The sequence below is a fragment of the Cereibacter johrii genome (genome assembly GCF_001720585.1).
Classification (GTDB): Bacteria; Pseudomonadota; Alphaproteobacteria; order Rhodobacterales; family Rhodobacteraceae; genus Cereibacter_A; species Cereibacter_A johrii.
The window spans coordinates 1-47,545 of sequence record NZ_MABH01000137.1 but is presented as its reverse complement, the minus strand read 5'-3'; the positions used below and the strand labels follow the sequence as shown (position 1 = coordinate 47,545).

46 protein-coding genes, 2 tRNA genes and 3 pseudogenes are annotated in these 47,545 nt (G+C 67.9%); 17 read left to right on the top strand and 34 right to left on the bottom strand.

Features of this window, described 5'->3' with window-relative positions; genetic code table 11:
- The 3 genes from A9O63_RS11620 to A9O63_RS11610 form a co-directional block, all read left to right on the top strand.
- A partial coding sequence (locus A9O63_RS11620; RefSeq protein ID WP_141703086.1) for an ABC transporter permease subunit occupies positions 1-788 on the top strand: 788 nt, incomplete at its 5' end.
- The gene (locus A9O63_RS11615) at positions 785-1,429 is read left to right on the top strand and encodes an ATP-binding cassette domain-containing protein (RefSeq protein ID WP_069332084.1); all 645 of its coding nucleotides are present in this window, start codon (positions 785-787) and stop codon (positions 1,427-1,429) included. The genes A9O63_RS11620 and A9O63_RS11615, both read left to right, overlap by 4 nt.
- A gap of 132 nt (positions 1,430-1,561) precedes the next feature.
- Positions 1,562-2,032, top strand: a complete 471-nt coding sequence (locus tag A9O63_RS11610) for a CAP domain-containing protein (protein WP_069332083.1) — start codon at positions 1,562-1,564, stop codon at positions 2,030-2,032.
- A gap of 88 nt (positions 2,033-2,120) precedes the next feature.
- Here the strand turns inward: A9O63_RS11610 and A9O63_RS11605 are convergent, their stop codons facing one another.
- Positions 2,121-3,440 carry an ATP-binding protein gene (locus A9O63_RS11605; protein WP_069332082.1) on the bottom strand — a complete coding sequence of 440 codons (1,320 nt, stop codon included), beginning with the start codon at positions 3,438-3,440 and terminating at the stop codon, positions 2,121-2,123.
- Positions 3,441-3,480: 40 nt separating this feature from the next.
- On the opposite strand from A9O63_RS11605, the gene A9O63_RS11600 reads away from it, so the two are divergent.
- Complete coding sequence (locus tag A9O63_RS11600; protein ID WP_069332081.1) at positions 3,481-4,392, top strand: MBL fold metallo-hydrolase; 912 nt, start codon at positions 3,481-3,483, stop codon at positions 4,390-4,392.
- A gap of 59 nt (positions 4,393-4,451) precedes the next feature.
- Positions 4,452-4,526 (top strand) — tRNA-Asn (locus tag A9O63_RS11595).
- 285 nt (positions 4,527-4,811) lie between these two features.
- On the opposite strand, the gene A9O63_RS11590 is transcribed toward A9O63_RS11595, so the two are convergent.
- The 4 genes from A9O63_RS11590 to A9O63_RS11575 form a co-directional block, all read right to left on the bottom strand.
- Entirely contained in the window at positions 4,812-4,991 is a 180-nt protein-coding gene (locus A9O63_RS11590) for a head decoration protein (RefSeq protein ID WP_069332080.1), read from the bottom strand.
- Between the two features lie 223 nt (positions 4,992-5,214).
- Positions 5,215-5,523 (bottom strand): type II toxin-antitoxin system RelE/ParE family toxin, encoded by a 309-nt coding sequence (locus A9O63_RS11585; RefSeq protein ID WP_069332079.1) that lies wholly within the window; start codon positions 5,521-5,523, stop codon positions 5,215-5,217.
- Between the two features lie 4 nt (positions 5,524-5,527).
- A complete protein-coding gene (locus A9O63_RS11580; RefSeq protein ID WP_069332078.1) occupies positions 5,528-5,782 on the bottom strand; it encodes a ribbon-helix-helix domain-containing protein in 255 nt (84 codons plus the stop codon).
- A gap of 83 nt (positions 5,783-5,865) precedes the next feature.
- Positions 5,866-6,189 carry a hypothetical protein gene (locus A9O63_RS11575; protein WP_069332077.1) on the bottom strand — a complete coding sequence of 108 codons (324 nt, stop codon included), beginning with the start codon at positions 6,187-6,189 and terminating at the stop codon, positions 5,866-5,868.
- A 321-nt stretch (positions 6,190-6,510) separates the two neighbouring features.
- Between A9O63_RS11575 and A9O63_RS11570 the strand changes: the two are divergent.
- The 4 genes and pseudogenes from A9O63_RS11570 (at position 6,511) to A9O63_RS22105 (ending at position 11,627) form a co-directional block, all read left to right on the top strand.
- Positions 6,511-8,082 (top strand): annotated as a pseudogene (locus tag A9O63_RS11570) (recombinase family protein).
- A complete protein-coding gene (locus A9O63_RS11565) occupies positions 8,082-8,990 on the top strand; it encodes a plasmid partitioning protein RepB C-terminal domain-containing protein (protein WP_069332076.1) in 909 nt (302 codons plus the stop codon). The pseudogene A9O63_RS11570 and the gene A9O63_RS11565 overlap by 1 nt, the downstream one beginning before the upstream one ends.
- A complete protein-coding gene (locus tag A9O63_RS11560; RefSeq protein WP_069332075.1) occupies positions 8,987-9,904 on the top strand; it encodes a plasmid partitioning protein RepB C-terminal domain-containing protein in 918 nt (305 codons plus the stop codon). The genes A9O63_RS11565 and A9O63_RS11560 overlap by 4 nt, the downstream gene beginning before the upstream one ends.
- Before the next feature lie 1,024 nt (positions 9,905-10,928).
- Complete coding sequence (locus tag A9O63_RS22105) at positions 10,929-11,627, top strand: UvrD-helicase domain-containing protein (protein WP_235836969.1); 699 nt, start codon at positions 10,929-10,931, stop codon at positions 11,625-11,627.
- Positions 11,628-11,765: 138 nt separating this feature from the next.
- Here the strand turns inward: A9O63_RS22105 and A9O63_RS11550 are convergent, their stop codons facing one another.
- Positions 11,766-12,659 (bottom strand): hypothetical protein, encoded by an 894-nt coding sequence (locus A9O63_RS11550; RefSeq protein ID WP_141703085.1) that lies wholly within the window; start codon positions 12,657-12,659, stop codon positions 11,766-11,768.
- 57 nt (positions 12,660-12,716) lie between these two features.
- Between A9O63_RS11550 and A9O63_RS11545 the strand changes: the two genes are divergently transcribed.
- Positions 12,717-12,920, top strand: a complete 204-nt coding sequence (locus A9O63_RS11545) for a hypothetical protein (RefSeq protein ID WP_069332072.1) — start codon at positions 12,717-12,719, stop codon at positions 12,918-12,920.
- Here the strand turns inward: A9O63_RS11545 and A9O63_RS23560 are convergent.
- From A9O63_RS23560 to A9O63_RS11500, 9 genes and pseudogenes are all read right to left on the bottom strand, one after another.
- On the bottom strand, positions 12,902-13,030 hold the full coding sequence (locus tag A9O63_RS23560) for a hypothetical protein (protein ID WP_268874930.1): 129 nt from the start codon (positions 13,028-13,030) through the stop codon (positions 12,902-12,904). The two genes, A9O63_RS11545 and A9O63_RS23560, sit on opposite strands and share 19 nt — an antisense overlap.
- A complete protein-coding gene (locus A9O63_RS22840) occupies positions 13,012-13,479 on the bottom strand; it encodes a site-specific integrase (protein ID WP_141703084.1) in 468 nt (155 codons plus the stop codon). The genes A9O63_RS23560 and A9O63_RS22840 overlap by 19 nt, the downstream gene beginning before the upstream one ends.
- Positions 13,480-13,605: 126 nt before the next feature.
- Positions 13,606-13,941 carry an integrase gene (locus A9O63_RS11530; RefSeq protein ID WP_235836968.1) on the bottom strand — a complete coding sequence of 112 codons (336 nt, stop codon included), beginning with the start codon at positions 13,939-13,941 and terminating at the stop codon, positions 13,606-13,608.
- A 12-nt stretch (positions 13,942-13,953) separates the two neighbouring features.
- Positions 13,954-14,148, bottom strand: coding sequence for a DUF6538 domain-containing protein (locus A9O63_RS11525; RefSeq protein ID WP_069332069.1), 195 nt, complete (start codon positions 14,146-14,148; stop codon positions 13,954-13,956).
- A 318-nt stretch (positions 14,149-14,466) separates the two neighbouring features.
- Complete coding sequence (locus tag A9O63_RS22835) at positions 14,467-15,015, bottom strand: GNAT family N-acetyltransferase (protein ID WP_141703083.1); 549 nt, start codon at positions 15,013-15,015, stop codon at positions 14,467-14,469.
- 4 nt (positions 15,016-15,019) lie between these two features.
- Positions 15,020-15,973, bottom strand: coding sequence for an arginase family protein (locus A9O63_RS11515; protein ID WP_141703082.1), 954 nt, complete (start codon positions 15,971-15,973; stop codon positions 15,020-15,022).
- Positions 15,974-16,105: 132 nt separating this feature from the next.
- Positions 16,106-16,840, bottom strand: a complete 735-nt coding sequence (locus A9O63_RS23555) for a 2OG-Fe(II) oxygenase (RefSeq protein ID WP_268874929.1) — start codon at positions 16,838-16,840, stop codon at positions 16,106-16,108.
- 112 nt (positions 16,841-16,952) lie between these two features.
- Positions 16,953-18,584, bottom strand: a pseudogene (locus A9O63_RS23385) (phage tail protein); the annotation flags it as partial.
- Positions 18,585-18,688: 104 nt separating this feature from the next.
- Complete coding sequence (locus A9O63_RS11500) at positions 18,689-19,108, bottom strand: acyl-CoA transferase (RefSeq protein WP_069332086.1); 420 nt, start codon at positions 19,106-19,108, stop codon at positions 18,689-18,691.
- 112 nt (positions 19,109-19,220) lie between these two features.
- Between A9O63_RS11500 and A9O63_RS22830 the strand changes: the two genes are divergently transcribed.
- Together A9O63_RS22830 and A9O63_RS22825 are read left to right on the top strand one after the other, a co-directional pair.
- Positions 19,221-20,207: a serine protease family protein gene (locus A9O63_RS22830; RefSeq protein ID WP_141703081.1), complete on the top strand. Its 987-nt coding sequence runs from the start codon at positions 19,221-19,223 to the stop codon at positions 20,205-20,207.
- 9 nt (positions 20,208-20,216) lie between these two features.
- The gene (locus A9O63_RS22825) at positions 20,217-20,576 is read left to right on the top strand and encodes a Pepco domain-containing protein (protein ID WP_141703080.1); all 360 of its coding nucleotides are present in this window, start codon (positions 20,217-20,219) and stop codon (positions 20,574-20,576) included.
- A gap of 26 nt (positions 20,577-20,602) precedes the next feature.
- On the opposite strand, the gene A9O63_RS11495 is transcribed toward A9O63_RS22825, so the two are convergent.
- From A9O63_RS11495 to A9O63_RS22085, 3 genes and pseudogenes are all read right to left on the bottom strand, one after another.
- Positions 20,603-21,235 (bottom strand): DUF6441 family protein, encoded by a 633-nt coding sequence (locus tag A9O63_RS11495; RefSeq protein WP_069332065.1) that lies wholly within the window; start codon positions 21,233-21,235, stop codon positions 20,603-20,605.
- Between the two features lie 146 nt (positions 21,236-21,381).
- The gene (locus A9O63_RS11490) at positions 21,382-22,893 is read right to left on the bottom strand and encodes a phage portal protein (RefSeq protein ID WP_069332064.1); all 1,512 of its coding nucleotides are present in this window, start codon (positions 22,891-22,893) and stop codon (positions 21,382-21,384) included.
- A 31-nt stretch (positions 22,894-22,924) separates the two neighbouring features.
- Positions 22,925-23,326: pseudogene (locus tag A9O63_RS22085) on the bottom strand (terminase gpA endonuclease subunit); the annotation flags it as partial.
- Here A9O63_RS22085 and A9O63_RS11485 point away from each other — a divergent pair.
- On the top strand, positions 23,317-23,880 hold the full coding sequence (locus tag A9O63_RS11485; protein ID WP_069332063.1) for a restriction endonuclease subunit S domain-containing protein: 564 nt from the start codon (positions 23,317-23,319) through the stop codon (positions 23,878-23,880). The pseudogene A9O63_RS22085 and the gene A9O63_RS11485 sit on opposite strands and share 10 nt — an antisense overlap.
- On the top strand, positions 23,877-24,467 hold the full coding sequence (locus A9O63_RS11480; protein WP_069332062.1) for a hypothetical protein: 591 nt from the start codon (positions 23,877-23,879) through the stop codon (positions 24,465-24,467). Before A9O63_RS11485 ends, A9O63_RS11480 begins: the two co-directional genes overlap by 4 nt.
- A gap of 283 nt (positions 24,468-24,750) precedes the next feature.
- Here the strand turns inward: A9O63_RS11480 and A9O63_RS11475 are convergent.
- The 9 genes from A9O63_RS11475 to A9O63_RS11435 all read right to left on the bottom strand — a co-directional run bounded on the left by A9O63_RS11475 (position 24,751) and on the right by A9O63_RS11435 (position 34,277).
- Positions 24,751-24,840: transfer RNA gene (locus tag A9O63_RS11475), tRNA-Ser, on the bottom strand.
- Positions 24,841-25,892: 1,052 nt separating this feature from the next.
- The gene (locus A9O63_RS11470) at positions 25,893-26,339 is read right to left on the bottom strand and encodes an EF-hand domain-containing protein (RefSeq protein ID WP_069332061.1); all 447 of its coding nucleotides are present in this window, start codon (positions 26,337-26,339) and stop codon (positions 25,893-25,895) included.
- 603 nt (positions 26,340-26,942) lie between these two features.
- Positions 26,943-27,905, bottom strand: coding sequence for a ChuX/HutX family heme-like substrate-binding protein (locus tag A9O63_RS11465; RefSeq protein WP_069332060.1), 963 nt, complete (start codon positions 27,903-27,905; stop codon positions 26,943-26,945).
- Between the two features lie 85 nt (positions 27,906-27,990).
- Positions 27,991-29,586, bottom strand: a complete 1,596-nt coding sequence (locus A9O63_RS11460) for a M10 family metallopeptidase (protein WP_069332059.1) — start codon at positions 29,584-29,586, stop codon at positions 27,991-27,993.
- Between the two features lie 30 nt (positions 29,587-29,616).
- Entirely contained in the window at positions 29,617-30,021 is a 405-nt protein-coding gene (locus tag A9O63_RS11455; RefSeq protein WP_235836967.1) for a hypothetical protein, read from the bottom strand.
- Positions 30,022-30,162: 141 nt separating this feature from the next.
- On the bottom strand, positions 30,163-31,263 hold the full coding sequence (locus A9O63_RS11450) for an OmpA family protein (RefSeq protein ID WP_069332057.1): 1,101 nt from the start codon (positions 31,261-31,263) through the stop codon (positions 30,163-30,165).
- 9 nt (positions 31,264-31,272) lie between these two features.
- Positions 31,273-32,034, bottom strand: a complete 762-nt coding sequence (locus tag A9O63_RS11445; protein WP_069332056.1) for a motility protein A — start codon at positions 32,032-32,034, stop codon at positions 31,273-31,275.
- A gap of 509 nt (positions 32,035-32,543) precedes the next feature.
- Positions 32,544-33,656, bottom strand: coding sequence for a globin-coupled sensor protein (locus tag A9O63_RS11440; protein WP_069332055.1), 1,113 nt, complete (start codon positions 33,654-33,656; stop codon positions 32,544-32,546).
- A 186-nt stretch (positions 33,657-33,842) separates the two neighbouring features.
- Entirely contained in the window at positions 33,843-34,277 is a 435-nt protein-coding gene (locus tag A9O63_RS11435; RefSeq protein WP_069332054.1) for a hypothetical protein, read from the bottom strand.
- A 95-nt stretch (positions 34,278-34,372) separates the two neighbouring features.
- Here A9O63_RS11435 and moaA point away from each other — a divergent pair, with 95 nt between their 5' ends.
- Positions 34,373-35,398: a GTP 3',8-cyclase MoaA gene (gene moaA, locus A9O63_RS11430; RefSeq protein ID WP_069332053.1), complete on the top strand. Its 1,026-nt coding sequence runs from the start codon at positions 34,373-34,375 to the stop codon at positions 35,396-35,398.
- 261 nt (positions 35,399-35,659) lie between these two features.
- On the opposite strand, the gene A9O63_RS11425 is transcribed toward moaA, so the two are convergent.
- The 6 genes from A9O63_RS11425 to A9O63_RS11395 all read right to left on the bottom strand — a co-directional run bounded on the left by A9O63_RS11425 (position 35,660) and on the right by A9O63_RS11395 (position 43,637).
- On the bottom strand, positions 35,660-37,003 hold the full coding sequence (locus A9O63_RS11425; protein WP_084295818.1) for an NAD(P)/FAD-dependent oxidoreductase: 1,344 nt from the start codon (positions 37,001-37,003) through the stop codon (positions 35,660-35,662).
- Complete coding sequence (gene argE / locus A9O63_RS11420; protein ID WP_069332051.1) at positions 37,003-38,166, bottom strand: acetylornithine deacetylase; 1,164 nt, start codon at positions 38,164-38,166, stop codon at positions 37,003-37,005. Before argE ends, A9O63_RS11425 begins: the two co-directional genes overlap by 1 nt.
- A 134-nt stretch (positions 38,167-38,300) precedes the next feature.
- On the bottom strand, positions 38,301-39,584 hold the full coding sequence (locus A9O63_RS11415) for a DUF3422 family protein (protein WP_069332050.1): 1,284 nt from the start codon (positions 39,582-39,584) through the stop codon (positions 38,301-38,303).
- Between the two features lie 440 nt (positions 39,585-40,024).
- Positions 40,025-41,473 (bottom strand): NAD(P)(+) transhydrogenase (Re/Si-specific) subunit beta, encoded by a 1,449-nt coding sequence (locus tag A9O63_RS11405; RefSeq protein ID WP_069332048.1) that lies wholly within the window; start codon positions 41,471-41,473, stop codon positions 40,025-40,027.
- Positions 41,474-41,483: 10 nt separating this feature from the next.
- Positions 41,484-43,055 carry a Re/Si-specific NAD(P)(+) transhydrogenase subunit alpha gene (locus A9O63_RS11400; protein WP_069332047.1) on the bottom strand — a complete coding sequence of 524 codons (1,572 nt, stop codon included), beginning with the start codon at positions 43,053-43,055 and terminating at the stop codon, positions 41,484-41,486.
- Positions 43,056-43,193: 138 nt separating this feature from the next.
- Positions 43,194-43,637, bottom strand: coding sequence for a methyltransferase family protein (locus A9O63_RS11395; protein ID WP_069332046.1), 444 nt, complete (start codon positions 43,635-43,637; stop codon positions 43,194-43,196).
- Between the two features lie 121 nt (positions 43,638-43,758).
- Between A9O63_RS11395 and kynU the strand changes: the two genes are divergently transcribed.
- Positions 43,759-44,949 (top strand): kynureninase, encoded by a 1,191-nt coding sequence (gene kynU / locus A9O63_RS11390; protein WP_069332045.1) that lies wholly within the window; start codon positions 43,759-43,761, stop codon positions 44,947-44,949.
- 226 nt (positions 44,950-45,175) lie between these two features.
- Positions 45,176-46,210: a L,D-transpeptidase gene (locus A9O63_RS11385; protein WP_069332044.1), complete on the top strand. Its 1,035-nt coding sequence runs from the start codon at positions 45,176-45,178 to the stop codon at positions 46,208-46,210.
- A gap of 261 nt (positions 46,211-46,471) precedes the next feature.
- On the opposite strand, the gene A9O63_RS11380 is transcribed toward A9O63_RS11385, so the two are convergent.
- On the bottom strand, positions 46,472-47,317 hold the full coding sequence (locus A9O63_RS11380; protein ID WP_084295815.1) for a gamma-glutamyl-gamma-aminobutyrate hydrolase family protein: 846 nt from the start codon (positions 47,315-47,317) through the stop codon (positions 46,472-46,474).
- Between the last annotated feature and the right edge of the window lie 228 nt (positions 47,318-47,545).

Sequence of the window (47,545 nt, the reverse complement as noted above, 5' to 3'; positions counted from 1 at the left end):
GCCCGCTCACGCTCGGCGGGACGGCGCTGGCGCTCGCCGCGGTGATCCTGGGGCTCGCAGGCCTTGCGCTCTGGTCGGTGGCGGGCCTCTGGACCTTCCCGGACGCGCTGCCGCAGACGGTGAGCCTGCGCGTCTGGCAGGAGGCCGCGCCGAGCCTCGCGCGCCATGCGGCCCTCACGCTCGGGATCGCCGCTGCGGTGGCCATGGCCGCGCTCGTCCTGACGCTCGCCTGTCTCGAGGCCGAGGCGCGTCATGGGCTTTCCCCCTCCCCCCGCGCCATGGCCGCGCTCTACCTGCCGCTCATCGTGCCGCAGGTGGCCTTCCTGCCGGGGCTTCAGGTGGCGGCCCTGAGCCTCGGGCTCGACGGCACCCCGCTGGCCGTGGCGGCGGCGCATCTCGTCTTCGTGCTGCCCTATGTCTTCCTCTCGCTCTCGGCGCCCTGGCGAGCCTGGGATCCCCGGATCGGCACGGTGGGGGCGGCGCTCGGCGCCTCGCCGGGGCGCATCTTCTGGCGCCTGCGCCTGCCGATGCTGCTGCGCCCTGTGCTGACGGCCTTCGCCGTGGGCATGGCGGTGTCGGTCGGCCAGTATCTGCCCACCCTCCTCATCGGCGGGGGCCGCGTCTCCACCCTGACCACCGAGGCGGTCGCCTTGTCCTCGGGCGGCAACCGGCGCATCGTGGGCGCCTATGCCCTGCTGCAGATGATCCTGCCCGCGGCCGCCTTCGCCGGTGCCCTCGTCCTGCCCGCCCTTCTCTTCCGCCGCCGCCGCGGCCTGAGGCTTGCATGAAGGGCCTGACGCTCGACCGGCTGCGGGTGACGCGGGGCGACACGCCGCTCGTGGCGCTCGATCTCGCCGTGGCCCCCGGCGAGGTGGTGACCATCATGGGCCCCTCCGGCTCGGGCAAGTCGACAGCGCTCGCCGCCATCATCGGCAGGCTGGGTCCGGGCTTCCGGGCGAGCGGCCGCATCCTCCTCGACGGGCGCGACGTGACGGACCTTCCCACCCGCGCGCGGCGGATCGGGATCCTCTTTCAGGACGATGTGCTCTTTCCCCACCTCTCGGTCGGCGGCAACCTCGGCTTCGGCCTGCCCTCCTCCGTCCGCGGGCCCGCCCGGCGCGCCCGGATCGAGGAAGCGCTGGCCCAGGCCGATCTGGCGGGCTTCGCCGACCGAGATCCGGCCACGCTCTCGGGCGGACAGCGGGCGCGCGTGGCGCTGATGCGCACGCTTCTGGCCGAGCCCGCGGCGCTCCTGCTCGACGAGCCGTTCGGGCGGCTCGACGTGGACCTCCGCGCGCAGATCCGCAGCTTCGTTCTGGACCGCGCCCGGCGCGAGGGCCTGCCGGTCCTCCTCGTCTCGCACGACCCGGAAGATGCCGCGGCCGCAGGCGGGCGGATCGTGGCGCCCCGGCCGCCGACCGGCGCCTGAGGCGCGAATGCACATCCTTTGGCAACATTTCGCGGGGAACCTGAGGCCGCCCGACAACTTCAACCTGAGCGTGCAAGGCATCCGGTCGCACGCCCGCCCGATCATCGCCGCCCGCCCCACTGGAGGAGACCCATGCGCTCGATCCTTCTCAGCCTTCTTCTGGTTGCGGCAGCGCCCCTGCCTGCCGCCGCCCTCTGCCCCGCCCCGCAGGGCGCCGACGCCCTGCGCAGCGAAGTGATCCGTCTGGTCAGCGCCGAGCGGCGTCGGGCCGGCCTGCCGCCCCTCGGCTTCGCCCCGAAGCTCGAGCGCGCGGCCCAGGTCCAGGCCTGCGACAATGCCCGCCGCTCGGTCCTCGGCCACACGCTCGCCAACGGCGCGGGCCTCACCGAGCGCCTGCGCGCCGAGGGCTACCGCTTCGGCACCGCGGCCGAGAATGTGGCCCGTGGCCCCGCAACCGCGGAGCGGGTGGTCGATCTCTGGATGAATTCCTCGGGCCACCGCAAGAACATCCTGATGCGGGGCGTGCGCGAGGCAGGCGTGGGCATCGCTCCCGGCAAGGACGGGCGGGCGCAATGGTCGCTCGTTCTGGGCGCGCGCCGGTAGCCTCGCGCAGCGAGGGGGCGCAGTCCCGGACCGCCGGAGGCCCCGGCCGACGGGGGCTCCAGCCGCGGGAGCGCGGATCTGCGCCGGATCAGCGGGCGAGCGTCAGTTCGGCCCGAAGTCCCCCGAGCGTCTCGCTTTCGCCGAGCCGCAGGGTGCCGCCGTGATTGCGGGCGATGTCCATGGCGATGGTGAGACCCAGCCCCACGCCCCCGCCGCGGTTCGGGTTGCGGGCCTTGTCGAGCCGGGTGAAGGGCCGCAGCGCCTCCTCGCGCCGCTCGCGCGGAATGCCCGGCCCGTCATCCTCGACCGCGATGCGCAGGGCACGCTCGCCGAGCGTCACCGAGACCTGCGCCTTCGTCCCGTAACGCACGGCATTGCCCACGAGATTCTCCAGCGCCCGCCCGACGGCCGCCTCCCGAAGCACCATGGTGCCCGTCCCTTCGGCCCGCACCAGCGTCACATCCTGCCCCGCGCGCTGCGCATTCTCCACCACGCGGGCGACGAGCGCGAGCGGGTCCACCTCCTCCGCCTCGTCGAGCGCATCGCCCCGGACGAAGGACAGGAACTCGTCCACCAGCCGCTCCATGTCGGCCACGTCGCCGAGAAGCTCCTCGCCCTCCTCGGGATCGGACAGCATCGACAGGCCGAGGCGCAGCCGGGTGAGGGGCGTGCGCAGATCGTGGCTCACCCCCGACAGCATCAGCGTGCGCTGCTCGATCTGCCGCTCGATCCGGGAGCGCATCTCGAGGAAGGCCTGCCCTGCAGCCCGGACCTCGACGGCGCCCCGCGGACGGTAGGAAATGTGCTGGCCCTTGCCGAAGGCCTCCGCCGCATCCGCCAGCCGCTTGATCGGCCGGAGCTGGTTGGAGAGGAAGAGATAGGCGATGATCGTCATCAGGATCGAGGTCACGATCATCAGCACCAGAAGCTGGTGCGGGTTCGAGGCCGAGACGCGCCGCCGCTCGACCGAGACCTCCATCGGCCCCTTGTCGGTCGCGATGAGGAGGCGCACCTCATTGTCACTCGTCACGAGATCGACCGCCGACAGCGGAGCCAGCCCCTCGTGCAGCGTAAGCACGAGCTGGCGCCCGGACAGGTCCCAGAAGTCGCGCCGGTCCTCCGACGCACTCCAGTCGGCGGGCAGCGCCACGCGGAACTCGAGCGCCTCCGCCACCCGCGCGGCCCGCGCCTCCGCCTCGGGCAGGGTGCCCGCCCGGTTCACCTCGCCGATCAGGTGCCGGAGCTCGATCATCAGCCCCCGCGCCATCTGCCGTGTCACGCCCTCGTAATGGCGCTGGATGAAGGATATGGAAATCACGAGCTGGATCGTGACGATGGGCACGATCAGGATAAGGGCGGCGCGGCCATAGAGACTGCGCGGGACGAAGGATTTGAGCGGCGCGAACATGGGCCGACCCTAGCCCTGCGCTCCGGACGAGGAAAGAGCCATGGACAGACCCGAAGCCGGACGCTGCGAGAGGCTGGAGCCCGGGCTCCGACGGGTGCTGGCGCCGAACCCCTCGCCCATGACCCACTGGGGCACGAACAGCTACCTGCTGGGAGAGGGGGAAGTGGCCCTGATCGACCCCGGCCCCGACCTGCCCGCGCATCGCGAGGCGCTGCTCGCGGCGCTGGCCCCGGGCGAGCGCATCTCGACGATTCTCGTGACCCATGCCCATCGCGACCACTCGCCCCTGGCGGCCCCGCTGGCGGCGGCCACCGGCGCCGAGGTGCTGGCCTTCGGCCCCGCCGAGGCCGGACGCAGCCCGCTGATGGCCGCGCTGGCCGCGGGCGGGCTGGAGGGGGGCGAAGGGGTGGATACCGACTTCCGCCCCGACCGCTGCCTCGCCCATGGCGAGCTCGTCCAGGGGCCCGGATGGGTGCTCGAGACGATCCACACTCCGGGCCATCTCGGCAACCATCTCTGCTTCGCCTGGGGCAACCGCTGCTTCTCGGGCGACCATGCGATGGGCTGGTCCACCTCGCTCGTCTCTCCTCCGGACGGGGACATGGGCGCCTATGTCACGTCCCTCGCCCGCCTCTCTGCCCGGAGCTGGCGCGTGCTCTATCCGGGCCACGGCGCACCGGTGGCCGACCCCGGATCGCGGCTGGCCTGGCTCGCGGCCCACCGCCGCGAGCGGGAGAACTCGATCCTTGCGGAACTCGCCCGGGGCCCCGCGACCGTGCGCGCCCTGACGCCCCGCGTCTACCGCGAGACGCCTCCCGAGCTTCTGCCTGCGGCGGCGCGGAACCTCCTCGCCCACCTCCTCGACCTCTGGAGCCGGAGGCAGGTGACGGCCGATCCGGGACCGTCCCCCGATGCGGTTTTCACCCTTTCGGAGCCTCGCGAAGAAAGTTGAAAAACCTTCCACATTCCCTCTGGACGCCCCCGAATCCGGTTGCTATATCGCCCTCGTGTTCCGGCGTAGCTCAGCGGTAGAGCAGTTGACTGTTAATCAATTGGTCGTAGGTTCGATCCCTACCGCCGGAGCCAAAAATCCCCAAGGGATCAGCTACACAAGAAAAGCCCGCCACCAGCGGGCTTTCTTGTTTCTTGCCGGGGTAACGCCCGGGGTAACGCGAAAGCGGCCCCGGCGGCTGCGATCAGGGCTGAAGCGCGGCGACGTGGGTCAGGAAGCTCCGAAGCGCCGCCGCCCGGAAGCTGTCCATGGGAAACACTTTCTCTCAACCGCCTATGCGGCGGCTTACGCAGGCAGAGGCTCGCCGTCTGGCAATTATAAGATGGTGCCGTTCGCGCATCGACAAAAACGCCTCGCTGTCACCGAACGATGATGCCGGCCGCCGCGAGGTCGAGGCGGGCCGCAGCCTTTTCTGACGCCTCGTCGCGGCTCGTGTGATAGGTCAGGAGGTTGCCGTTCACCTCCGCGTCCCGGACGATGGCCGAGACAGCCCGCGCCGCGCTGGCCAGATCGCTTCGGTCGAGAAGCGGCGTCAGCAATCTGGCGATGGCTGCAGGATCGAGGGCGGGCAGTCTCCGAAAGGCGGATGACCCTGCCAACGCCCTTTGAAGCAAAAAGAAAAAAGGCCCCAATCGGGGCCCCTGGACGGATTCGGTGTCTGAATGTGGCGGAGGGAGCGGGACCCGGATCCAACGTTTCCCAGGGGTGACGGGCCGGCTGCGATTCAGAATTTATCCAGAAATTCCATCTTGGGACAAAGGCTTAACCGAAATCCTCTTTGAAGCGGTCCATCTGATGCATCCGCTCGTGAAGGATTGTGACGATGCCGATGTCGCCATTTGACAGCCGTCGCCAGTACACGAAATGCCGCTCGTAGCGGAAGAAGTACCCTTCCACGCCGAACTCGGCCGGTACGGGTCTCGACATGACACCGCGTGTGTCGATCTGCTCGAAGGCGGCGAACAGACCGGTGATGTAGGTTTCGGCCTGTGCCTCGCCCCACCGGTCGCGGGTGTATCGGTAGATCTCGTCGAGGCGGATCGAAGCCGCCTCCTGGATCCGGATTGCCATGCGGTCAGGTCCGGTTCCGAGCGATCACATCGGCGGCGGTCAGCGGCTTGTAGGTGTCCTCGGGCGCAGCGAAGGCTCGGTTCAGTTCTGCCTTCAATCGGTCGAACGCCTCGCGCTCCGCGCGCTCCTTATCACGACGGATCAGGTCCCGGATGTATTCGCTGACGTTCTCGTAGGCGCCGTCCTCGCCGACGTTGGTCGCAACGAACTCGCTGAGGGCGCCGCTGACGCGGACCGTCATGGTGGTGGTGCGGGGCATGGCGCTCTCCCTTCTCGGTGCGTATTCAAGATAACCAAAAACGAACACGAAACAAGGGTGCGCCTACCACGCCGCGCCTTCCCCTATCGGCGCTCCCGGTGCTCAACCTCCTCCACGATCAACCGGTCCGACAGCGCAAGTAGCGCGATCAGAACGGCATCCGAATGACGCGCGAGCGACACGAGGTGCTCGCCGCTCGGCCCCCGCTCGCCCGCGAACCAGTATTTCACGGTCCGTTCGCTGGCGCCGGTCCACCGCATGGCGGACTTGATCGCCCGGTGGGTCGATCCGAGCTCTGCTTGCAATGCCATGGCCATGGCGGCGCGATAGTCGGCCGGAACGTCCTCGGGGTGCACAACTTTGCCCATCTTCGGCACACCTGTGCCCATCTTCACGCGCATCTTCATGTTTCTCTCCGCTAAATCTTTGGAGAGCCATGAAATCGGCAGAATCCATCTGTTCCCGCGGCGGTTCTGTTTGGCCGCCTGTTGGAACGGACCATTCACTTGAAGGTGGCCGATATGAGCTGCGAAACGGGACCGCAGATTATCGAGCGCGTGGACGGACGCGCGCCGCAGGCGATCCGCCAATGCGCCGGGCATGGAAAGGAATTGCCCTTTTCCGGAAACGACTTTCCTGCGCTCGCATGTTCGAAGGATTGCGGCAGCAAGCGCAACGGTCCAGACCGTCCCGAACGGACTGCTGCGACGTGAACCGGAGCCGGGCAGATGCGAGGGCGTGAGGCAAGCAGGGAGACTGGCGCCAGCCAATCAGAGCCCGACGTGCCCGCCGTCGCATACGTCCGAATGTCGACCGATCACCAGAAGTATTCGACCGAGAACCAGTTGGATGTCATCCGCAGCTATGCCGCCGCCCGCGGCCTGCAGATCCTGCGCGTTTTCGAGGACTCTGGGCGCTCCGGACTGCGCCTCGATGGTCGCGAAACGCTACAGAACCTGATAGGCGAAGTTCAATCAGGCCAGGCCGACTTCAAGGCCATCCTCGTCTACGACGTCAGCCGCTGGGGCAGGTTTCAGGATGCCGACGAAGGCGCATACCACGAGCATGTATGTTCCCGTGCCGGTATCCGGGTCCACTACTGCGGCGAGCAGTTCGAGAACGACGGCAGCATCGGCTCGAACCTCCTGAAGACGGTGAAGCGCGTGATGGCCGGCGAGTACAGCCGCGAGTTGTCGGTGAAGGTCTTCGCCGGGCAGTGCCGCCTCGTCAAGCTGGGCTATCGCCAGGGCGGCGCGGCAGGATACGGGCTGCGGCGGGTGCTGATCGACGAGCACGGAAACCCCAAGGGTGAACTGTCCCGCGGCGAGCAAAAGAGCCTTCAGACCGACCGCGTGATCCTCGTCCCCGGCCCCGAGGAGGAACAGCAGGTCGTCCGCCGCATGTACGAAAGGTTCGTGAACGAGGGGCGTGCCGAGCGCGAGATCGCGGAGGTCCTGAACGCCGAAGGTCACCGCACCGATCTCGACCGGCCGTGGACCCGGGCAACGGTGCATCAGGTGCTGACCAACGAAAAATAAATCGGAAACAATGTCTTCGCGAAGGTGTCGTTCAAGCTGAAGCAACGCCGCGTGGTGAACCCGCGCGAAATGTGGAACCGCGCGGAGGGCGCCTATCCCGCCATTGTCGATCAGGCGCTCTTCCTGCGTGCGCGAGAGATCGTGGATGCCCGCAGCCGCCATTTCTCGGACGAGGAACTGCTCGACGCGCTGCGCGCGATCCTCCAGCGACAGGGCATGCTGTCGGGCCTGATCATCGACGAGGAGGACGACCTGCCATCCTCCAGCGCCTATCGCAGCCGCTTTGGCAGCCTTCTGCGCGCCTACCGGCTGATCGGCTACGAGCCGGATCGCGACTACAGCTACATCGAGGTGAACCGGGCGCTGCGGCAGGCGCATCCGCAGATCGTGGCCGAGATCATCGCCGGGGTCACGCGGCACAGCGGGCGGGCTGTGCAGGACCCGGATACTGACCTCGTTCGCATCAACGACGAGTTTACAGTGTCAATCGTGTTGGCCCGCTGCACGGCGACGGCGGCCGGGTCGCTGCGCTGGCGTATCCGCCTCGACACTGGCCTCGTGCCGGACATCACGATCGCTGTGCGCATGGACGAGGTGAACGAGGCGCCGCACGACTATTACGTGCTTCCCAGCATCGACATGACTTTGGGGAAACTGAAATTCGCCGAGCAGAACGGGCTCGCGCTCGACGCGTACCGGTTCGACACGCTCGAATTCTTCTACGCGCTCGCCTCGCGGGCCAGGATCGCGGAGGTGGCGTGATGCCGGACGACATGGAGCCGACCAGCCAGAAACAAGTGACCCTGATCCCGACCGACAGGGTTCGCGTCCTCAATCCCCGCGTCCGCAACCGGCGCACTTTCGAGGCAATGGTGGACAGCATCGCCCGCATCGGCCTGAAGCGCCCGATCACCGTGGCGCCGCGCGCCGGGACCGATCCGCAGGAATATGACCTCGTCTGCGGACAGGGACGCCTCGAGGCCTTCATCGAGCTCAAGCAGTACCGTATCCCGGCCATCGTGATCGAGGCCGACGAAAGCGATTGCCTCGTCATGAGCCTCGTCGAAAACTGCGCGCGGCGGCAACACAATCCCATCGACCTGATGCGTGAGATCGGCGCACTGCGCCAGCGCGGCTACAATGACCGTCAGATTGGAGAGAAAATCGGGGTCTCGACCGAATATGTGAACATGATCGCCGGCCTGTTGGAGAAAGGCGAGGAGCGCCTGGTCTCGGCAGTGGAGACCGGCGTCCTCCCGCTGAATCTCGCCATCGAGATCTCCAAGACAGACGCGAAGGGGGCGCAGAAGGCGCTGATGGACGCCTACACCCAGAACAAGCTGCGGGGAAGGAAGCTGGCGCTCGTGCGGCGCCTGATCCAGCAGCGCGAACTGCGCGGCCCGCAGCTCCACAGCAACCAATTCGGACGCAAGCCTCCGAAACGGGCGCTGACGAGCGAGGGCCTTGTCCGGGCGTATCAGCAGGAAGCCACGCGCCAGAAGCTTCTGATCAAGAAGGCTGAGCTCACCCAGAGCCGGCTGATGTTCTTGCGCGAGGCCTTCCGCAAGCTCTGCGCGGACGGCCATTTCATGACCCTGCTCAGGGCGGAGGGGCTTGAGACGATGCCCGCCGATCTCGCGCGGTCCATGACCGAGGGGGCACCCACATGAAACGCGATGATCGCAACGCCCCGAAGAGCGTCACGCTCGGGTTCGAGGACGACTGCGTCCCCCTCCCCATCGACGCGATCCTGCCGCTGCGCGCTCTTGGCAAGTCCACGAAATCCAGCCGGAAGTACCGGCAGATCGTGGCCTCCATCGCCCAGATCGGGATCGTCGAGCCGCCCGTCGTCGTCCGAAATCCGGACAAGTCCGCGACCTGGTTGCTGCTGGACGGCCACCTGCGGATCGAGGCGCTGAAGGACGCAGGCAAGAGCGAGGTGGAGTGTCTCGTGTCCACCGACGACGAGGCCTTCACCTACAATAGACAGGTCAGCCGCCTCGCCCCGATCCAGGAACACAAGATGATCCGTAAGGCGATCGAGCGCGGCGTCCCCGAAGAGAAGATCGGCCTCGCGCTTGACCTCAACATGAGCAGCATCCGACGCAAGGCGCACCTGCTGGACGGCATCTGCGAGGAAGCCGTCGCGATCCTGAAAGACAAGCCGTGCACGAATGCCGTGTTCGATGCGCTTCGCAAGATGAAGACCATGCGCCAGATCGAGACGGCCGAACTGCTGGTCAACGCCAACAACTATTCCGTCGCCTACGTGAACGCGATCCTGGCAGGAACGCCGCAGGCCCAATTGGTCGAATCCTCCAAGCCGAAGAAGGTCAAGGGCATAACGCCCGAGGCGATGGCGCGGATGGAACAGGAGCTGGCACGTCTGCAAGAGGGGATTGCCTCGGTTCAGGACACCTATGGCCAAGACCACCTGCATCTGACCGTGATCAAGGGCTATGTCGGCAAGCTGCTCGGGAACGCTCGGGTCGTGCGCTACCTGGCGCAGAACCATCCCGAGTTCCTCGACGAGTTCCAGACGATCACCGAGATCACGCCGGCCGAGGCCGCCGACGCCGAGTAGACGTTCGTGGCGAATGAAGGGGACCCGGACGCGGGGACCGCGGGAGACGCCGGACTATGGGCCTGATCGAGCGCGGTGGTGGGGATGGGGGCGAACCCACTCGGAGCCCACTAGGCTGGCTCGAGGTTTCGCCGACCGCGCGGCCGCGCCTGCGGCTGCGTCTCATTCGGGGCGTGTCGGAGACGGGGTCACTTCGGCACGCCCACTTTGCCCATTGCAGTACATGGCGAATCCGCGCCGACTTACCACGGAACTTCGCCAGGGATTGATCTCCTCAAAGCGGCGGCACTCAGTCAGTAGGCTGACCGACGTTTCAAGCCGATCGGGTGTGGGCTGGGGCGGATTTCCCATCGTTGTCGTGCCGGGGGTCAAAGTCCAACCGCCTTCATCCATAACGATGCGCAGACGCATGATCTGCTTCCCACGGGTTCTTGCATCGGCAAGGCCCCTCCCGACCGACCGACCAATAGGCATGTTGAGCCATAATCCAGTTCCCGATCAGCCGAACAAGAAACTCCCCTGGAGCGAGATGTTTCCAGGAATCGGCGTCTTTTCGATCGCGCGCCAACGGGAGCCTGTCTGAGCTTTCAAACTGATGAGCCTCTCTCGGTGCCTCGGCCAAGCTGAATGCCAAGTCGTGAATAAGAGCCGCAACAAGTTGCGTAGGATTACGTGGTCGTCTTTGCAGTTCAGTCAGGATGTCTCGCAGGAGTGTGACCGGGTCTCCGGCAAGCCCGGTCCCGGGCACCCAACTTACTGCTGATTTCGGGAGGTCAGAACCTGCGCTGAGCTCATCGAGGAACGAAAGCGCAATCTGTCGTGTTGTCATTGGTCCTTTCACCAACGTGCCGACCGTCCAGAAAAACAAACCTTCGAGAGTGAGGCGAAACAGCTGTCTGACCTGCAGCTCTCGCCATTGCGTCGATATCTCCGGACGAAGCGCCGCCTCGCGCCAAGACGCCGGCAGGTCCGCCATCCGAGTGCGCAATGCGTCAGCGGTCGGCGCGGCCTCCGCCAGGTCCTTATGCGCGGCTATGATCAGGGCAATTCCTTTGCGGCGGACGCTCGACGCGCGAGCGCCACCCAAACGAGCAAACGCGACCTCTCGTTCTGGACCCGCTTCAGTCTTGCAGCCCTCGAGAAGGAAGCAGCGCGACTGGACAGGATCCTTGCCAGGGTGGTGTCGCTCGCGGCACCGTCCCAATACCCCGCCGCGTGTGAGATCGCGCCGTTGCTTGACGACGCCCGTGCTCTGGATTCTGCGCTCTTGTCGAAGCTGAATGCCGAGGCTATCGGGCCTGAGGCCGTCGCGCGGATCGCGCCCGTCCGGAAGTTTGCAAGCGATCCGCACACGTTGCGGGCGAACGGCATCGCGGCCTTCGTCATCGCCGAACTGGACCGATGGAAGGATTTCTTCGACAACATCGAGAGCAATCCCCTGACGCCGGAGCAGCGCCTTTCGGTCGTCGTGGACGAGGATGCGACGCTGGTCCTCGCCGGTGCGGGATTGGGCAAGACCAGCGTCATCACCGCCAAGGCCGCCTACCTCGTCAAGGCGGGCATCCGTCAGCCCGAAAGAATCTTGATTCTGACCTTCGCGAAGAACGCGGCGGAAGAAATGTCGGAACAGCCCCTCGCCGGAGCCCTGCATGAAGCGAGGAAAGTGATCCATGGGCCCGATCCGCTGATGCAGCCGGATCGAGGTGTCGTCAGATGCGCCTAAGTCCCAGAAGGTGTTGACGGGGACGTGCCGGATGAGGGGATAGCGCCCGATCCGGTGCTCCTTGCGGGCACGCGCGAGCGCCGGCGCGAGGTATTTGCCTTCGGTCGATGCCTGCCAGCACTCGTCGGGGGTCGACGGTTATTCCCGCCACATTATGTCGGGGCTGTCAGCGAAGTCGTTGTCGCGCTTGTTCACATACCAAGCGCGCTGTTCGAGGTCGATCGCCACGTCCATGACGCCGTCGACCTTATCGAAATACTCGTGCTCCTTGGCGCTGATGCGGGCGCGGTGGGCCTGATCGAGTAGGAGCCGGCAGTCCGGCATCATCCACCACGCGAAGAAGTGGAAGCGATAGTCGGCCTGCGTGAGCGGGTCGCCGGCCTGCGCCTTCTTCTCGGCCCGGTCGGACATGGTGTAGAACGCGCCGCTCTTGCCCTCGGCCGTGCTCTCGATGAAGACGCGGCCGGAGAGCGGCACGCCCTGGAGCGAGCCTGTGGTGATCTCCACGGCCTTGTCCGGGTATTTGGCGGCGATCTTCCCCATTTCGGAGACATGGAGGAAGTGCGGGGTGCCGCCGCGGGCCGAGCTGGTGACTTCGATGGAGTTGCCGTTCGCGAGCACGCGCTGAGTCTGGCTGCGCTCGACGGTCGGCACCAGCTCGCGCAGGAAGGCGGCAAGGCGGTCGTAGGCGAAGCAGACCTTCTTGCGGTAGAGCTTGGTCGCCGCGTGCTTCGTGTGCGCGATCACCACGACCTCTTGGTCGCGATTGAAGAGCGCATGGTCGAGGGCCATGACTTCGATCAGGGTCGAGAAGCCCATCTGGCGGGCTTTCAGGCTGATGTTGCGGTTGTGCAGGTTGGCGAGCAGCATCCGCTGGCCCGCGTTCGGCCCGAACGGCATGGCAATGTCGGGCGTGTCGTCGTCCGCGTCGTCGCCCTTGTCTCCCAGGTCGATCTGCGGCTGTCCGTTGCTGTCCACGCTGATGAAGCGGCGCCTGACCGAGCTGCGGCACGCGGGCAAGATCATCGACACGGGCCGTCGGGAGCCCAACGCTGCCAACCGGCGAGAGATCGTGTGGGAGGCCCGCATATGAGAGAGGGTCCGAGCCTAGAGCGCCTGATCGCGGCGCGGGCGGCTATCGCCGAGCTGGTCGCCGAGACTGATCTCGCGATCCCGCTTTTCGAGCGGCTGGACGAGCTGGTTCAGGAGGCCGAGGCCGCTCAGGCGGCCGTCGATCCCATCGAGCGGGCGCAGGCGGTGGCTCGCGCCAGGGCTCAGAGCGCAATCGCCTGAAGGAGCCTGTGGGCATATTCGAGGCTCGCGCCCGAGCCATAGCGTTGCCGGTTCAGGGTATGGCCGAAGAGGTCGCGCCTGATCCGCTCGTCTATCTCGGCCGAGAGCATCCGATCCTCGAAGGAGTGCCGCAGGCAGTAGAGCGTGTGCTGATCCGTTTCCAGAAGCCCGTTCTCGCGCATGAACTTGTTGGCGGCGGCCGGACGTTCGGCGAGCCACGGTAGCGCGGAAAGCCATTCGGGCCCACGAGCGGGATCATCCGCCTCGAATACTGGCTCTTGAGAGCGCGCCCCACGGGCTGGATGCTGATGTGGGGAACGTCGCCGTCGAGCCGGATATGCTCGGGCAGGAGCCCGGCCCCCTCGCTGGGGCGATAGCCCGTGTTCACCATGCCGAGAAGCAGGCACCGCGCCTCGAGGTTCAGCCCGTCGAGCGCCCCAGGAGCCAGCAGCTTCTCCCTGATCCATTTGTCCGAGAAGGGCGGGCGGGTGCGCTTCTCGCCGTTCTTGAGCGGAATGCCTTCCATCGGGATCACGAGGCCCAGGCGCTTGGCCTTCACGACGGTCTTGATCGTGTCGGAGAAGTGCGTGAAGTCCTTGTTCGCCGAGTTGGGCGTCAGATCCTCCAGCTCGATCTTCTCCTCCCACCACGCGCGCCAATCGAGCAGGTCGTCGGGGCTGATCTCCTAGATGGGCTTGTCGCCAATGACCTTCACGAAGTTGGCGATGGCCTTCTTGCGCGGGTTCTTCCAACGCCTGATCTGATCCTCGTCCTTGCCCCGCGTCCGGTCCTTCTCGGCGATCTGCCAGAACAGCTCGAGCGCGCGGGTGACGGTGATCTTCGGCGGCTCGACCATGCCCAGCACGGCCGCCGCCTCGATCCTGTCGGTCTGGCCCGGCTTCACCTTCTCGACATAGGCATCGCGCTTCATCAGCTCCGGCACCGGAAGCCGCGCCACCTTGTCATAGGAGAGGAAGCGCATCCCGCGCTTCGCGGCCAGCTCGCGCGCCGCCTCGAACATTTGCTCCGCGTCCTAGGTGTCGCCCGCGAGCTTGGCCTCCCAGGCCTCCATCATGGATTGCCAGATTTCCGGGGCCTTCGCGGCGGCCACTGTCGTGTCGCCCGTGTGCAGGGAAATCCAGACATAATCGTGCGGCTCGATGCTTTTGAACCGGCGCGGCACGCGCTTGCGCATGTGGATCGTGTTGTTGCGGCGGGTGGGGCTCATCCCCGGGAATTGACCATTTCCGGCAGACTCTGCCACGCCCTTTCGTGCTGCAATCTGAGCGGCATTTTGTGCAGCATCTTGTGCAGCAAAATCGGGCCTTGGCGGGCTTTTACGAGGTGCCATGTCAGTTATTACCGAGTGAACAGTAACTTGGCGGAATGGCAGGTTGGGAAAATTGGCGGAGGGGATGGGCCTGATATTCAACCTTCTCCACCTAAACCGCTGAGCCGATTTCAGTTGTGTCGCGTCGCAATGCCGTCAGGAGTGCCAACGTCGCGGAGGAGTGTGAGGCGAATGATCGGCTCCGAAATGAGGCTGTCAGAAGAGATAGCCGAGCAGGTCGATCTCACCCCGTGGGAACGGCTTGTCACACAGCGCCTTGGCCATGAACGTCCCTGAAAAATCGCGGCGCTGCATGCTGTGGCTCGCGCGTTCGTCGATCGCGAGCCACGTCACCATCGCTGGCTCAACGGCGCTATAGCCGTTGCGCAAATAGAGATCGGCGCGGTCAGTGAACAGGATGAGGTGTTCCGTCTGCCCACGCCGCGCGAGGTCTTCCGCAAATGCCAGCAGCATGCTTCCCCGGCCGACTCGGCAATGATCAGGATGGACACAGAGATCGACGATGCCGGTGACCCGAGTGACCGTCTCGCCTACCCTGATGACGCGATGGTCGAGACCCGCATGTTCAATGAGCCTCCTCTTTCTCCACAATAGCAGGCGTAAATGGGGAACTTGTTTGTAGTAGCTGCGCCCTCCGAACGTTTTGGGGAAGCATTGATCAAGCGGATACGCGATCTGTTTCTCTAAAGAGCGTCTTAAACCGATTTCAAGTACTCGCTCGATCGTGTCGCCATGAGCGGTCATAGGCTTAGGTTCCCAACAGCTCGATCACCTCGAGCGCGGCTTTTGTCGTGGCCGGGCTCCCTCCTCCGGCTTCGACAACGGAACAGCTGTGAATCCTTGCCTCACTCATTATCTTTGCGAGCTTATGAAGCAACGCGTCGAGCGTCCAGCCTTCGCCAATTGGGCTGGACACTGCCGGTGCCAAGCGTGCATCGAGTACGTCGAGATCGACGGCGAGATCGGTGTAGGCGTCATCGCTCCAATCGGCGGGCCGCCAGGCCTCGTCGGTCGCAGTGCAGTGAATCGGAAGACCGTCATCTAGTGCCGCCCGAAGAGGCTCATCGCCGTCCCGCCGCCCGATGAGGACAGCGCGGTCGATGCATCCACGCTGAAGCAAATCAGCCAGAAAACTGGCGTGGTTGATATGGTCGGGCGGGCAATCCGAACGATATCCGTAAAGATCGTGGTGTGCGTCGACGTGGACGTACTGCACAGCTTGGCCCGGCAATGCGGATTTGACGGTGCGCAGCATCGACCAAGTTGCGCGGTGGTCACCGCCGATGATGCCGAGCCGCAGGTCGAGCTCGGCGGCGAGATCGACCAGACCTTCGATATCTTCGTGACCGCGCATCGAAGGAGCGTCATCCGGCAAGACGCCGATGACCGGGATGGTTTCAGGGCTCGCAGCAGCGAGGATGTCCGCGAGGCCTACGGCCGTCGAGTGAGCCAGGCGGACAAGATTGGTGTAGGGCAGCCCTAGCCAGAGGACGCGAGGAAGCGGCGCGCTCAGCAATGTACCGAACGGCCGTTCTGCTGCTCGCTCGGGGAACTGCTCCTCGAAATAGATCCGCGCACGCCTCGGAATGCGAAAGCGGCCTCGCCCGACATCAACAATCCCTGCGAGGAAAAGACGCTCAACCTGCCAAGCCGGAAAGCCGGCGGCAGCGAGGCTGGCCCACGGCTTCCAGGCTCGAGACAACGTCGCAAGGATAGCAAGTCCGGAGGCAGCGCCCGTGCTTCACATGCCCCATATCGAAGAGAGCCGTCCGCCGCCAAGTCGATTCGCGGGGTGAGCCGAACGTCCAGCATCGTGGGAGCACATCTCGTCACCCTAGATCAGCCAGCCGGAGAAGGCGATGCGCGCACTTTTCGCCTTTCCAAACGGTACGCGATTGATCCAGTGCGTCGTCGTTGCAGAGGGAACGAAAATCACGCTTCTGTTCGGTCGTGGGGCGATGCAAGCCGGCGCCTCACTGCCGCCGAACATCAGGGACCCCTCGCTTGACCCTTCACCGGTGAAATAGAGCAGGATCGTCAGCCTGTAGGCGCTTTCTCCCCCATGGGCGGTATGTCGTGCCAGGCGGCAGCCCGGTGTGAAGGCGGTCAGCGAGAAGTTTGTCCTTTCGAAGGGGCCGATCAGATGTTTGATTGCCTCTCGCCACGCGGCGAGGGCGACTTCTTCAATGCTGCGAACGAGGCCGCTCTCATCGCGATCAGCGTGGAGTTGGTGATAGAGGTAGGTGAACACATCGCCGCTGCCTTCGTCCACGCGGTCGACAAGTGCTGCAATCTGGTGAAGACGATCGCCCGTTGCGAGCGACAAATTGCGGGACGTTCCCGGTCCCTTCACCCTTGTGTTCCAGCCAATCCCGCCGCGCCACGATGCGAGCACACGTGCGTCAAGGTCTTCGAAGATCGGCCGCGGCAGGAGGTCGTCCGCGAGGGCGAACCCATCACGCTTTAGAGCCGCACGGATGTCGTCAATCGAATGCATGGCCGAGCCGATGTTGACGACGGTGGTCGATCCGGACGCGCCACCGATGCCGAGGTTCACGGTCTTGGTCACGCCCGTCGTCGTAGCGTCGGTGCCCATGCCATAGGTCGCGGTCGTCGTCGCTGTGCCGATGGTGGCGCTGGCCGCCGAAACCGTGACGGTGCCCGAGGCGGTCAGCGTGCTGGAGCGTGGCCGTGGCGGGCGTGCCGCGGCCGAGGCGGTTCGAGAGCTGGAAGATGCGGAGGACGAGCGTCTGACCGGGCCCGAGCGGCGCACCCCAGTCGGCGATCTGCTGCGCGCCGCTGTAGAGGACGGAGCTCGTGCCCGTGATCAGCGTGCGCCGGACGGCAGCGCCGTCGAGGATCTCGACCTCATAGGCCTCGATCTCCTCGCCCAGCGGCACCTCGACCTGTTCCCAGGCATCGGCGACGAGCGCGCGGGACCGCCGCACCCAGCGGATCGTCAGATCGCCCGGGCTGCGCGCCTGCCGCCACGGCTGCTCGACATGGACCGGCGCGAAGGGCACGAGTCCGCGCCCGCCCGGCGTGAAGGCGAGTGCGGTGTAGCTCTCGCCCATCACGGGCCGCGCGGCCGGTCCCACGCGCCAGTTCCAGGGACGGCCGATGTCCGCCTCGGCGATGGTCAGCGGGGCGAGCGCGCCATCGAGCACCACCACCCGTGCGCCGGCCGGCGCCGGATCGGCCATGGCGGCTTCGGTCTCGCGCTGGCCGCGCAGCAGGCGGCCGAGGCGGTAACGGCCCGGCGCGATCAGCTCGGCGGCGCCCGCCTGCAGGATCTCCCAGACCCCCGGCGCGCTCTCGACCGCCAGCGCATTCGCCCCGTCGAAGAGCGCGAGGTCAGTGACGCTCGCGAGCGTGCCCTAGGCGAGGTCGAGGATGAGCTGGTTGCCGAGATTGAAGCGCGAGGTCGGCCCCGACCAGAGGTCGAAGGCGAGCCGGCCGATCCGGGCGCGGCTTTCGAGGCTGGTGAGGAGCTGGAACCCGTCCGTGCCGGGGCTGCGCAGCACCGCGATCTCGCCCGGCCAGGGTGCGGCGTGGGCCGCGACCAGCGGCCGGTGCGCGGGCACCGTCTCGGCCAATTGCGGCAGGTCGAGCATCACCACCTCCGGCGCGCCGAAGACCACCGGGCGGGTCAGCGAGGCGGCCCGCGGCTCGCCCGAGGGCAGGTCGAAGGCGGCGCGATCCTGGCGCACCGCCTCGATGCCGCGCGCGTCGGCATCGGCGACGGAGACGAGGCGCAGCTCCACCTCCCGGCCGTCATGCGCAAGCCCGACCACGTCGCCCGGATCGAGCGCCAGCCGCGAGGGCGGCAGGCGGAAGGTGGCACTCTCGCGCCCGACCCAGGCTTCCATCAGCGCGCGGCGGCAACGGCGCTCGGCCTCCTCGGGCGGCACCGCCACGGGGAAGCTCTCGGAGGCGATGCGGGTCGTGTCGACGGTGATGCGGCGGGCTTCGACCAGCGCCGCGTCGTAATCCTCGTCGGCCCGCGCCACCTGCCACTTCAGCGCCTGCGGCAGTTCCGTCTCCTGCGCGCGGGTCAGCTCGAGAATGTCGCCCTCGCGCGCCACGACAAGGTCGTCGTGGGCCAGGGTCAGGCTGGCGGCCTGACCGCGCATGACGAAGCGGATCACCCCCTCGCTCTCGACGGCGTCAAAGCCGAAGTGGCGGGCGAGCGTGGCGATCGAGGCGCGCGGGCTCTCCAGCGCGCCGATGACGAGGCCTTCGACGGCGCCTCGGAGACCCGAGATGTCGATCAGCGCCTCCGGCAGGCCGGCGCGTCGGCAGTGCATCCTGACCGACGGGCGGGACATTGCCGCAGTGATGATCGTCTCTGGAGTGGCCACCGAATATTGCCGCCACTCACGCGGTCACTACGGGTCCTGCTGACCCGTCAGCCGGCTCACGTCAGCGGATCGGCCGTGAAGTAGTGCAGGACGACCGGGATCACGGCTGCCTTCAGGCTTGCCGCGCCCTCGACCGGCAGATCGACCGGGCGCGGCGCTTCCGCCTCGTCCCAATCGCAGAGCCCGCCCAGCGTGCGGTCGGTGGCGAGGGCCGCGCCGATGCTGGCGCAGAGCGTGTCGAAGGCGGCGTCACGGTTGCCGCCCTGGACGACCGCCTCGATCTCGGCGCGGTGCTGGTAGTGGTAGCGCAGCGGCGACAGCGTGACCTCCGGCTCCCCCGGTTCGCCATCGCGCAGGATCAGCATGCCTGCGGGAGGCACGCGCTCGGGCAGCGCATCGCCACGCAGGGCGGTGGCGGGAAGAGCCGAGAGCCGCGCATGCAGCGCGGCGAGGATGGTTTCGCGAGGGGTGGGCATGAAGTGCACTGAGTTTGATTGACAGGGCCAGGGTGTATGCTTGTTCGGCTGGGACGACTGAGGCAGAGTATTACCAACGCATTAGCCCACGCATCAGCGGAGACGTCATTCGATGCCTCTTACATTGGAAGTAATGCTTCAAGTTCTGCCCCTTGGCCTGCCACCCTGGGAACCAAGAACTGAGTCAGAAGGCCGAAAGGCGGAATTCCTCAGAGCACGAGATGGCGGCGACGGACCTTATACTAGGGGTTATTTCTGGCAGAAGCATCTTACCGAGCGGCTGCGCAAAGCCCGAAGTTGGATGTCGGATTCACTTACGGCGTTGGCTTACCCAGATCCACTCTTGCAGCAGGCCGTTGGCTACATCGAGTTTGATGCTTCATTCCATGATGATGAGGCAATTCGCAGGGCGTCTCGTGGGACCGGGTACTTCTTTGGAGCAGTCCTTTTCGATCATAGAGGCGGTGGCGATGGCATAGGGCCGCAGAGTCGCGACATTGGACAGATCGATGATGCATCACGCGGAATTCCTGCCGCTCGACTTGCTGCCGCGGATATTCCCCACGCTCCTCATCCCGCAGGTGCGACGGCGACTTGCTGGGCCGCAAAAAAAGGCGATGGCGGCTTCATCCGCTACATAATTACTGCGAAGCATGCGGTGACGGGTCTTGGCCGTGGGCAAAGGGTGGCGATGGCTGGTGGTGGATTTGGTACGCTTGTCGACTTCTGCGACAGCTCGGTTGATGCTGCGTTGGTTGAACCTCACAGCGGGTCGACCAACGCAGTAAATTTGCCGATGGACGTTGATCCTGCTGTTGGGTTGGGCATCAGTTTCACTGGTTCCGGCAGCCCACAGCGTTCTGGGAGGATCACGAAGACTTGGATTCACCCAACGGATTCCGATCCCTATGATCCCCAGAGGGTACTTTTTGACGTAACCGGCATAGGCGGTGACAGCGGCGCGCTCGTTCGGCTGGATTCCACCGGAGAAGCGGTCGGCATTTACACCGGGATCAAGACTGGACGCTCGTCTCAGATGGGCATGTCCCAAGCAATGTGGCAAGCCACTGACCTGTTAGACGTCGAACTGTATGAATGAGGAGGCGAAATGGGCGAACCGACATTCTACGTCATAGAGGCGGCACCCACCCAAGATGAAACTGGCGATGTCGCGAGCGTACCTGGTAGGAGCACGGAATTGCATAGCCTTAGGCGCTGGTTTGCGCCCAAGGCGAAGGAGGTCTCCACCGACAGACTTCTTGAGAGCTTCGAAAAAACCCAAGCGGCAATCGATGCCATGCTCGCTAAACTGGAATCAGGAGATCAGCGTGGGTACCGCCTCGATGAATTCGAAGTTAGTCTGGCAGTTTCGGGTGAGGGAACGATTGGAATTGTAACCGCGTCTGCAGAGGCTGGCGTTGTCTTGAAGTTCAAGCGAGCCGAGGCGTCAGGCAGGACGACAAGTTAATTGCCGAGGCAATAAGGCGCTGGGACTCATCGGAACTGCCCCTCCAGCCAGTTCGCTACGATCAGACCCGGCACACTGTCCAGCGCCCGGTCTGCATCCCGCGCCAGATCCAGTCGCTTCGGCAGCTTGACCTGCGGCACCAGCAGGAAGATCGGCGCGGTGACCTTACCGCGCCCGGTCTTCGAGCGCGACACCACCGCCTGGCCCTTCGTGTTCAGCCGCCCGTCAGCCACCAGCAGGCTCGGCCCCCGACGGCGGTAGATGAACCGCAGGCGCAGGCCGGTGCGGCGCTCCCATTCGCTGGGGGTAATCCGGCCGCCGCGCAGGGACTTGCCCACGGCGAGCGTGGGGATCGCCAGCCAGAAGCCGTTCTTCGAGCGGATGAGCGGGCCGGTGTCGTGCGCGCCGACGATGACCGGGGCGTTGGACCAGACCACGGCCGCCGCGTTCAGGCTGGGCGTGGCTTTGGGGAACTGCGCCGACCGGATGGTGCGCGCGAGACGCGCCCCAAGCCCCGCGCCGGTGATCTGCAGCCGCCACGCCGCCTTCAGCCCCGTCTCGGCCTCGCGGATCGCGGCGGACACCGCGCGTTCGCCCGCTGCAACCTCGGCCGCCATCATAGCGACGATGTCGGGATCGATGTCGAGCTTGAGCTTCATCGCGGTCACGCCGGGCGCAGGTCGACGGTCCAGACCAGCCGCTCGCGGTCGCGGACCGGTTCGCCCTGAATGCGGGCAGAATGGGCGCGCGCCGCAGCTGCATCGGCAGGGCGACCGGAGGCGCCATGATCGTGTCGGGCATGGCCCTATTTCTCCTCTGCGTCGGATGGGGGTTCGACCGTGTCGCTGGCCGGATCCTTGGTCTGCGCGCTGCCGGTCTTGGTGACGCGGCGCGGGTCGCTGTCGAGCACGAGGCCGAGGCCGTCGAGCTTGGCATTGGTCGCGGCGATATCCGCCAGCACCGCATCCGGGTTGTGGCCCTGCCGGGCGATGGCCTGCGCCAGCGTCATGGTGCCAGTCCGGATCGCCAGCAGATCGGCCATCGCATCCTTGTAGGGATCGACCGCGTCGAACTTCGGCGGCGACCACTCCACCGGGACATCCGGCGTCGGGATCTGGCCTGCCGCCCATGCGGCCTCGGTGAACCAGCGCCAGACCGGGGCGCAGAGCATCGGGATGAAGAGCTGCCATTGCACGGCATCGATCATGCGGCGGAACTCGACGAGGCCCGCCCGGATCGATGAGTAGTTGACCTGGCTGAGATCGCCGGTCAGCAGCTCGTAGGGCACCCGGAACCCGGCCGAGATCGTGTGCAGGCTCGCGCGCTTGTATTCGCCATAGCCGCCGGTGGCGGAGGGCTGGTTGAAGCGGATGTCCATGCCGCCGCGCGCATAGGTGATCAGCCCCGGCTCGAACTGCTCGACCCGATTGCCGTCGGCGTCGACCACCGAGGGCGCGATGCCCTGCTGCGCCTCGTCGTCGCCGAACACGATGGCGGTGACGCAGGCCTCGGTCTTCTTGCGGACCAGTTCGGCGACCTCGTAGTCGTCGAGATCGCGCAAGCTGCGGATCACCGGCGCGCCCCAAGGCACGCCGCGTGCCTGCGTGCGCTGCTTCTCGTAGACATGGGCGATCTCGGTCGCGGGGACCGGGCGGCTTTGCAACCCGTTCTGCAACGCGCCGTAGGCGTCGCCCGGATGCTCGGCGTGCAGCCAGTAGGCCCGGCGCTTGCCGACCGGGTCGAACTCGATACCCTGCACGAGGCGTCCCGCGCCGAGGACGCCGGATTTGGTGGCGTCGAGGAAGTCGGCCTCCAGCACCTGCAATTGCAGCGGAAGCGGCAGACCGTCCGTGGATCGTCGCAGCCTTCGACGGACCAGGACTTCGCCCGCCTCGACCATCTCGCGGCAGATCAGCGTCTGCAGCCCGTAGAAGTCGAGCTGGCCATCCGCGTCGCACTCCGCCGTCCAGCCCTCGAACAGGGCATCGACCTTGCGGTCCAGTTTGTCGTCGCCACTCGCGGCGCGCGGCATGATGCCTGCGCCGATGATGTTGTTGACGAGCACCGCGACGGCCTTGGCCGCGTGCGGGTTGTTGCGCACCAGATCGCGCATCCGGCCGCGAAGAAGCGCCCCGGCCACGCCGATCTCAGTGTCGGCCGAGGATCCCGGCGCGCGCCAGCCCTCCGTCCGCCGCTCGCGTGCGGCACCATCGTAACCGCGCGTCAGGGTCTCGAAGGCCTGACGCGCCATCACGCGGCGGGCCGCCATGCGCGGCGCCACCGTGGCGATGGCGTGATCGAACCAGGTCGCCGACATCAGCGATCCCCGCGCGAGAAGCCCGCGAGCCCCGGCAGTCCAAGGCCTCGTTCCGCTCGCGCAGCTTCTGCCAATCGAGCTTCGCGAAGCCGCGCTTGGTGCGAACCGTCACAAGCTGTTCGGCCACGACCTGCTTCAGCCACTCACTTTCCACCCATGTCGGCAGGTGGATCGTTCCGGGTGGGAAGGCCGCACCCTCGGCGCGTTCCTCGGTCGTCGGCCGCTCCAGCCGAAGCAAGCGATAGGTCTCGGCCTTGAAAGTCGACACCGCCACGGTCCAGAGCCGTGCCCCGCGGCGCAGGCGTTTGCCGTTCTCCGTCGCATCCACGAAGGTCGGACCTGACACCGGACTCGAGCGGCTGAACCCTTCGACACCCTTGACTGGCGACACCTGCGCGAACCCCTGCGCCCGCGACCAGGAATATGGCCGAGGTCGCGCCGCTGGTGCGCCGAGAGGTCGAGATCGAAGCCACCCGGGAATACACGGAGATAGGCGTCCGCAGTTTCTACAACGGAATATTCCACCGCCGAACGATGCCCGGTTCTGAGTTCAGCTGGCAGAGCCTGTTTTGGGTGAAAGAGGGCGATCTGGTCTTCAGCAATCTCATGGCCTGGGAAAAAGCTATTGCTGTTGCGGAAGCGCATGACGAGGGCACAGCTGGAAACCACCGCATGTTAACTTGCGAGGTCAATCCGAAGTTGGCGACGCCGGGCTTTCTGATGGCCTATTTCAGAACGTTCGAGGGCTTCTCGAGCATCGTTGGGCACTCGCCCGGCACGATCGCCCGCAACAAGACGCTGTCATCCCAAAAGCTTCCGACGATAGAGGTGCCGACGCCGCCGGTGGAGACCCAGAAGTGGTTCGACCGCCTGCAGGCAAAAGCGCAGGAAGCCCGCACCATCCGCGCCAACACCGCGCAGGATGTGAAGACTCTTATCCCGGCCATGCTGCACGAGATCTTCAACGGTGGGGCGAAGGCAGCATGACGGTGGGCCGGGACGATCAGCCCGTTCTGCTATCGGACCTTTCGGATCTGGACTTCGTCCGTCATCTGCTGGCCGACCTTCATGACGACCAGCCAGGGGAGGTCGACCGTTTCCGGATGCTGTCCGATCTGGGCGGCCAGATGGGGCGATCCGGAACAATGATTGTCGGTGGCCATGCGGCCTATCACGCTTGGGTCGAAGCGCGCTCGTCGTTCGTGCATGGCAACTATGTGGCGACGATTCTGCTATGTCAGGGGCTCGTGGAGCATCTGCTGGCGGCATATCTTCACGCCGGGCTTCTGGTCGATGACATTCCGGATCGCATCCCGTTCGCCGACACCCTCCGCCGCTGCCGAGCGCGCGAGGTAGTCTCCGATGAAGACGTCACCGACCTCCGCCGCATGATGGCGCTGCGAAATCCGCTGTCGCATTTCCGGCACGTAAATGACGCCGGCAATCTCGACCGCCGCTCGATCGATACCAGCCAGCACGCCGCCGACCTGATCCGCCACGACGCCACCTTCGCCATCGGCCTCGCCGTCAGGATACTGTCCAATCCCGTCTTCCGCCTTGGACCGACCGCCTGAGCCAGGCGCCGCGCCGCGATTATGGTTCGACCACGGTTCCATCCCGCAAATGCCCCTCTTGTCGAAGTGCTCAGCCGGGTCGGAGAATAATCGATATCTGCCAATGCCTTGCAAAAATTTACCAATTCGCGCAGTCAACAGGTCTGGAGAATTTCGGCCCTGAGAGACCGCTTCCGGGACTCTTGGCGCGTAGGCCGGTTAACAGCCCCTCCCGCACAACCCTCAAAAACAACGAAAAAATCCGGCCGACGCCATGCGCAGAGAAACAGTTCCCAAGGTCAAGTGGCGGAGCGAGAGGGATTCGAACCCTCGAGACGGTTCCCCGCCTACACACTTTCCAGGCGTGCGCCTTCGACCACTCGGCCACCGCTCCGTAGGCCGCTTCTTAGCGTGCGGCATGAGGGACGGCAAGGGCCAGCGGTGGAGAGCCGAGGTATCTTCTGAGGCCTCCGAACATGTGCGTCATGATGAAGCGGCACAGGAGGCGATTTGTATCCAGCTAGCCGATCTGCACAGGTCAAGCCGCCTCGCGGCAATGCTTCGGCGGTGCTTCCTGTCCAGCGTCTGACGCGGGCAGCGATGATGGAAGGCGATCCAGTCGCCGATGGCGCGGGCTTCGTGCTGGGGGCTATAGAAGCGTGGGCGATGAAGGCAGGGTTCCCTCAGCGTCCGGATCGCGTGTTCCTCGCCCAATTCTCGGGAGCGGAGAGGGATGACGAACCGTTGCTCCAGGCAATGGCTGCGAACGACGTCCGTGGATCGTCGGGGGATGAAGACCAGTCCGCTGCACCGTGTTCCTGGTGAAGCTCGGACAGCCAGCCGATCGTGCAATCGCCGAAGGACGAGCCCCTGCTCGATCCCGCCTTGATCGGCGAGGCGTGGATCGATCTTCTGCGCAGCTCCCGTCCTCTTGTCGCATCCGGTCTGCCACGGCACGCCGAACCGCCCGCAGAGGTTGGTCGGGGGCACCAGGAACCTATCTGCAACGCGCGTCCTTGGGACCGTGTGAACCGCCCCCGCTGCTCGACCTGCCCCAAAAGTTGGAAACTCTGCGGGCGGATCATGGACCGCGAACGGAGGAATGAGCTCTTCGCCTCCCTGACTCTGCCAAAGACCGCTTGAGGCCTGAATGCGGGCCCCCGTCCCTTCGGCTGTGGCGATAGCAGTTGCTTCAAGGGTTTGACGTCGACCCTGGGCGGATGCATCGGAGGGCGGCGCCGGCCAGCGGCCCAGCCACCGCGGCTGTCACCTCGGCGGCACCATCGACGGGGCGAACGCGAGGCTCGGTCCCGACGAAGCGGAGGTGGCTGCACCTCCGCATTCCGCACCCGCACGTCGAACGACAGGCGATCTTCGAATTGTCCCGCCTGTTCCGACCGATCCGGCCCCGACGCCGGGCGCAGACCGGCCTTCGAGGCGGCCGGATCACCGTCTGCCCCGGCCGAAGTCTGCGGAGGTCAAAGCCCCGTCACCATCCCGGTCGCGCCAGGCGAACCAGGATCCGGTGCTTCCGACGAACTCCTCCCGGCTCACCCGGCCATCGCCGTCGCGGTCGAGGCGGACGGGACCGCCGGTGCCCGCCGCTCCGGAAGCGCCGGCCCGGAACGGTCTTCCCGTCGCGGCGCGGTTGGCCTCCTGCATCGCGGCACGCATGGCCCCCATGTCGGCCAGTTCCTGCGGTCCGAGCGCCCCGTCGCCATCGCTGTCGAAGGCATCGAACAGGTCGACCCTGCGGCTCCGCGCCTCCTCGAGCGTGACGCGGCCGTCGCCATCCGCATCCCACTGCTCGAGAAACATTGCGCCGGGGGTCTGGGCGGCGGCCCCCGTGACCTGCAGCATGAAGACCAGCGCCATCGCATATCGTCCAGACATGACCGAACTCCTCGTTACATGGCCCTTGAACGTCGTGCCGCCGCTCTTCCGTCGGACATCCGGAAGCGGCACGGGGCTGATCCGGCTCCCCACCGTCACATGCGGCCCGGCGCTGAGGGCGCGCGCGGTCCGTTCTCTCAGCCTCGACGGCCGAACGCGCGGCGCGCCGAACCATGGCCGCCCTGGCCCGCGGCCCCTCGGCCTCGCCCTTTCGTGACCCCGCTTCAGGCCCGTGTCGAGGAAATGGGGCAGCTTCCGGTCTCCCGCGTGCTGCCGGAACCGGCCCTGCGCGATCCTTGTTCCGATCAAGTCCGGCGCGCCCTGAGCTCGCGCCCGGCGCAGGAGTTCCCATGCCGAGACCCGTCAGCCTCGCCTCAACGCTCGCGATCCGGAGGCCGCGGGCTTCGCGGGCGTGCCCGAGGCGATGCTGAGGAGCCTGCCGCCCGGTCCGGTGCCGCCTCAGGCAGAGGCGATTCTGGCGCCGCTTCTGGAGAGGGCAGCCCTCACCCAGGCCATCAACGAAGCCTGGGCGATGATCGCGCTCCTGACGCTGGCGGTGCTTCTCTGTGTGCCCGTCGCGCGGGCGAGATCGGGCCGCGCCCGTCACGCCGCCGAGAGCGCCGCCAAGACGTTCTCCCACCCCGCGCCGCCGGTGACGGTCAGGATGAGGCTTCCGTCCGCGTCATAGGCCTCGACCGACAGGGCGCCCTCGGGACCCCGGTCGGTGAGGAAGACCCGCACCAGACGATCCGTCCGCAGATGGAGGTTGTAGGCCGGATCCATCACATTGATCCAGTAGCCCGCCGGCAGGATGCGCGCGACCTGCCCCCGGAAGACCTGAAGGCAGCCCGCCGTCCCGCCGCGGATCTCGAGCGGCACGGCGGCGGCCGCCGAACGTTCCAGAAGCTCCGTCATCGCCTCGGGCCGCAGGCTGCGCACCTCGGGCAGCGCCGCCAGAAGGTCGGGCGCCCTCTGCCCCTCGGCGGCGAGGCGCGCGGCGAAGAGGTCCGCCGGCATCTGGCGCCAGCCCGCCGGATCGGCCGCAGGTCCGGGCGGCAGGTCAGCCACGGCGGTGAAGGGCACGGCATCCATCTGCTCGGCCAGACGCAGCTCCGCCACCAGACGGTCGAAGGCCTCGGGCCGGCTCTCGGCGACGAGGTGGATCTTGTGCACCGCCTCGCCTGCCGCATCGAACACCTGCACCGACCGCTTGGTGCCCTTTGCGGTCGGCTCGGTCACGGCGAAGGCATGGACCCAGTGGCGCGGATCGATCAGCATCTCGATGCCTTCTCCCACAAGCCTCAGCCGCCCCGCCTCCTCGGCCAGAGGCCCGTAGAGCCCTTCGCGCTCCTGCACGGCCGAGCGGTTGCGGGTGAGCGCCAGCGCCGGGCCCAGCCCCCGGGCCAGCGGCAGAAGGCGCCGCGGATCTGCCGCGACGGCCACCACCTCGGGCCCCGTGAAGGCCGCCACCAGCGCCGCTTCCGGGATCCCGTGGCTCTCGGCGAAGTCGCGGGCACGAGACCGGGGCTGGGCGGCACGGGCGGCGCGGATCTCGGCTGGGGTCATCGGCGGGCTCCTCTGGACGCTGCGCCCATGGTTGCCGCGCCTCCCGCCGCAGCCAAGGGCGCAAAATGCCGCCGCCGCCTTCCGATCAGATCACGAGGAAATCGCCGGCGGTCAGGGCCAGCTCCGGCGCCACCAGAGCGAAGCGCACGGCGGCGGCAGAACCCGTCCCGTCGCGGTCATACCAGAGGGCCCCCGTGTCGGTCTCGTAGAGGATGCGGTCGAGCGCGTCGAGCGCCCGCCCCTCCGCATTGGCCGCAAAGGCCGCTTCGGCCAGAGCGCCCCGCGGCAGCGCCCGGAAGATGGCGTCGTCGAGACGGATCGTGTCGTCGGCCACCGAGAAATCCATGATCCGGTCGATGTTGCCGCGGCCGAGTCCGGTCGCGAAGACGAAGCTGTCGGCGCCGGCCCCGCCGGTCAGGCGATTGGCCGCCCCATTGCCCGTGATCACGTTGGCAAGCCCGTTGCCCGTGCCGCTGATGGCCCGTCCGCCCGCCAGGGTCAGATTCTCGACATTGGCCGGAAGGGCGCAGCTTGCCGTCGAGATCACCCGGTCGATCCCCTGCCCCGCAAGCTCCACGATCCGGTCGAGGCCGTCGCTGTGGTAGACGTCGTTGCCCGCCCCGCCGCGCATGATGTCCGAGCCCCCGCCGCCGGTCAGGACGTTGGCCGCGCCGTTGCCGATGAGGCGGTCGTTGCCGCTGCCGCCCCGCGCGGCCTCGATCACCGTGCCCGGCGCGATCGAGAGATTGCCCTTCGCGCCGTAGATGCCCGAGATCGCGCCCGGCCGCAGGTCGATGAGCTGCGGAGCCTGCACCGACCGCAGATCGAGCACATCCCACCCGCCCTGGTCGAAGATCGTCCAGGCGACGGGATCGCCGGTCATGTCCGCCGCGCGGTCATACATGCCGCCCGCCGTCGAGCCGTCGCCATAGACCGTGTTGCCCGCCCGCAGGCCGCCCGGCGTGCCATAGAGCGTCTGGATCGCCAGAATGTCCGCGATCATCGGCGTCACCACGAACGCCTTGTCGGCGTCGATGTAGCTGTTCTCGGTCTGACTGAAATAGGACATGACGCTGGCCTGCCAGCTGTCGTTCAGAAAGAGCGCGTCGCTCGCATAGTCGGCCGAGCCGTTGTAGTTGCCGGCATGGCCGAGGCCCAGCGCATGGCCGATCTCGTGAATGAAGGTCTGCAGGCTGTAGCTGTTCAGGTCGGTCCCGTAATCCGCGAGCCAGTCGCGGCCGACATTCACGTTTGCCTTGATCAGCCACCCGCCCGACAGGGTGGATGTGGAGTGAGCCCCGCTCTCCCTGTCGTCGATCACGATATGAACCGTCGCCCCGAAACGGGGGGCCGTGTTGAATTTCAGCCCCGTCACATCCGCCCAGGTGTCGAGCGCGGCCCGTGCCAGGCGCTGGCCATCGGCCGTCAGACCCGACAGGTTCACGTTCAGCGTGTCCCCCGGCTCCACGTCGAAGCGGCGGGGGGCATATCCCCCCGCCTCCCAATAGCCGCTGACGAGCTGGTCCGCGATCTCGCGCATCGTGGCCACCGTCGGTTCTGCGGCAAGCCGGTTCTGCCCGGTCGTCTGCAAGGCCGCTGCCTCGGCGCGTCCGCCGCGGTCCGTCAGGGAGGTGGCGGGCCCTTGCCCGGCGAAAGTGGGGAAAAGCGACGAAAGGAACATGCGATAATCCTTAAGGTCCGTGAAGAAAAGCTAGTGAAACTGCGGCAGGGGTGGCTCTGTCAGGGAAAGAAGCGTGTCGGCGAAATCCGCAAGCGCCTCATCGGACAGCCGGTCGGTGTCGGTGGCGATCAGGTCGAGGACCGGGCTTGTGCCCTGCCCCGCCCCGGACTGCCAGCTCAGGCGTGCCGTCACCGCGGCAGGGGTCGCCTTCTGCAGCTCCAGCCGGAGCAGCCCGCCCTCTCCCGCCCCGGCACTGCGGTGCAGCGCGAGCCCGTAACGGTCCCGGATCGCCGCCTGAAGCGCCGCGCAGAGCCGCTCGGCCGAGGGCTCGGCCGCGGCCGCGCCGGTGCAGGTAAGGCTTGCGGGATCGGCACTGGTGATGGCGGGAATCGCCATCAGCCAGAGGGAGGCTGCAAACAATCTCAAATTGAGCACCTGCGGCAGACTCCACATCTTCCGGCTGTATCGTTAGCGCTTGAGGCGGCGGCGCATCAAGCGTCTTGTTGCGCAAAAGCGAACGACCGGCTGCGGCGGATCGCCGTGGCTGCGGGCCCGGTCGTGCCGGCGCGGGCGGGGTCAGTCCTTGTAGGAAATCTCGATCTCGATCCGGCGGTTCTGCGCCCGGCCCTCCTCGGTCGCATTGTCCGCCACCGGGTCGAACTCGCCGCGGCTCACGGCGGTGATGCGTCCGGGATCGATGCTGCCCGAGGCGACAAGCTCGCGCACCACGCTCGCGGCCCGTCCGGCCGCAAGCGCGATATTGTCCCGGAAGGCGCCGCCCGCCACGGGGACATTGTCGGTATGGCCGGTCACGGTGATGGTGCGCTCGGGGTTGCGCGTGGCTTCGGCGATCCGCGCCATGACCGCGCGCGCATCGGGCGTGAGCTCGTCCGAACCGGAGGGGAAGGATCCGCCCGCGCCGAGGCTCACGAACACCTTGCCGTCGGTCTGCTCCACCTTCACCAGCCCGTCGGCCACCTCGCGGTCGAGCGCATTGCGCAGCCGCAGGGCATCCAGCTCGGCCCGCACCGACTGGCGCAACGCAGCGCCCGTCCCGCCGCCCACGGGTGGCCCGGGGGGCGCGCCCGTGCCCTCGCCGGGGCCCGCAGGTCCCGCCTTCGGCTCGGGCCTGGGCTGGGATGTCGTCTGCAGCTCGGGGAGCGGACCTAGGCCCGCCGTCTCGGCCAGAGCCCGTGCGAGGCTCTGCGCCTGCTGCCGCCCGTCCGCGCCGGACAGTTCGATCACCACCTCGCCCTCGTCCGAGCGCACCTGCAGCCGGCCTTCCTGGAGCGCCTTCTTCAGCGCCTCGGCCACCCGCTCCGGGGCATCGCCGCCGTCCTCCGGCCCGCCCGCATCCGACGTCTCGTCCGGCTGGGTCCCGTCGGGATCGGCAGTGGGCAGGCCGAAGTCGATCATCGTGTTGCCCGAGGTGGAGTCCCGGATCGAGTGGAAGCCGAAGGTCTCGCGCATCGCCCCCGCCATCTTGCTGAAGGAGGGCTCATCGAACTTCGCGAAGCCCAGGATCAGCACGAAGAAGGCCATGAGGTTGGTCGCGATGTCGGCAAAGGTCGCAAGCCAGGCCGGCGCGCCCGGGGGCGGACATTTCGGGCAGTCCTCGCCCTCGTCGTCGTCAGGGACGGGCGGCTGGAACCGGATGACCTTCGGCTTTGTGGACATGGCCGGATCTCACGCCGCCCTGCGCTTCATCTGCTGCTTGCGGTCGAGGGCGCAGACCATCTGATCCTCGATCATCCGCGCAGACTCGCCGCGCGCGATGCCGCGAAGCCCCTCGATCACCAGCTCCCGGTAGGTCACTTCATCGGCCGAATAGCCCTCGAGCTTGTTCAGGATCGGCGCGAAGATCACGTTCGCCATGAGGGCGCCGTAGAGCGTCGTGAGCAGCGCCACCGCCATGGCGGGCCCGATCGACTTGGGGTCGCTCATGTTGCCCAGCATCAGGACGAGGCCGATCAGCGTGCCGACCATCCCCATGGCGGGGCCGATGTCGATCCAGGCCTTGACCGCGCCCTGATAGGCCTCGTGCCGGGCCTTCATCGCCTTGATCTCGTATTTGAGCTGCTTGACGAGCTTTGCTTCGTCCGTCCCATCCACCAGCAGCTGCAGCCCCTTCTCGAAGAAGGCATCCGGCACGGCCTTGCCCTCGAGCGCCATGATCCCGTCCTTCCGCGCGAGGTTCGACAGCTCGACCATGGTCGAGATCACCTCGTTCATGTCGAAGCGCGACGGCTTGAAGACCTTCATCATCGCCTTGAAATGGCCCAGAAACACCGGCAGCGGCTTCATGGCGAGGACGATGAAGGCGGTGCCCACGACGACAATCACGAAGGAGGGCAGGTCCACGAAGGGCGCCACGCCGCCCGCGTAGATCATCGAGCCCACCACCATGACGATGGCGCCGATCAGGCCAACTGCCGCTGCGATATCCATTCCGGTCCCTCCGGAGCCATCATCCGGAGGGGGAGCGGCAAGATCCGTGCCATGGAAGGGCCGGTGCCTTGCGAAAGCGACGACGGCCGGCGCGAGGGGAAGATTCAAAGCGGTTCGAGAGGCCGGTGTCCGCCACGTCTCGTGGCCATTCGCGCCTCTTTCGGTCCGCCGCCCGCCCGTCGCAGCCCATCTCGGAGGGCCGTCGCGCGTCCTGCGGCAGTCATGCCCGGCCACAGGTTCTCCCCTGAGGAGACTGATCTCTGTCAGGCCGCTCGGGAGCATCCCCTACCGGCCCCCTGTCGTTCGAGCCGCAGACCATCGACGGAAGGCCGGAGCAGGACGGGGCGGTTCCGCGCGCCTGCACGTCGGGGGCACGGGTGCGGCCTCGCGCGGATCGGCCGGAGGACGTACCGGCGGCAGCATTGTATGTCCGTCCCCGAGCGCCACCCGGTTCCTTCGGCGACGGCCCGAAGGCCGCTCCGCATGTGCCAAGGCAGGCACAAGACCCCTCAATGAGCGTGGCGGCGGGCCTGACTTCGATCCGACCTGCTGTCGATCTTGCGGCTCAGCTCCGACAGGCGGAGCACCATGCGGTTGATCTCCTCCACTCCGATGGATTGCTCGCGGCAGGCGGCCGAGATCTCGGCCACCAGCGTCGAGGTGCGGCGGATGTCGGGCACCAGCTCCTCAAGGCCGGAGCGGGCTTCCTCCGATGTGGCCAGCGTCGTATGCGCAAGCTGGTCGATCTCGTGCGAGGCCGCGGCCGCGTGCTCGGCGAGCTTGCGCACCTCGGCCGCCACCACCGAGAAGCCGGCGCCATGCTGCCCCGCCCGCGCCGCCTCGACCGCGGCATTGAGCGCCAGTAGATCCGTCTGCCGCGCGATCTCGCGCAGCACGTTGATCTTGCCCGCGATGAGCCGCATCGCGTCCGCCGACCGCTCGACGGCGGCCCCGCCGGTCTCGGCCGCCCGCGCATTCTGAGCGGCCAGCTGTTCGGTCTCGCTCGCATTGCCGGCAGTGTGGCGGATGGTGCCCGTCACCTCCTCCATCGCGGAGGAGGCGCCCACCAGCGCCGTCGCGATCTCTTCGGCCACCTGCCGGTCGGCCCGCACCATTTCCTCGCGTTCGGACTGGATGGCGTCGAAATAGGTCGAGACGCCGTAATCCATGTCGAGGAGCGCCACCTTCACGATATAGCCCAGCGTCTGGGCGGCCCGTGTGGCGCGCCGGCGGCCGAGGAAGCCGCGGCCCGCCATCCGCGGCAGCATGGTCTGGACGATTTCCTCCAGAATGAGGGCGTAGCCACCGAGATACCAGCGCGGTTCGAGACCGATGCGCGCGTGGGTGCGACCCACCCGCACCGCCTCTTCGACATAGGCGGCGTCGATTTCGCCCGAGGCGAGACGGGCCCAGTGCCGCGCCTGACGGGACTTGGCAGAGTCCATGTGAGCCGCGTCGGAGAAGAACCCGGCCGCCGATGTCTGTCGCATCCGCTCGTAGAAGCGGTCGAGGGCGCGCCCGACCGCCTCGGCCAGCAGCGCGCGGGTCGCATCGTCCAGAGCGTCGTCGCGGTCGATTCCGAGGAACCTCAGCCGCTCCTCCAGTAAGTCCGTAGCTCGCATGTCGGGCACCGTTCGGATTGCACGGGCCGAGCATGAACCGGAGTTCGCTGACGAAGTCTGAACGCGCTTTCACATTCGAGGAGCTTGGTGAACGAAGGATTAAGCGCCCCGGACGGCCGTTGCCCGGCGCGCGCGAGATGACACTCCGGGGTCGTTCCGAACGAGGAAGCGCCCACCCCGCAGCGATCAGCTGCCGTAGACCGTCACCTGCGGCAGGTCGGTGAGGCCAAGCCCCAGAGCGCGGTAGGCGGCGAGCGAGAGCTGGGCGGCGCCCTCCCCCGGTCGGAGCGTCACCGCAAGAGATCGGCCACCCGGCAGCTCGACCCGGCCCGGCCGCTCGGCCGTTACCAGCGAAGAGCGGAGCCAGAAGCCGCTCTCGGCGGGGGCGCCGAGGGCCACCGTCACGGTTCCGAGCGCGGCGCCTCCTGCCTGCGGCGCCATCGCCTCGCGCCGTTCCGCCTCGGTCGTCCGGTCGAAGCTTTCCGCCGCCACCCCCTGCCCGCCGGGGATGGGGCGGGCGGCAGGCGCCGGCGGGGGCGCCACGGGGGCCGCGGCCTGCCGGAGCGAGTCGCAGGCGGTCAGCATCAGGAGAGCGAGGGCGGCAGGGGCAAGGATTTTCATGACTACGACGATAGTCTGGGGCCGACCTGCGTCAACCGGCCCATGCAGCGCTTGTGGGCGGAGTGTCGCAGCCCTACCTTCTCACCATGACTCCGATGCCCCCCTCTCCGGCCGCTCCGTCTCCGCTGCTGATGGACCCGTTCGCCCGCGCGATTTCCTATCTGCGCGTGTCGGTCACCGACCGCTGCGACTTCCGCTGCACCTATTGCATGGCGGAGCACATGACCTTCCTGCCCAAGGCCGAACTTCTCACTCTGGAAGAACTCGACCGGCTCTGCTCGGCCTTCGTGCGGATGGGGGTGCAGAAGCTGCGCGTGACGGGGGGCGAACCGCTCGTGCGCCGCGGGATCATGACCTTCTTCCGCGCCATGTCGCGCCATCTCGAGACGGGCGCGCTGAAGGAGCTGACGCTCACCACGAACGGCTCGCAACTGGCCCGCCATGCCGACGAGCTGGCGGCCTGCGGCGTGCGCCGGGTGAATGTCTCGCTCGACACGCTCGACGCCGAGCGGTTCGCGAAGGTGACGCGCTGGGGCCGCCTGCCGCAGGTGCTCGACGGGCTGCGCGCGGCCCGGGCGGCGGGCCTCCGGGTGAAGATCAACACGGTGGCGCTGCGCGGCTTCAACGAGGACGAGCTTTTCCGCCTCGTCGACTGGTGCGGCGCCGAGGGGCACGACCTGACCTTCATCGAGGTCATGCCGATGGGCGAAATGGGCGAGGATACGCGCCTCGACCAATATTGGCCGCTGACCGAGCTGCGGGCGCGGCTGGCGGAGCGGTTCTCGCTGATCGAGCTCAGCGAGCGGACGGGCGGCCCTGCCCGCTACGTCCGCCTCGCCGAGACCGGCCAGAAGATCGGCTTCATCACGCCGCTCACCCACAATTTCTGCGAAAGCTGCAACCGGGTGCGGCTGACCTGCACGGGCGAGCTCTTCATGTGCCTCGGACAGGAGGACCGCGCCGATCTGCGCGCGCCTCTTCGGCGGACGGCCGAGGACGGCCCGCTGGAACAGGCGATCCGCGAGGCGATCGCCCGGAAACCCAAGGGCCATGATTTCGACTATTCGCGCAAGACGGTGGCCGGGCAGATGTCGCGCCACATGAGCCACACCGGCGGCTGAGCGCAGAGCCGCGCCACCGGCCGCTTCGCCCCGCAACGCTCTGCTCCCGCACGGCGCGGCCCCGGCCGGCGGATCCCCCCTCTCGCCCCCCGCGATCTTCCGGCCCGAAACGTGGCGCGGTTTCGCAGTGGGGAGACCTTCCGAGCGCGGCCGGCAGAGGTTCGGCGGCGGTGGCCCCTCGCGGGTCACGGAATCGTCCCTCCGAAGACGCCGCGGCCGCGCGAGCACATCAGAGCGCGCCGCCGGCGCTGGCTCGGGCCTTCAGAGCGAGGGGCCGAGGATGATCTCCGACCCGTCGGTGAAGCGCGACAGGCGAAAGCGCGTCAGGTCGTGCCCCACCGGCCGCCCCGCCACCAGATCGGCCACCACGCGCCCCACGCCCGGACCGATCCCGAAGCCGTGGCCGCTCATGCCGGTGGCGATGGTGAGCCCCGGCACGCTCTCTGCCCGATCGATCACCGGCACCACATCGGGCATCGTGTCGATCATCCCCGCCCAGGTCGCCCGGATCTTCGGCCGTCCCACCCCCGGAAAGGCGCGCCCGAAGGCCGCCGCCGCACGCGAGAGGGTGGCGAGGTTCGGCGCAGGATTCAGCACCCGCATCGCCTCGAAGGGCGTCGGCGCTCCCTTCGACCAGGTGCGCGGCGTGTTCCAGCCATCGGGATAGTTCCGCGGCGCGAGCCAGCGATAATGGGTGCTGAGGAAGTCCTTCTTCACCGCCTTGCGGTATTTCAGGGCATGGCGGAAGGCATCGGGACCGATGAAGAAATCATGCTCCGATCCGCCCGCGATCGTATAGCCCCCGTCCTCGCGGCGGCGGAAGGCGAACGCATCGTCGGCCGCCGCCCCCGGCAGGATCTCGGGCATAGGCTCGGTCTGCGCGACCGAGGACAGCACCGAAAGCTGCGGCAGGTTCACCCCATGCGCGCGGGCAAAGAGCGAGGACCAGGCCCCCCCCGCCAGCACCACCTCGGGCGCGCGGATCCGCCCGCGTTCGGTCGTCACCCCGGCCACCCGTCCCCCCTCGAGATCCAGCGCCCGCACCGCGCAGTCCTCGAGGATCGTGACCCCGCGCTCGGCCGCCCCCGCCGCCAGCGCCGGCACCGCAAGCCAGGGCTCGGCCCGCGCATCCGAGGCGGTGAAGAGCCCGCCCTGCCAGAGATCCGCGGCCCCCGGCAGCCGCTCGGCCAGCTCGCGCCGCCCGACAAGGCGCGTGTCCAGCCCGTGCGCCGCGGCATGGACCGTCCAGCTCTCGTACTGGCCCAGCTGCTCCTCGCGATTGGCCAGATAGAGCACCCCGGTCTGGCGGAAGCCGAACGGATTGCCCAGGCTCTGCGCCAGACCCTGCCAGAGCCGCAGGCTCTCCACCATGATCGGCAGTTCGTCCGGATCGCGGCCCTGCTGGCGGATCCAGCCCCAGTTGCGGCTCGACTGTTCGCCCGCCACCCGGCCCTTCTCGCAGACGACGACCCGGAAGCCGCGTTCGGCCAGATACCAGCCGGTCATCACGCCGATCACGCCTGCGCCGATCACCACCACATCGGCGCTCTCGGGCACGGGCCCGGTGAAGCGCGCGGGCACCGCCATCGAGATCGGAAAATGCATCATCGCGCGAGATCCGCAACCAGCCGCTGCAGGAAGGCCCAGCCTTCCTCGAACTGCGCGACCTCGAGATATTCGTCGGGTTGGTGCGCTTGGGCGATGTCGCCCGGCCCGCAGACCACCGCCGAATAGCCCGCCGCCTGGAACTGGCCCGCCTCGGTGCCGTAGCTCACGACATGGGTGCCGTTGTCGCCCGACAGCCGCCGCGCCAGCGCCTCGGCCGCCCCTTCGGATTCCGGGCGGAGCGGCGGATAGCCGAAGAGCCGCGCGATCCGGATCTGGGCCTCGGGATGGATGGCCTTCATTTCGGCCTCGAGCGCCCGCGCCTCGGCCTCGAAGGTCGCCACCCACTCCTCGACCGTCTCGCCCGGCACCGCGCGGAAGCCCATGTCGAAGCGGCAGTCGCGCGCGGTGATGTTGCCTGCCGTGCCCCCGCGGATCGTGCCGACATGGACGGTGGTCCAGGGCGGATCGAAGAGCGCCGCCACCTCCGACGGCCGGGCGGCCGCACTCTGCGCATTGCGCCGGTTGGCCCAGTCGATCAGCCGGGCGGCCGACATGATGGCATTGACCCCGCGGTGCATGATCGAGGAATGGACCTCGTGGCCCTGCACATGGCAGATCAGCCCGCCCCCGCCCTTGTGGCCCGTCACCACCTGCATCCGCGAGGGCTCGCCCACGATCACCGCCCGCCCCTTGGGCAGACAGCGCGCCATCTCGTCGATCATGGCGGGCGCGCCGAGGCAGCCCACCTCCTCATCGAACGAAAGTGCGATCTGCAGCGGCCGCTTCACCCCCGTCTCCTGCGCCAGCGCGAGGGCGGCCAGCGCCAGCGCATCGAACCCCTTCATGTCGCAGGTGCCGCGCCCGTAGAGCCGTCCGTCGCGCTCGGTCAGGGTCCAGGGGTCCGAGCTCCAGTCCTGCCCCTCCACCGGCACCACATCCGTATGGCCGGAGAGCACGACCGCCCCGTCCACCTCGGGGCCCACATGGGCATAGAGCGCGGCCTTCGTGCGCTCCTCGTTCCAGACCCGGTGCGCGGTGATCCCCGCGCCCTCGAGGAACTCCTCCACCCAGTCGACCAGCGCCAGATTGCTGTCGCGGCTCACGGTGGGAAAGGCCACCAGCCGCTCGAGGATCTGGCGGGGCGTGAGCGGGCTGGGCATGGTCGTCTCCTCTTGAAGGAGAAAGCGTGGCCCCGCCCGCAGCCGAGGTCAAGCCCCGCGCCCCGCCTCCTTCACGCTGGTCCAAATATCCCGCGGGGGTCCGGGGGCGCGAAGCCCCCGGCGGCCGGCCCCGCTCAATGCATCTTCCGCTGGATCCGCCGCAGCGCGATCCAGACGCCGAGCACCACGACCGGCGTCAGCACCGCGGTGGCCATCCCCTTGCTGATCCCCAGGGGCTCGGTCAGAGGATAGACCGCATAGGCCGCGAGGCTCACGGCATAATAGCTGATCGCCACGACCGAGAGCCCCTCGACCGTCCGCTGCAGCCGCAGCTGCAGGTCCGCCCGGCGGTCCATGCTCTCGAGCAGCTTCTGGTTCTGCGCCGAGCGTTCCACATCCACCCGCGTCCGCAAGAGTTCCGCCGCCCGCTGCGCCCGCTCGGCCATCGAGCGCAGCCGTCCCTCGGCCGATTTCACCGTCCGCATGGCCGGATCGTAGCGCCGGGCCATGAATTCGGCGAAGGTCTGCCGCCCGCTGATCCGCTCCTCGCGCAGCGCGTCGATCCGGTCGTGCACGATCGCCTCATAGGCCCCGGTCGCGCCGAAGCGGAAGGTGAACTGCACGGCCAGACTCTCGAGCTCGGCATTGATCTTCAGAAGCTCGTGCAGCGCCTCGTCGGGCGACTGTTCGATCTCGTCGAGCCCCGAGACGAGGGCGGAGAGCTTCGGATCGAGCGCATTCAGCCGCCCGTTCAGCGTGCGGGCCCGCATCAGCCCCAGCATCGACATGGCGCGGTAGGTCTCGATCTCGCAGAGCCGCGTCACGATCCGCCCGATGCGCCGCGGGCCCGTGCCCGGCCTCACGAAGACGGAAAAGCGCATGTGCCCCGCGGGATCGATGCGGAAGTCGCCCGCCACCACCGCCGCGCCATCCACGATGCGCGAACAGGCGAGGCTGTCGGGCACGAACCAGCCCTCGAGCCGGTCGAGCGCCGCCGCCTCGTCCGCTGGCATCTCCTCGATGCGGATCAGGAGCGAGACGAGCCGGCGCCCCGGCGCCCGCTCCACCCAGTCCTCGGGAAAGACCTCGGCCTTGGCCGGGTCGAAGGGGCGCTCGTGCAGCCCCGGCACGAAGGCCGTGTAGGTCACGAACTCGGTGTGGCTCTCCCAGCGCAGCTCGGCACGGCCGATGGGCGCCGAGAAATGCGTGGCCTCGGGCGCAGGATGGGCGGTCCCGTTGCGGTCGAGAATCTCGAGCAGATGCGCCCGGTCGCGCGCCCGGTCGCGGTTGGCCGCATCCACCGGCTCCTTGAAGGCCATGAAGACCACATGGCAGGGCGCCTCGAGCGCCGGATAGGGACGGGCGTGCAGCTCGTTGGCAAGCGCATAGCGCAGGGGATGGTCGGCGACGGGGGGCATCACGGGCTCCGGCTGGTCAGCGAGGGAGAAGCTAGGGGGCGGAGGGCGTTTCAGGAAGAGGCCGCCGTGTCACGGGCGACGAAAGAGGCAGACCTCCGGAAGAGGAGCGCCCCGCCCGCTTCCGCGGCGGACCGCAGGCCCGCGTCGCAGCCTCATGTCGGGGAGACGACAGGCCCCCGCCCCCCTCCGGGCCGCGCCGCGGCCATGACGTCGGACCGCAGGCTGCCGATCATCGCCGTGAGGCAAGACGGCCGGCCCGGAGCGCCCTGTGGCCGGCGCCCCCCGCAGTCCTCCGGGAGGCGGAGATCCTGCCCGGCTGTCATGGGCGCGGCACGCGAGGCTTGGACGAGCGGCAAGCCGAAACCGGACATGCGCCTCCTCCGAACGAAAAGCGCGCCCCGCCGGAGGGCGGAGCGCGCGCAAGGGGCAGGACCCGGAGGTCACTCGATCAGCGGCAGGAGCGCGTCGAGGCTCTTTTTCGCATCGCCATAGAACATCCGCGTATTGTCCTTGTAGAACAGCGGGTTCTCGATGCCCGAATAGCCGGTGCCCTGCCCGCGCTTCGAGACGAACACCTGCTTGGCCTTCCAGACCTCGAGCACCGGCATCCCGGCGATGGGCGAGTTCGGATCTTCCTGCGCCGCCGGGTTCACGATGTCGTTCGAGCCGATGACGATGGCCACGTCGGTCGAGGGGAAGTCCTCGTTGATCTCGTCCATCTCGAGCACGATGTCGTAAGGCACCTTCGCCTCGGCCAGAAGCACGTTCATGTGCCCCGGCAGACGGCCCGCGACCGGGTGGATGGCGAAGCGCACTTCCTTGCCGCGGGCGCGCAGCTTGCGGGTCAGTTCCGACACCGAGCCCTGCGCCTGCGCCACCGCCATGCCGTAGCCCGGCACGATGATGACCGAATCCGCGTCGTTCAGCGCGGCCGCCACACCGTCGGCATCGATGGCGATCATCTCGCCCGCGATCTCCTGCGCCGGGCCCGTCGTGCCGCCGAAGCCGCCAAGGATCACCGAGATGAACGAGCGGTTCATCGCGCGGCACATGATGTAGGAGAGGATCGCGCCCGAAGACCCCACCAGCGCGCCGGTGACGATCAGCAGGTCGTTGCCGAGCGTGAAGCCGATGGCCGCCGCGGCCCAGCCCGAATAGCTGTTCAGCATCGAGACCACCACGGGCATGTCGGCCCCGCCGATCCCCATGATGAGGTGCCAGCCGAGGAAGCCCGCGATCAGCGTCATCAGGAGCAGCGTCCAGACGGCCGAGCCCGCCGGTGCGTTGAAGTAGATCACGAGCAGCACGAGCGAGGCCACGATGGTCGCCGCATTGATCGCATGGCCGCCCGGCAGCTTTGCCGGCTTGCCGTCGATCTTGCCCGCGAGCTTGCCGAAGGCCACGACCGAGCCGGTGAAGGTCACGGCGCCGATGAAGATGCCGAGGAAGACCTCGACCTTCAGGATCAGGATCTCGACCGGCATCTTGTGGGCCAGCACCGCCGCAAAGCCCGCGAGCGTCTCGAGGTTGCCGCCCTGCTCCTTCACCGCCACGACCGAGCCGAGCTCGAACTGGGCGTTGAGGCCGATGAAGACCGCAGCCAGACCCACGAAGGAATGGAGCGCCGCGACGAGCTGCGGCATCTCGGTCATCTCGACCTTCTTGGCCACATAGGCGCCCGCGACGGCGCCCGCGATCACCATCACGGCGATGATGACGTAATGGCCCACGCCCGGCCCGAAGACCGTGGCGCCCACCGCCAGCGCCATGCCGACGATGCCGTACCAGACGGCGCGCTTCGCGCTCTCCTGCCCCGAAAGGCCGCCGAGCGAGAGAATGAAGAGGATGGCCGCGGCGATGTAGGCGGCGGATGTCAGTCCGATGCTCATCGGGCCCTCCTTACGACTTCTGGAACATGGCGAGCATCCGGCGCGTGACCAGGAAGCCGCCCACGATGTTGATGGTGGCGATCAGGACCGAGATCGCCGCGAGCAGCACCACGAGGAAGTTGCCCGAGCCGATCTGCAGCAGCGCGCCGAGGATCACGATGCCCGAGATGGCGTTCGTGACCGCCATCAGCGGCGTGTGCAGGCTGTGCGAGACGTTCCAGATCACCTGGAAGCCCACGAAGCAGGCCAGCGCGAAGACGATGAAATGCGCCATGAACGAGGGCGGCGCATACATCCCCACGAACAGGAGAAGGGCCGTGCCCACCGCGAGCATCGCGACCTGGCTCACCGTCTGCTTGCGGAAGGCCGCGATCTCGGCCGCGCGCTTCTCTTCGGGCGTGGGCTCCTTCACCTTCTCGCGCGGTTTGGCGGCCGCGATGGCCGCGACCTTCGGCGGCGGCGGCGGGAAGGTGATCGCGCCGTCATGGGTGACGGTCGCCCCCCGGATCACGTCATCCTCCATGTTGTGATGGATCACGCCATCCTTCTTCGGCGTGAGGTCCGTCAGCATGTGGCGGATGTTGGTGGAATAGAGCGTCGAGGCCTGGGCCGCCATGCGCGAGGGGAAGTCGGTGTAGCCCACGACGGTCACGCCGTTCGGCGTCACGATCTTCTGGTCGGGCACCGTCAGGTCGCAGTTGCCGCCGCGCTCGGAGGCGAGGTCGACGATGACCGAGCCGCGCTTCATGGCCGAGACCATGTCCTCGGTCCAGAGCTTCGGCGCCGGCCGGCCGGGGATGAGCGCCGTCGTGATGACGATGTCCATCTCGGGGGCGAGCTCGCGGAACTTGGCCAGCTGCTTCTCGCGGAACTCGGGGGACGAGGGGGCCGCATAGCCGCCGGTGGCCGCGCCGTCCTGCGCCTCCTCGAACTCGAGGAAGACGAATTCGGCGCCCATGGATTCGATCTGCTCGGCCACTTCGGGCCGCACGTCGAAGGCATAGGTGATGGCGCCCAGCGAGGTCGCCGTGCCGATGGCGGCCAGGCCCGCGACGCCCGCGCCCACCACGAGCACCTTGGCCGGGGGCACCTTGCCCGCCGCCGTCACCTGGCCCGTGAAGAAGCGGCCGAAGTTGTTGCCGGCCTCGATCACCGCGCGATAGCCCGCGATATTGGCCATCGAGGACAGAGCGTCCATCTTCTGCGCGCGCGAGATCCGCGGCACCATGTCCATCGCGACGACGGTGGCGCCCTTCTCCTTGCAGAGCTCGAGGAGCTCGGCGTTCTGGGCGGGCCAGAAGAAGGAGATCAGCGTCTGGCCGCGGCGCAGCCGCTCGGCCTCCGACCGCTCGGGGCCACGCACCTTCACCACGATGTCCGCGGCCTCGAACAGGGCCTCGGCCGAGGGCAGGACCTCGACGCCGGCCGCGGCATAGGCTTCATCGGAGAAGCCCGCCTTCATGCCCGCGCCGGTCTCGATCACGCAGTGATGCCCGAGCTTCTGCAGCTGGAGAGCGGAGTCCGGCGTCATGGCGACGCGGGCCTCGCCCTCGAATATCTCCCTGGGTGCTCCGATCTTCACCGATTATCCCCCTTCATTCGCGGCTTCCGGCGGGGTTCGCCGGCCCGCCTGTTTAACATTGCGCAAGAAAATTGCACAAGACGGTTGCCGCCTTGCAGCAAGTTGCAGATTTCGTCCAGCGGGCGCGTTGCCGCTGCGTCACAGCCAGCGCCGTGTCCGACGGGTCCAGTCGTCGAATTGTGGCCCGAAGGCAAGGCGCAACCGTGCCTCCTCGGGCTCGACGAAGCGCCGCGTGAGCACCCACAGGAAGGCGGGCACGAGCGGCAGGCCCAGCGGTGCGTCGATCCACAGCAGCACCGCGAGCAGGATCAGGAGATCGGCGAGATAGATCGGGTTGCGGCTGAAGGCGAAGACCCCGTCGGTCACGAGGGCGCTCGGCTGCCGGTGCGGCAGGACGGTGGTCTCGGCCCGGCGCATCCGGCGTACGGCCAGCCCCGAGAGCACGAGGCCCGCCACGCCGAGGCCCAGGGCCGCGATCCGTCCGGGCCCGCCGAAGAGCCCGAACGGCACCAGCCGGTCGAGCGCGAGGGCCAGGATCACGAAGAGCAGCAGCCAGAGGGGCGGCAGGTCGAGATGCTTCATGCGGTCTCCTTGCGCGGGTCGCCCCCTCATGCCACGGGCCGGGCGCTCCGCAAAGGGCCGAGGCGCCTTGCAGCCCCGCGCCATTTGCCGCTACCTCCGTTCCGCAGAATGGGAGGGCCGCATGACGGATTTCGAGGCGACGCGGGCGATGTTCGACCTGCCCGAGGGCGTGATCTACCTGGACGGCAATTCGCTCGGTCCGCTGCCGCGCGCGGCGGCGGCGCGGGTGGCGGGCTGCGTGACCGAGGAATGGGGCGGGATGCTCATCACCGGCTGGAACCGCGCGGGCTGGATGGAGATGCCACGCCGGCTGGGCGACCGGATCGGCCGGCTGGTGGGGGCCGAGCCCGGGACGGTGGTTCTGGGCGACACGCTCTCGATCAAGGTCTTCCAGGCGCTGGCCGCGGCCTGCGAGATGCGCCCCGACCGGCGGGTGATCCTGTCGGACAGCGGCAACTTCCCCTCGGATCTCTACATGGCCGAGGGGCTCTGCCGGATGCTGGGCGACCGGGAACTGCGCGTGGTGGCGCCCGAGGCCCTCGAGGGCGCGATCGACGAGAGCGTGGCCGCGATCCTCGTGACCGAGGTGGATTACCGCACCGGGCGGCGGCACGACATGGCGGCCCTCACCGCCCGTGCCCATGCCGCGGGCGCGCTCGCCATCTGGGATCTCGCCCATTCCGCCGGCGCCCTGCCCGTCCGGCTGGCCGAGGAGGGCGCGGACTTCGCGGTGGGCTGCACCTACAAATATCTGAACTCCGGCCCCGGCGGGCCCGCCTTCATCTATGTGGCCCCCCGCCACGGCGAGCGCGCGGTGCCCGCGCTCTCGGGCTGGCTCGGGCACGAGGCGCCCTTCGCCTTCGATGCGGCCTACCGCCCCGCCCGCGGGGTCGAGCGGATGCGGGTGGGGACGCCCCCCGTGATTCAGATGGCGGCCCTCGATGCGGCGCTCGACGTCTGGGAGGGCGTGGCGATGGCCGATCTGCGGGCGCGCTCGCTGGAGCTGACCGACCTCTTCATCGCCGAGGTCGAGGCGCGCTGCCCGGACCTCGCGCTCGCCACGCCGCGCATCCACGAGAACCGCGGCTCGCAGGTGAGCTTCCGCCATCCCGACGCCTATCCGATCGTGCAGGCGCTGATCGCGCGCGGCGTGATCGGCGACTTCCGCGCGCCCGACATCCTGCGCTTCGGCTTCACGCCGCTCTATATCGGCGCCTCCGAGGTGAGCCGGGCGGCCGAAATCCTGGGCGAGGTGATGGCGGGCCGGCTCTGGGACCGCGAGGACTATCGCCGGCGCGCGGCCGTGACCTGACCCGGCAGGCCCGCGCGGAGGGAGGTGCCGGCGCCGGGGGCATCGAACCCCCGGCGCCGGCGCTGCCGCCCACGGGAGCGGACGCGGCAGAACCCGGAGCGGCCTGCGTAAAAACTCTTGCTTTCGGGGGATCTCCGCCGTCCGGCTTTGACCATCGACGCCGAGTCGTTTACCTTCCCATGTCAGACAGCCCGCCGACAGGGCGGGCGCGGGGCAGGACAGCGGAATGGAACTGATCGGACGGAAGCTTGCAGCCGCGGTACTCGCGGCGGGGATGCTGGGGGGCTGCGTGCCGGACGCGGCCATGGTGAATGGCAAGGTCGAGGAACCGGCCCCGCAGCCGAAGCTCTTCGAAGGGGCCTATGCGGCCCGGGCGGACGGCAAATACACCCTGCCCGCCATCCCCACCGACCGGGTGCCGGTGCAGTATCAGCGCCAGACCGTGGCCTATACCAGCAACGAGGCGCCCGGCACCATCGTCATCAACCCGCGCGAGCGCGTGCTCTATTTCGTGACGGGCAAGGATACGGCGATCCGCTACGGGATCGCGGTCGGCAAGGAAGGGTTCCAGTGGTCCGGCACGGCCGTGGTGGCCAACCGCCGCCACTGGCCGACCTGGACGCCCCCGCCCGAGATGATCGACCGCAAGCCCGAGCTGAAGAAATGGGAGAAGGGCCAGCCCGGCGGGCCCACGAACCCGCTCGGCGCGCGCGCGCTCTATCTCGAGACCAACGGGCGCGACTACGGCTACCGGATCCACGGAACGCCGGAATGGAACTCGATCGGGCACAATGCCTCGTCGGGCTGCATCCGCATGATCAACCAGGATGTGGTCGACCTGTTCGAGCGCGTGCCGGACGGGGCGAAGGTCGTGGTGATGACGCATGACGGCAAGATGCCGACCGGCCTCACCCTGCCGCCGCCCCCGCCGAAGAAGGCCAAGCCCGTGGCCGTGGCGGCTGTGACCGCGCCGGCCAAGCCCGTGATTCCGTCGGGGCTGTCGAACCTGCCGATGCTCTCGCCCTACGGCGCCCCCGCCGCAGCGGAGCCGGCAGCGACCGAGCCCGCCGCGACGAGCCCGGCAGAAGCCGCACCCGCTACCCCGGCCCCAGCCGCCGATACGCCGCCGGAGACCGCCGGCCCGCTGGCCGACGAGCCCGCGGCCGTTCCGGCGCCCGAGGAGGTCCCCGATGCCCCGGTGGTGCTGCCTCCGGCCGAAGCCGCGGCGCCGGCGGAAAGCCAGACCACCGACTCGCTCTGATCCGGAATCACCAGCCGCTCCGATCGGGCCGCCCCTCGGGCGGCCCTTTCGCATTGCGCCGCCCCGTCGGATCCCGATGCCGGTGGCTGCGGCTGCGAGAGCTGGAAACGGTTGCCGGTTCGTCCCGGACAGTTCATGTCCGCCCGAAGGCCAGACCCCGGCGGAGCGGAGGCGGCCCCTCGCCATCGAAGGCTTTCCGCGCGCGGCGGCTCACCCTGACACGTCCGGCCGCTCCTGCCGACGCAGGAGGCGCGGCGATGCTCAGGCGCTCAGACGGGTCGGGGCGCGGCCCTCTGCCCAGTCGCGCACCGCGGCGCCGAAGGCCGCGAACAGCGGGCGCGAGACGGGATCGCTTGCGGCGTTCCATTCCGGATGCCATTGAACCGACAGGGTAAAGCCCGGCGCGCCCTCGACATAGATCGCCTCGGGCGTGCCGTCGGGGGCGGTGCCGTCGATCACGATCCGCTGGCCTGCGCGCGCGATGCCCTGACCGTGGAGCGTGTTGGTCATCACCTCCTCCGCCCCCATCAGCCGGTGAAACACCCCGCCCGGCGTGAAGCGCACCGGGTGACGCAGGGCGAACTTCTCCTCGATCGTGCCGTCGGGCGGCATCCGGTGGTTCATCCGCCCCGGCAGGTCGCGGATCTCGGGATGGAGCGTGCCTCCCATCGCGACGTTCACTTCCTGAAAGCCGCGGCAGATGCCGAGAAAGGGCTGGCCGCGCTCGACGCAGGCGCGCACCAGCGGCAGGGTGATCGCGTCGCGGGCCCGCTCGAAGGAGCCGTGCGCCGGCGTCTCGTCCTCGCCATATTCGGACGGATGGACGTTCGGGCGGCCGCCGGTCAGCAGGAAGCCATCGCAGAGATCGAGAAGTTCCTCGACCGTCACGAAATTCGGATCGGTCGGGATGATGAGCGGCAGGCAGCCCGAGACGAGAGCCACGGCCTCGCTGTTCATCGTCCCGCCCGCATGGACGGGGTAGCTCTCGTTCAGGAGCGAGGAGTTTCCGATGATGCCGACGACCGGCCGGCGGTGGGCTGGACCGGGCCGGGCGGAGCCGACGGAGGAGGGGCTGGGAAAGCTGGGGCCGGGGATCTGGGATCGCATGGTGAGAAGATAGGGCGTCAGCGCCCGCAGGTGAAGGGAAAGGCGCAGCCCGAGCCTTGCGCTGATGCACAGAACGCCGCGTTCTTGTGCAGCCTGTGCCCGGGCTGCTGCGCCGGAAGCGCTCCTCGGGTGTGCCCGCCCGGCGGGAGACGCCCTCCGCAGGGCTCGCGTGCCGGGCGGGCGTCAGACCTCGCCCCGCACCGGGTGGGCGCAGCCCCGACCGCGCCC

Excerpts from the sequence above, each read along its gene's own strand:
- A9O63_RS11615 (WP_069332084.1), top strand. The coding sequence starts at position 785 with ATGAAGGGCCTGACGCTCGACCGGCTGCGGGTGACGCGGGGCGACACG.
- A9O63_RS11610 (WP_069332083.1), top strand. The coding sequence starts at position 1,562 with ATGCGCTCGATCCTTCTCAGCCTTCTTCTGGTTGCGGCAGCGCCCCTG.
- A9O63_RS11605 (WP_069332082.1), bottom strand. The coding sequence starts at position 3,440 with ATGTTCGCGCCGCTCAAATCCTTCGTCCCGCGCAGTCTCTATGGCCGC.
- A9O63_RS11600 (WP_069332081.1), top strand. The coding sequence starts at position 3,481 with ATGGACAGACCCGAAGCCGGACGCTGCGAGAGGCTGGAGCCCGGGCTC.
- A9O63_RS11585 (WP_069332079.1), bottom strand. The coding sequence starts at position 5,523 with ATGGCAATCCGGATCCAGGAGGCGGCTTCGATCCGCCTCGACGAGATC.
- A9O63_RS11580 (WP_069332078.1), bottom strand. The coding sequence starts at position 5,782 with ATGCCCCGCACCACCACCATGACGGTCCGCGTCAGCGGCGCCCTCAGC.
- A9O63_RS11575 (WP_069332077.1), bottom strand. The coding sequence starts at position 6,189 with ATGAAGATGCGCGTGAAGATGGGCACAGGTGTGCCGAAGATGGGCAAA.
- A9O63_RS11565 (WP_069332076.1), top strand. The coding sequence starts at position 8,082 with ATGCCGGACGACATGGAGCCGACCAGCCAGAAACAAGTGACCCTGATC.
- A9O63_RS11560 (WP_069332075.1), top strand. The coding sequence starts at position 8,987 with ATGAAACGCGATGATCGCAACGCCCCGAAGAGCGTCACGCTCGGGTTC.
- A9O63_RS22105 (WP_235836969.1), top strand. The coding sequence starts at position 10,929 with ATGCGCGGCTATGATCAGGGCAATTCCTTTGCGGCGGACGCTCGACGC.
- A9O63_RS11545 (WP_069332072.1), top strand. The coding sequence starts at position 12,717 with ATGAGAGAGGGTCCGAGCCTAGAGCGCCTGATCGCGGCGCGGGCGGCT.
- A9O63_RS23560 (WP_268874930.1), bottom strand. The coding sequence starts at position 13,030 with ATGCTCTCGGCCGAGATAGACGAGCGGATCAGGCGCGACCTCTTCGGC.
- A9O63_RS11530 (WP_235836968.1), bottom strand. The coding sequence starts at position 13,941 with ATGTTCGAGGCGGCGCGCGAGCTGGCCGCGAAGCGCGGGATGCGCTTC.
- A9O63_RS11525 (WP_069332069.1), bottom strand. The coding sequence starts at position 14,148 with ATGAGCCCCACCCGCCGCAACAACACGATCCACATGCGCAAGCGCGTG.
- A9O63_RS22835 (WP_141703083.1), bottom strand. The coding sequence starts at position 15,015 with ATGACCGCTCATGGCGACACGATCGAGCGAGTACTTGAAATCGGTTTA.
- A9O63_RS11500 (WP_069332086.1), bottom strand. The coding sequence starts at position 19,108 with ATGCCCACCCCTCGCGAAACCATCCTCGCCGCGCTGCATGCGCGGCTC.
- A9O63_RS22830 (WP_141703081.1), top strand. The coding sequence starts at position 19,221 with ATGCCTCTTACATTGGAAGTAATGCTTCAAGTTCTGCCCCTTGGCCTG.
- A9O63_RS22825 (WP_141703080.1), top strand. The coding sequence starts at position 20,217 with ATGGGCGAACCGACATTCTACGTCATAGAGGCGGCACCCACCCAAGAT.
- A9O63_RS11495 (WP_069332065.1), bottom strand. The coding sequence starts at position 21,235 with ATGAAGCTCAAGCTCGACATCGATCCCGACATCGTCGCTATGATGGCG.
- A9O63_RS11490 (WP_069332064.1), bottom strand. The coding sequence starts at position 22,893 with ATGTCGGCGACCTGGTTCGATCACGCCATCGCCACGGTGGCGCCGCGC.
- A9O63_RS11485 (WP_069332063.1), top strand. The coding sequence starts at position 23,317 with ATGGCCGAGGTCGCGCCGCTGGTGCGCCGAGAGGTCGAGATCGAAGCC.
- A9O63_RS11480 (WP_069332062.1), top strand. The coding sequence starts at position 23,877 with ATGACGGTGGGCCGGGACGATCAGCCCGTTCTGCTATCGGACCTTTCG.
- A9O63_RS11470 (WP_069332061.1), bottom strand. The coding sequence starts at position 26,339 with ATGTCTGGACGATATGCGATGGCGCTGGTCTTCATGCTGCAGGTCACG.
- A9O63_RS11465 (WP_069332060.1), bottom strand. The coding sequence starts at position 27,905 with ATGACCCCAGCCGAGATCCGCGCCGCCCGTGCCGCCCAGCCCCGGTCT.
- A9O63_RS11460 (WP_069332059.1), bottom strand. The coding sequence starts at position 29,586 with ATGTTCCTTTCGTCGCTTTTCCCCACTTTCGCCGGGCAAGGGCCCGCC.
- A9O63_RS11450 (WP_069332057.1), bottom strand. The coding sequence starts at position 31,263 with ATGTCCACAAAGCCGAAGGTCATCCGGTTCCAGCCGCCCGTCCCTGAC.
- A9O63_RS11445 (WP_069332056.1), bottom strand. The coding sequence starts at position 32,034 with ATGGATATCGCAGCGGCAGTTGGCCTGATCGGCGCCATCGTCATGGTG.
- A9O63_RS11440 (WP_069332055.1), bottom strand. The coding sequence starts at position 33,656 with ATGCGAGCTACGGACTTACTGGAGGAGCGGCTGAGGTTCCTCGGAATC.
- A9O63_RS11435 (WP_069332054.1), bottom strand. The coding sequence starts at position 34,277 with ATGAAAATCCTTGCCCCTGCCGCCCTCGCTCTCCTGATGCTGACCGCC.
- moaA (WP_069332053.1), top strand. The coding sequence starts at position 34,373 with ATGCCCCCCTCTCCGGCCGCTCCGTCTCCGCTGCTGATGGACCCGTTC.
- A9O63_RS11425 (WP_084295818.1), bottom strand. The coding sequence starts at position 37,003 with ATGCATTTTCCGATCTCGATGGCGGTGCCCGCGCGCTTCACCGGGCCC.
- argE (WP_069332051.1), bottom strand. The coding sequence starts at position 38,166 with ATGCCCAGCCCGCTCACGCCCCGCCAGATCCTCGAGCGGCTGGTGGCC.
- A9O63_RS11415 (WP_069332050.1), bottom strand. The coding sequence starts at position 39,584 with ATGCCCCCCGTCGCCGACCATCCCCTGCGCTATGCGCTTGCCAACGAG.
- A9O63_RS11405 (WP_069332048.1), bottom strand. The coding sequence starts at position 41,473 with ATGAGCATCGGACTGACATCCGCCGCCTACATCGCCGCGGCCATCCTC.
- A9O63_RS11395 (WP_069332046.1), bottom strand. The coding sequence starts at position 43,637 with ATGAAGCATCTCGACCTGCCGCCCCTCTGGCTGCTGCTCTTCGTGATC.
- kynU (WP_069332045.1), top strand. The coding sequence starts at position 43,759 with ATGACGGATTTCGAGGCGACGCGGGCGATGTTCGACCTGCCCGAGGGC.
- A9O63_RS11385 (WP_069332044.1), top strand. The coding sequence starts at position 45,176 with ATGGAACTGATCGGACGGAAGCTTGCAGCCGCGGTACTCGCGGCGGGG.
- A9O63_RS11380 (WP_084295815.1), bottom strand. The coding sequence starts at position 47,317 with ATGCGATCCCAGATCCCCGGCCCCAGCTTTCCCAGCCCCTCCTCCGTC.